The 57462-nt window shown below is 63.2% G+C and carries 52 protein-coding genes (2 of these 52 running past the window's edge); 39 read left to right on the top strand and 13 right to left on the bottom strand.

The window, feature by feature from the left end; all coding sequences use genetic code 11:
• The 4 genes from DOM54_RS13520 to DOM54_RS13510 all read left to right on the top strand — a co-directional run.
• Positions 1 to 544 carry the end of a DUF945 family protein gene (locus DOM54_RS13520; protein WP_110716841.1) on the top strand. It extends 782 nt beyond the left edge of the window, so the window shows 544 of its 1326 coding nt (coding positions 783–1326); its start codon lies beyond the left edge, outside the window; its stop codon occupies positions 542 to 544.
• Positions 545 to 693: 149 nt separating this feature from the next.
• On the top strand, positions 694 to 3120 hold the full coding sequence (lon, locus tag DOM54_RS13515; RefSeq protein ID WP_110716920.1) for an endopeptidase La: 2427 nt from the start codon (positions 694 to 696) through the stop codon (positions 3118 to 3120).
• Positions 3121 to 3209: 89 nt separating this feature from the next.
• Positions 3210 to 3413, top strand: a complete 204-nt coding sequence (locus tag DOM54_RS20085) for a hypothetical protein (RefSeq protein ID WP_110603008.1) — start codon at positions 3210 to 3212, stop codon at positions 3411 to 3413.
• Positions 3414 to 3540: 127 nt separating this feature from the next.
• Positions 3541 to 4158: a LysE family translocator gene (locus DOM54_RS13510; RefSeq protein ID WP_110716840.1), complete on the top strand. Its 618-nt coding sequence runs from the start codon at positions 3541 to 3543 to the stop codon at positions 4156 to 4158.
• Positions 4159 to 4181: 23 nt separating this feature from the next.
• Here the strand turns inward: DOM54_RS13510 and DOM54_RS13505 are convergent, their stop codons facing one another.
• The 3 genes from DOM54_RS13505 to DOM54_RS13495 form a co-directional block, all read right to left on the bottom strand.
• The gene (locus tag DOM54_RS13505) at positions 4182 to 4838 is read right to left on the bottom strand and encodes an epoxyqueuosine reductase QueH (RefSeq protein WP_110716919.1); all 657 of its coding nucleotides are present in this window, start codon (positions 4836 to 4838) and stop codon (positions 4182 to 4184) included.
• Between the two features lie 85 nt (positions 4839 to 4923).
• Entirely contained in the window at positions 4924 to 5838 is a 915-nt protein-coding gene (locus DOM54_RS13500; RefSeq protein ID WP_110716839.1) for a DMT family transporter, read from the bottom strand.
• A gap of 102 nt (positions 5839 to 5940) precedes the next feature.
• A complete protein-coding gene (locus DOM54_RS13495; RefSeq protein WP_110716838.1) occupies positions 5941 to 6708 on the bottom strand; it encodes an SDR family NAD(P)-dependent oxidoreductase in 768 nt (255 codons plus the stop codon).
• Positions 6709 to 7134: 426 nt separating this feature from the next.
• On the opposite strand from DOM54_RS13495, the gene DOM54_RS13490 reads away from it, so the two are divergent.
• Together DOM54_RS13490 and DOM54_RS13485 are read left to right on the top strand one after the other, a co-directional pair.
• On the top strand, positions 7135 to 8391 hold the full coding sequence (locus DOM54_RS13490; RefSeq protein WP_110716837.1) for an acyltransferase family protein: 1257 nt from the start codon (positions 7135 to 7137) through the stop codon (positions 8389 to 8391).
• Positions 8392 to 8650: 259 nt separating this feature from the next.
• Entirely contained in the window at positions 8651 to 9700 is a 1050-nt protein-coding gene (locus DOM54_RS13485) for an oxidoreductase (protein WP_110716836.1), read from the top strand.
• A gap of 95 nt (positions 9701 to 9795) precedes the next feature.
• Here the strand turns inward: DOM54_RS13485 and DOM54_RS13480 are convergent, their stop codons facing one another.
• A complete protein-coding gene (locus DOM54_RS13480; RefSeq protein ID WP_110716835.1) occupies positions 9796 to 10839 on the bottom strand; it encodes a 2-keto-3-deoxygluconate permease in 1044 nt (347 codons plus the stop codon).
• A 104-nt stretch (positions 10840 to 10943) separates the two neighbouring features.
• On the bottom strand, positions 10944 to 12533 hold the full coding sequence (locus DOM54_RS13475) for a UxaA family hydrolase (RefSeq protein WP_110716834.1): 1590 nt from the start codon (positions 12531 to 12533) through the stop codon (positions 10944 to 10946).
• Between the two features lie 331 nt (positions 12534 to 12864).
• Here DOM54_RS13475 and DOM54_RS13470 point away from each other — a divergent pair, with 331 nt between their 5' ends.
• Both DOM54_RS13470 and DOM54_RS13465 read left to right on the top strand, forming a co-directional pair.
• Complete coding sequence (locus DOM54_RS13470; RefSeq protein WP_110716833.1) at positions 12865 to 13803, top strand: LysR family transcriptional regulator; 939 nt, start codon at positions 12865 to 12867, stop codon at positions 13801 to 13803.
• 119 nt (positions 13804 to 13922) lie between these two features.
• Positions 13923 to 14288 carry a hypothetical protein gene (locus DOM54_RS13465; protein WP_110716832.1) on the top strand — a complete coding sequence of 122 codons (366 nt, stop codon included), beginning with the start codon at positions 13923 to 13925 and terminating at the stop codon, positions 14286 to 14288.
• A gap of 118 nt (positions 14289 to 14406) precedes the next feature.
• Here DOM54_RS13465 and nudE read toward each other — a convergent pair whose 3' ends face one another.
• Positions 14407 to 15000, bottom strand: a complete 594-nt coding sequence (gene nudE, locus DOM54_RS13460; protein WP_110716831.1) for an ADP compounds hydrolase NudE — start codon at positions 14998 to 15000, stop codon at positions 14407 to 14409.
• A gap of 138 nt (positions 15001 to 15138) precedes the next feature.
• Here nudE and yrfG point away from each other — a divergent pair, with 138 nt between their 5' ends.
• From yrfG to rsd, 8 genes are all read left to right on the top strand, one after another.
• On the top strand, positions 15139 to 15798 hold the full coding sequence (gene yrfG / locus DOM54_RS13455; RefSeq protein WP_110716830.1) for a GMP/IMP nucleotidase: 660 nt from the start codon (positions 15139 to 15141) through the stop codon (positions 15796 to 15798).
• A 47-nt stretch (positions 15799 to 15845) separates the two neighbouring features.
• Positions 15846 to 16238, top strand: a complete 393-nt coding sequence (locus tag DOM54_RS13450; RefSeq protein ID WP_110716829.1) for an RNA-binding S4 domain-containing protein — start codon at positions 15846 to 15848, stop codon at positions 16236 to 16238.
• Positions 16239 to 16321: 83 nt separating this feature from the next.
• Positions 16322 to 17194 (top strand): Hsp33 family molecular chaperone HslO, encoded by an 873-nt coding sequence (gene hslO, locus DOM54_RS13445; protein ID WP_110716828.1) that lies wholly within the window; start codon positions 16322 to 16324, stop codon positions 17192 to 17194.
• Between the two features lie 243 nt (positions 17195 to 17437).
• Positions 17438 to 19009 (top strand): phosphoenolpyruvate carboxykinase, encoded by a 1572-nt coding sequence (locus DOM54_RS13440; protein ID WP_110716827.1) that lies wholly within the window; start codon positions 17438 to 17440, stop codon positions 19007 to 19009.
• A 177-nt stretch (positions 19010 to 19186) separates the two neighbouring features.
• Positions 19187 to 21541 carry a Tex family protein gene (locus DOM54_RS13435; protein ID WP_110716918.1) on the top strand — a complete coding sequence of 785 codons (2355 nt, stop codon included), beginning with the start codon at positions 19187 to 19189 and terminating at the stop codon, positions 21539 to 21541.
• Between the two features lie 225 nt (positions 21542 to 21766).
• Entirely contained in the window at positions 21767 to 23338 is a 1572-nt protein-coding gene (gene gshA / locus DOM54_RS13430) for a glutamate--cysteine ligase (protein ID WP_240613910.1), read from the top strand.
• Positions 23339 to 23441: 103 nt separating this feature from the next.
• The gene (locus DOM54_RS13425; RefSeq protein ID WP_110716825.1) at positions 23442 to 23996 is read left to right on the top strand and encodes a disulfide bond formation protein B; all 555 of its coding nucleotides are present in this window, start codon (positions 23442 to 23444) and stop codon (positions 23994 to 23996) included.
• Between the two features lie 160 nt (positions 23997 to 24156).
• Positions 24157 to 24675, top strand: coding sequence for a sigma D regulator (rsd, locus tag DOM54_RS13420; protein WP_110716824.1), 519 nt, complete (start codon positions 24157 to 24159; stop codon positions 24673 to 24675).
• Positions 24676 to 24767: 92 nt separating this feature from the next.
• On the opposite strand, the gene DOM54_RS13415 is transcribed toward rsd, so the two are convergent.
• Complete coding sequence (locus DOM54_RS13415) at positions 24768 to 25436, bottom strand: histidinol-phosphatase (RefSeq protein ID WP_110716823.1); 669 nt, start codon at positions 25434 to 25436, stop codon at positions 24768 to 24770.
• Between the two features lie 284 nt (positions 25437 to 25720).
• Here DOM54_RS13415 and DOM54_RS13410 point away from each other — a divergent pair, with 284 nt between their 5' ends.
• Together DOM54_RS13410 and ptsP are read left to right on the top strand one after the other, a co-directional pair.
• Positions 25721 to 26221 carry an RNA pyrophosphohydrolase gene (locus DOM54_RS13410; protein ID WP_110603111.1) on the top strand — a complete coding sequence of 167 codons (501 nt, stop codon included), beginning with the start codon at positions 25721 to 25723 and terminating at the stop codon, positions 26219 to 26221.
• Positions 26222 to 26353: 132 nt separating this feature from the next.
• Positions 26354 to 28615 (top strand): phosphoenolpyruvate--protein phosphotransferase, encoded by a 2262-nt coding sequence (gene ptsP / locus DOM54_RS13405; protein ID WP_110716822.1) that lies wholly within the window; start codon positions 26354 to 26356, stop codon positions 28613 to 28615.
• On the opposite strand, the gene DOM54_RS13400 is transcribed toward ptsP, so the two are convergent.
• Positions 28612 to 29379, bottom strand: coding sequence for an NRDE family protein (locus DOM54_RS13400; protein WP_110716821.1), 768 nt, complete (start codon positions 29377 to 29379; stop codon positions 28612 to 28614). The two genes, ptsP and DOM54_RS13400, sit on opposite strands and share 4 nt — an antisense overlap.
• Positions 29380 to 29617: 238 nt before the next feature.
• On the opposite strand from DOM54_RS13400, the gene DOM54_RS13395 reads away from it, so the two are divergent.
• The 10 genes from DOM54_RS13395 to DOM54_RS13350 all read left to right on the top strand — a co-directional run bounded on the left by DOM54_RS13395 (position 29618) and on the right by DOM54_RS13350 (position 39946).
• On the top strand, positions 29618 to 30409 hold the full coding sequence (locus DOM54_RS13395) for a sulfite exporter TauE/SafE family protein (protein ID WP_110716820.1): 792 nt from the start codon (positions 29618 to 29620) through the stop codon (positions 30407 to 30409).
• A 185-nt stretch (positions 30410 to 30594) separates the two neighbouring features.
• Positions 30595 to 31401 (top strand): prolipoprotein diacylglyceryl transferase, encoded by an 807-nt coding sequence (gene lgt, locus DOM54_RS13390; protein WP_110716819.1) that lies wholly within the window; start codon positions 30595 to 30597, stop codon positions 31399 to 31401.
• A 110-nt stretch (positions 31402 to 31511) separates the two neighbouring features.
• Positions 31512 to 32306, top strand: coding sequence for a thymidylate synthase (locus tag DOM54_RS13385; protein WP_110716818.1), 795 nt, complete (start codon positions 31512 to 31514; stop codon positions 32304 to 32306).
• The gene (locus DOM54_RS13380; RefSeq protein WP_110716817.1) at positions 32303 to 32848 is read left to right on the top strand and encodes a dihydrofolate reductase; all 546 of its coding nucleotides are present in this window, start codon (positions 32303 to 32305) and stop codon (positions 32846 to 32848) included. The genes DOM54_RS13385 and DOM54_RS13380 overlap by 4 nt, the downstream gene beginning before the upstream one ends.
• Positions 32849 to 32951: 103 nt before the next feature.
• On the top strand, positions 32952 to 33863 hold the full coding sequence (locus DOM54_RS13375) for a ProQ/FINO family protein (RefSeq protein WP_240613899.1): 912 nt from the start codon (positions 32952 to 32954) through the stop codon (positions 33861 to 33863).
• Between the two features lie 414 nt (positions 33864 to 34277).
• Complete coding sequence (locus DOM54_RS13370; RefSeq protein WP_110716816.1) at positions 34278 to 35354, top strand: porin; 1077 nt, start codon at positions 34278 to 34280, stop codon at positions 35352 to 35354.
• Positions 35355 to 35680: 326 nt separating this feature from the next.
• Entirely contained in the window at positions 35681 to 36793 is a 1113-nt protein-coding gene (locus DOM54_RS13365) for an extracellular solute-binding protein (RefSeq protein WP_110716815.1), read from the top strand.
• Positions 36794 to 37128: 335 nt separating this feature from the next.
• Positions 37129 to 38265 carry an ABC transporter ATP-binding protein gene (locus DOM54_RS13360; protein WP_110716814.1) on the top strand — a complete coding sequence of 379 codons (1137 nt, stop codon included), beginning with the start codon at positions 37129 to 37131 and terminating at the stop codon, positions 38263 to 38265.
• Positions 38246 to 39133, top strand: coding sequence for an ABC transporter permease (locus DOM54_RS13355; RefSeq protein WP_110716813.1), 888 nt, complete (start codon positions 38246 to 38248; stop codon positions 39131 to 39133). The genes DOM54_RS13360 and DOM54_RS13355 overlap by 20 nt, the downstream gene beginning before the upstream one ends.
• 12 nt (positions 39134 to 39145) lie before the next feature.
• Positions 39146 to 39946 carry an ABC transporter permease gene (locus DOM54_RS13350; protein ID WP_110716812.1) on the top strand — a complete coding sequence of 267 codons (801 nt, stop codon included), beginning with the start codon at positions 39146 to 39148 and terminating at the stop codon, positions 39944 to 39946.
• Positions 39947 to 39970: 24 nt separating this feature from the next.
• Here DOM54_RS13350 and plsB read toward each other — a convergent pair whose 3' ends face one another.
• Positions 39971 to 42400, bottom strand: a complete 2430-nt coding sequence (gene plsB / locus DOM54_RS13345; protein WP_240613898.1) for a glycerol-3-phosphate 1-O-acyltransferase PlsB — start codon at positions 42398 to 42400, stop codon at positions 39971 to 39973.
• Between the two features lie 128 nt (positions 42401 to 42528).
• Between plsB and DOM54_RS13340 the strand changes: the two genes are divergently transcribed.
• A complete protein-coding gene (locus DOM54_RS13340) occupies positions 42529 to 43653 on the top strand; it encodes a phospholipase D-like domain-containing protein (protein ID WP_110716810.1) in 1125 nt (374 codons plus the stop codon).
• A gap of 12 nt (positions 43654 to 43665) precedes the next feature.
• Here DOM54_RS13340 and DOM54_RS13335 read toward each other — a convergent pair whose 3' ends face one another.
• Positions 43666 to 44331, bottom strand: coding sequence for a YecA/YgfB family protein (locus DOM54_RS13335; RefSeq protein WP_110716809.1), 666 nt, complete (start codon positions 44329 to 44331; stop codon positions 43666 to 43668).
• Positions 44332 to 44377: 46 nt separating this feature from the next.
• Between DOM54_RS13335 and DOM54_RS13330 the strand changes: the two genes are divergently transcribed.
• The 3 genes from DOM54_RS13330 (at position 44378) to DOM54_RS13320 (ending at position 48216) form a co-directional block, all read left to right on the top strand.
• On the top strand, positions 44378 to 44977 hold the full coding sequence (locus DOM54_RS13330) for a SprT family zinc-dependent metalloprotease (protein ID WP_240613897.1): 600 nt from the start codon (positions 44378 to 44380) through the stop codon (positions 44975 to 44977).
• A 231-nt stretch (positions 44978 to 45208) separates the two neighbouring features.
• Positions 45209 to 47161, top strand: coding sequence for an acetate--CoA ligase (gene acs / locus DOM54_RS13325; RefSeq protein WP_110716808.1), 1953 nt, complete (start codon positions 45209 to 45211; stop codon positions 47159 to 47161).
• A 389-nt stretch (positions 47162 to 47550) separates the two neighbouring features.
• A complete protein-coding gene (locus DOM54_RS13320; RefSeq protein ID WP_110603058.1) occupies positions 47551 to 48216 on the top strand; it encodes a response regulator in 666 nt (221 codons plus the stop codon).
• Positions 48217 to 48279: 63 nt separating this feature from the next.
• Here DOM54_RS13320 and DOM54_RS13315 read toward each other — a convergent pair whose 3' ends face one another.
• On the bottom strand, positions 48280 to 48954 hold the full coding sequence (locus tag DOM54_RS13315; RefSeq protein WP_206019104.1) for a hypothetical protein: 675 nt from the start codon (positions 48952 to 48954) through the stop codon (positions 48280 to 48282).
• 165 nt (positions 48955 to 49119) lie between these two features.
• Positions 49120 to 49575 carry a GlcG/HbpS family heme-binding protein gene (locus DOM54_RS13310; RefSeq protein ID WP_110716807.1) on the bottom strand — a complete coding sequence of 152 codons (456 nt, stop codon included), beginning with the start codon at positions 49573 to 49575 and terminating at the stop codon, positions 49120 to 49122.
• Positions 49576 to 49679: 104 nt separating this feature from the next.
• Between DOM54_RS13310 and DOM54_RS13305 the strand changes: the two genes are divergently transcribed.
• The 6 genes from DOM54_RS13305 to DOM54_RS13280 all read left to right on the top strand — a co-directional run bounded on the left by DOM54_RS13305 (position 49680) and on the right by DOM54_RS13280 (position 55996).
• Complete coding sequence (locus DOM54_RS13305) at positions 49680 to 50354, top strand: GntR family transcriptional regulator (RefSeq protein ID WP_110716806.1); 675 nt, start codon at positions 49680 to 49682, stop codon at positions 50352 to 50354.
• Between the two features lie 599 nt (positions 50355 to 50953).
• Positions 50954 to 51934 carry a TRAP transporter substrate-binding protein gene (locus tag DOM54_RS13300; RefSeq protein ID WP_110716805.1) on the top strand — a complete coding sequence of 327 codons (981 nt, stop codon included), beginning with the start codon at positions 50954 to 50956 and terminating at the stop codon, positions 51932 to 51934.
• Between the two features lie 63 nt (positions 51935 to 51997).
• Positions 51998 to 52561: a TRAP transporter small permease gene (locus tag DOM54_RS13295; protein ID WP_240613896.1), complete on the top strand. Its 564-nt coding sequence runs from the start codon at positions 51998 to 52000 to the stop codon at positions 52559 to 52561.
• Positions 52558 to 53844 (top strand): TRAP transporter large permease, encoded by a 1287-nt coding sequence (locus tag DOM54_RS13290; RefSeq protein WP_206019103.1) that lies wholly within the window; start codon positions 52558 to 52560, stop codon positions 53842 to 53844. Before DOM54_RS13295 ends, DOM54_RS13290 begins: the two co-directional genes overlap by 4 nt.
• Positions 53845 to 53878: 34 nt before the next feature.
• Positions 53879 to 54667 (top strand): enoyl-CoA hydratase/isomerase family protein, encoded by a 789-nt coding sequence (locus DOM54_RS13285; protein WP_110716804.1) that lies wholly within the window; start codon positions 53879 to 53881, stop codon positions 54665 to 54667.
• A gap of 141 nt (positions 54668 to 54808) precedes the next feature.
• Complete coding sequence (locus DOM54_RS13280) at positions 54809 to 55996, top strand: CaiB/BaiF CoA transferase family protein (RefSeq protein WP_110716803.1); 1188 nt, start codon at positions 54809 to 54811, stop codon at positions 55994 to 55996.
• Between the two features lie 19 nt (positions 55997 to 56015).
• Here the strand turns inward: DOM54_RS13280 and DOM54_RS13275 are convergent, their stop codons facing one another.
• A complete protein-coding gene (locus DOM54_RS13275) occupies positions 56016 to 56963 on the bottom strand; it encodes a LysR substrate-binding domain-containing protein (protein ID WP_110716802.1) in 948 nt (315 codons plus the stop codon).
• A 144-nt stretch (positions 56964 to 57107) separates the two neighbouring features.
• On the opposite strand from DOM54_RS13275, the gene DOM54_RS13270 reads away from it, so the two are divergent.
• Positions 57108 to 57462: the beginning of an L-serine ammonia-lyase gene (locus DOM54_RS13270; RefSeq protein WP_110716801.1), read on the top strand. Its footprint extends 1028 nt past the window's final position; 355 of the gene's 1383 nt are visible here — the first part of the coding sequence; it begins with the start codon at positions 57108 to 57110; its stop codon lies beyond the right edge, outside the window.

Raw genomic sequence — 57462 nt, 5'->3', positions numbered from 1 at the left:
GAAAGCCGATCTGGGCGATACCCGAATCCATGATCAATCGGTTTTCAGCGGCGGCTTTACGCTGGCGCTGGATCGGATCGATGGTGACGCCTATCGGGCATTGACGAAGGCGCTGGAAGAGAATCTGACCGAGATACAGGCCGCAGCCGACGCTGACGACGACCGGGCCCTGGAGTCCGCGTTGGCGCCGCTGCAACCGTCGATTCAGGCGCTGCTCGCGGGATCGCCACGCCTGTCGCTGGAGAATCTGGACGCTGACAGCCCGATGCTGGGCATGAAGATGCGCGGTGAAGGAGAGCTCAGTCTCGACGGCGCCGGCATCGAAGACTGGGATCCCGAGACGATGAGCGACGCGTCGCTGGAGAGCGAGTTCGTGCGCCGTCTGCAGGGCCGTCTGACTCTTGAGGGCGCGCCGGCAGTGCTGCTGATGACGCTCGGCCTGCCGCTGGGCAGCGACCCGCTGCAGGTCGAACTGGCGGATGGCATTCTCGATATCGATGGTCAGCGGATACCGCTGTTGCCGCCGGCGAACGACGCGAACTGACGTCGTTTTCGGGCGCCTGAAGGGGTCGCGCTTGCGGGCGCGGCCCGATGATTTCCACGGCGATCTCCAGTCGCTGACTTGAACTCCCGCCCCGGTGCCCACATCCCTTGGTCATTCGGCCAGCTTTGGCCTCGAACTCAGGGTGAATGATGAGCGAACACGACCGCGACGCCACGGATTACTTCGAAGCCAGCCAAACCGCTCCTGGAGACGACCCCAAGTCGCAGCACGCCGCCGGTGCCGTCGTCCCTTCCGGTGATTATCTGCCGGAACGGATCTACCTCCTCCCCATCCACAACCGGCCTTTCTTCCCCGCTCAGGTGCAGCCGCTGATCATCCAGCGCCAGCGCTGGGAGGAGACCATGAAGCGCGTCGCCAATACCCCTCATCACATGGTGGGCGTGGCGTTCGTCGGCGACGTGGGCATGGACGAACTGAACCCCGGCAGCTTCCCGGAGATCGGCACGGCGGTGAAGGTGCATCGCAACCAGACCGAGGAGCAGCAGATTCAGTTCATCGCTCAGGGGATGCGGCGCTTTCGTATTCACCGCTGGCTGTCGAAGACACCGCCCTACCTGGTGGAGGTCTCCTATCCTCGCGAGCCGGTCGATGCGGAAGCGGAGGAAGCGCGTGCCTACGCGATGTCACTGATCAACGGGATCAAGGAACTGCTCCCCATCAACCCGCTCTACGGCGAGGAGTTGAAGAGTTATCTCAACCGCTTCAGCCCGCACGAGCCGGGGCCGTTGACCGACTTCGCCGCAGCCATCACCTCCGCCAAGGGCAAGGAGCTGCAGAACGTGCTCGAGACCCTGCCGATCATGGACCGGATGCAGAAGGTGCTGCCGCTGCTGCGCAAGGAGATCGAGGTCGCCCAGTTGCAGAACCAGATCAGCGAGCAGGTCAACTCGCAGATGCAGGAGCGCCAGCGCGAGTTCTTCCTTCGCGAGCAGCTCAAGGTGATCCAGAAAGAGCTCGGCATCTCCAAGGACGATCGCGAGAGCGATGTCGATACCTTTCGCGGCCGTCTCGAGACACTGCGGGTGCCAGAGCGGGTTCAGGAACGCATCGACGACGAGCTGAACAAGCTATCGGTGCTGGAGACCGGCTCGCCGGAATATGGCACCACCCGCAACTATCTCGACTGGCTGACGGCACTCCCCTGGGGGATCACTTCGGAGGACCAGCTCGATCTCAAGCGGGCTCGCGGTGTGCTCGATCGCGATCACGACGGGTTGAACGACGTCAAGGAGCGCATCATCGAGTTCCTGGCGGAAGGTTCGTTCAAGGGCGACGTGGGCGGCTCCATCGTGCTGCTGGTCGGCCCTCCCGGGGTGGGCAAGACCTCTGTCGGCCGGTCGATCGCCGATGCCCTGGGGCGCAAGTTCTACCGTTTCTCGGTGGGCGGCATGCGCGACGAGGCGGAGATCAAGGGCCATCGCCGGACCTATATCGGTGCCATGCCGGGCAAGCTGGTGCAGGCGCTCAAGGAGGTGGAGGTCGAGAACCCGGTGATCATGCTCGACGAGATCGACAAGATGGGGCAGTCGTTCCAGGGCGATCCGGCCTCGGCGCTGCTGGAGGTGCTCGACCCCGAGCAGAATGTCGATTTCCTCGATCACTATCTCGACGTGCGCCTGGATCTCTCCAAGGTGCTGTTCGTCTGTACCGCCAACCAGCTCGACACCATTCCGGGGCCGCTGCTCGACCGCATGGAGCAGATTCGGCTGTCGGGATACATCGCCGAAGAGAAGATGGCGATCGCCAAGCACCATCTGTGGCCAAAACTGCTCAAGCGCGATCTTATCCCCAAGAAACGCATCAACCTGACCGACGCCGCGCTCAAGCAGGTGATCGAAGGCTACGCCCGCGAGGCGGGCGTACGCCAGCTCGAGAAGCAGCTCCACCGCATCGTGCGCAAGGCGGCGGTCAAGATGCTCGAGCAGAACCAGGAGACGGTCAAGGTCTCGGTCAACAACCTGGAGGAGTTCCTTGGCGCGCCGCTGTTCCGCAAGGAGAAGGTGCTCAAGGGCGTCGGCGTGGTCACCGGACTGGCCTGGACCGCGATGGGCGGTGCCACGCTGCCGATCGAAGCGACCAAGGTGCATGCGCTGACACGTGGCTTCAAGCTCACCGGCAAGCTGGGTGAGGTGATGCAGGAGTCGGCCAATATCGCCTACAGCTACACCCTGGGCCACCTGGGTGAGTACGGCGCCGACGCCGACTTCTTCAACGACGCCTTCGTCCATCTCCATGTGCCAGAGGGTGCCACGCCCAAGGATGGCCCTTCGGCGGGCGTGACCATGACCACGGCGCTGATGTCGCTGGCCCGGAACCAGAGCATCGACAGGCCGCTGGCGATGACCGGCGAGCTGACCCTGACCGGGCAGGTGCTTCCGGTCGGCGGCATCCGCGAGAAGGTGATCGCTGCCCGGCGCAGCGACATCTTCGAACTGATCCTGCCTGAGGCCAACAAGCGCGATTACGACGAGTTGCCGGACTATCTCAAGGCGGGAATGACCGTGCATTTCGCCAAGGTCTACCAGGATGTCGCCAAGGTCGTGTTCGGGCGTTGAGATTGGCCTCTGGCATGCCGCAAAAGGGCGTCATGGTATGCTGACGGTGACGCCGGCGTGACGATCGGCGAAGGAACGAGGAGCATGACGTGGTAAACGACAAGGCAATACAACGATCGCGCTGGTTGATCATGGCGACTTGGGCGGTGTTGGCGATGGTGATGCTGAGTGCCTGCAGTTACCATCCGGCACGCATCGAGTCCGAGCCCGCGGTAATCATTGGTGACGGTGATCATCGTCACGGCGACGGTGACTTCTGTCCGCCGGGGCAGGCGAAAAAAGGGAACTGCTGAGGCATTCGCTGTCTCGACCGGTCACAAGCGGCGGCGCATCATGCGCCGCCGCTTGCGTTGACGGGTTGCGCTGCAGGGGCGTCAGGCCGACAATCGCGCTTCATCGCCTCGATTGTGGGTCCACGCCATGTCTCTCGAAAGTGCCGTCACCTACCTGCTGGCCATTTTCCTGTTCGCCATCACGCCGGGTCCGGGCGTGTTCGCGCTGATCGCCACGGGCATGAACGCGGGCTTTCGTCGATGCCTGTCGATGGCGGCGGGCATGATACTCAGCGACGTGCTCTATCTGCTGCTCGCGACCTTCGGCTTGGCCACCATCGCCGAGCACTGGGGGGAAGTCTTCGGCGTGATCCGGATCCTGGGGGCGCTATATCTTTTCTATCTCGGTTGGAAGTTGTGGAGAGCGCCGGTGCAAAGCGCCGAGGTGGCGTCGCCCGGTCAGTCGGGGGGCAATCTGGCCGGGGGCGCGCAGGGATTTCTTATCTCTGCCTCGAATCCCAAGGTGATCCTGTTCTATATCGCTTTTTTACCCACGTTCGTCGACCTCGAGCGGCTCGGCGGTTCCGCCCTGGCGCTGTTGATCGTGCTGACGGTCGCTGGCTTGATGGCAGGGCTCTGCCTGATCGCTGCCAGTGCGGCCAGAGCGCGGCGAGCCTTGCGTTCGCCCCGCGCGCAGCGCCGATTGAACCGGAGCGCCGGATCGCTGATGATCGGCGCTGGCGCGCTACTGATAGCGAAAAGTTGACGGAGAGGGCTACCTGGCCCTCGTCACTCGTCGTCGCCGTAGTACTGTACGCCGAGCTTGATCAGGTCGCGGCCCTGGGCCTTGCGGTGGAGGTTGGAGTCGCGTAGCGAGTAGACGCAGCCGCAATACTCCTGCTGGTAGAAACGTTCGCGCTTGCTGATCTCGATCATGCGTTTCGAGCCACCTTTCTTGCGCCAGTTGTAATCCCAGTACTCGATCCCCTCGTAAGGCGCCGCGGCGCGGTGACCGCAGTCGTTGATCTGGTTCATGTCCTTCCAGCGCGAGATGCCGAGCGAGCTGGAAATCAGTGTATAGCCGTGCTCCTTGGCGTAGAGTGCCGTACGTTCGAAACGCATGTCGAAGCACATGGTGCAACGAATGCCGCGCTCCGGCTCATACTCCATTCCCTTGGCGCGGGCGAACCAGTTGTCGGTATCGTAGTCGGCATCGATGAACTCGATGCCGTGCTGCTCGGCGAAGCGGATGTTCTCCTCCTTGCGCAGCAGGTACTCCTTCTCGGGGTGGATATTCGGGTTGTAGAAGAAGATCGCGTAGTCAATGCCGGAGGCGTGCAGCGCTTCCATGACCTCCCCCGAGCAGGGGGCGCAGCAGGAGTGAAGCAGCAGCTTGGCGTGCCCTTGGGGCAGGTGGAGCGTCTGGCGCTCGTCGGCGGTGGACATGGTGGAATTGGCCCGGTCGTGAAGCGATTGCTGAATCACCGTTCATGTTGCGTCGCGAGCTTGGTGTCGTCAACGTCGAGTCCCTTCAGCGGCGTTGACGCCGGCCACTGACCAGGGCCACCCCAGCGGCGGCGATGGCCATGCCCAGCCAGGCAACAGGGGGCATGGCTTCGTCGATCAGCCACCATGAAAACAGTGCCGCGCAGGGCGGCACCAAGTAGAACAGGGCGGATACCCGGGAGGCCTCGCCGCGACGGATCATCGCCAGCAGCAGCGAGATGGCAATCAATGAATTGCCGATGACCAGGTAGGCCAGCGATCCGATCAGTGCGCCGTTCAGCTCGAGCGTGAAGTGGCTGAAGAGCGCGATCAGCGGCAGGGTCGTGATCAAACCGGTCAGATACTGGATGAGATTGGCGCTGATCGGGTGGAGCGGCTCGCCAAAGCGCTTCTCGTAGAGGGTCGCACCGCTCATTCCCAACAGGGCGGCCAAGGCCAGCAGCAAGCCGCCGGCCGTCGTGCCTTCCACGGTGGAGCGACCGACGATGACCACCACGGCGCCCACGAAGCCCAGCACAAAGCCGATCCAGCGCCGCTTGCCGATGGTTTCTCCCACCATGGTCGGAGCCGCCAGGGCGACCAGTATCGGCTGCAGCGACACGATCAGCGCCACCACGCCGGCGGAACTGCCGAGGGCAAAGGCGCTGTAGCAGCAGCCGAAGTAGATGGTCTGGATCAGGAAGCCGACCATCGCCTGATGGCCCCAGGCGCCGAGTCGGGTCGGCATCGGTGGGCGCAGCCATAGCCAGACCGGCAACATGATCAGCAGCACCAGCATGAAACGAAGTCCCAGGAACAGCAGCGGGTCGACATGCTGCGTGCCGATCTTGGCAACCGGGAATCCCAGTGACCACAACAGCAGGAAGAGCCCCGGCGCCGTCGCGAGCCAGAGGGGCTGATGCCCGCGAACGGACGCCTCCGCCGTGGAGCGTTCAGTCATGTCGATCCCATATGGAAGTGGTGGCAACGTGGCACGCAAGCCCGCGCCATCGGCCGTCCCCGGAAGGGGACGGCCGTGTCGGGCTTTTCGCGGCTGGGTGTCTCAGCCTCGATCCACCGATAGACCGGCCCAGGACTGGCACACCGGCATCAGTTCAAGACGGTTGATGTTGAGATGTGGTGGCAGCGTCGCGGCCAGGAACACCTGCTCGGCGACATCTTCCGGCTGGATCGGCTCAACGCCGCCGTAGAGCTTGTCATGAGCGCTCTGGTCGCCCTTCATCCGGACCAGCGTGAACTCGGTTTCCGACATGCCGGGGGCGATATCGGTGACGCGAACGCCGGTGCCCTTGAGATCGCAGCGCAGGTTGTAGGAGAACTGATTGACGAACGCCTTGGAGGCGCCATAGACATGGCTGCCGGAATAGGGCCATAACGCCGCGGTGGAGCTGATATTGATGATGGCCGCGCCGCGGCCGACATCGATCAGCGTCGGCAGCAGCGTGCGCGTCACGTTGACCAGGCCGGTGATGTTGGTGTCGATGACCGTCTGCCAGTCGTCCAGGCTGGCCTCCTGGGCCGGGCCGGCACCCAGCGCCAGTCCGGCATTGTTGACCAGTACCTTCACCGCCTTGAAATCCGATGGCAGCTCCTCGACCACCCGAGCGACCGCATCCCGGTCGCGCACGTCCAAGGTGGCGACGTGAACCGGGACCTGGCTTTCCAACTCGCGTTTGACCGCTTCCAGACGCTCCTGGCGACGACCGCTGAGTACCAGCGCCCAGCCGGCTTTGGCAAAGCGGTGAGCGCAGGCACGCCCGAACCCCGAGGTGGCTCCGGTGATGAACGCGACGGGGGATTGCTGATTCATGGTGACTCCTGATCGAGATGAGTTTGGGGCGTGGCAAGGGAATCCCGGGCAAGACGCCGAAGCATGGGGCAGGGCGTGGGTGTGCCGATGACCCCGTCAGGGCAGTGCCCGAGCGTCGTTGCATGGCGACATCATCAGGACGTTTGTGTAAAAACGAGTGATTCCCAGTGTCGCGGCACGGTTTTCGTTGCGATGTTGTTACACTTTGACGACGATCATGACACGATCCGCGCCTACCTTCGCGGCGTGCCCCCGCCCTTCGATAATAACCCTATAACAACCCCGCGCAATCGCTTCGCTGAGCATTGGCCGTCTTTTACGGCGCCGTCTCGGGCATCGCGCTCACAGGCACTGGATGCGCCTCGAAGCCTCGTTCGTCGATCACGTCGTCAGGTACTGTCCGGCGGTAAGAAAGGAGGTGGCAGGATGTCCACTAGCAAACGACAGCGATATTACGGTCTCGAATGGCTGCGCTTTCTGATGGCGCTGTGGATGGTCGCCTATCACTTCGGCGGTATCTACAGCGACATGCCGGCGATGCTGAGAAGCTTTATCGGCATGGGTTTTTTCGCGACCAGCACGTTTTTCATGCTGTCCGGATTCCTGCTCGCCCACGTGGCGCTGGATCATGCCGGAGAGATGAAGATGCATGGCCCGGCGTTCGTCGCCAAACGCTTGTGCAATCTCTATCCGATTCATGTCATGACGATGCTGCTGTCGATCGGATTGTTGTTGATTCAGTACCCCATCCGCCCCGAAGGGGTCCATGTCTATTTCAATACGCATCCCTATTATCCGCTGAGTGATGCGGTGAGGGCCGACTTCGCCGAGCGGTTGTCGTGGCCCAGTGCCATTGGCCATATCGCGCTGCAGCTGACGCTCCTTCAGGCCTGGGAGCCACGGTTTCTGTGGCTCAATGGGGCGTCGTGGTCGATCTCCGCGCTGCTTTTCTTCTACGCCTGCTTCCCATGGCTGGCGCCGCGACTGATGCGGGTCCAGCGGTGGGGCCTGGTGCTGCTGGGCCTCTGGGGGCTCTACGCGTTGGGGCCGCTCGTCGCCACGCTGGCGGGGTCGTTCGATTACGTAACGGTCGGGGTGCTCCATCGCAACCCGTTGTTTCGCCTGCCAGAGTTCCTCACGGGCGTCGTGCTCTATCGTGCCTGGCAGTCCCCTCGCGTGGGCGACCTGATACAGCGGTTCCGCTATCCACTGCTGGCGCTGGGCCTGTGCGGCGTTCCGGTCGGGGTCCTGCTATTGAAAATGGATGGATTGCACCTCTACTACCTGACCCACAATGGCCTGCTGCTGCCATTCCAGGCGCTGGTGCTGCTGAGCGTGTGTGCCTTCTCGGCTCCGCGAAGTGCAACGGTCAGGGCCTGGGCGCAGCGACTGGGGGAGTCAGCGCTGTGCATTTTCGCCCTGCACACGCCACTGATCGGTCCGACCGCGAGAGCGACCCGCTGGCTCCTGCAGCGATGGCACGAGAGCTGGGTCGTGGACAGCAGCAACGTGGCGCTCAAGTTCGCGATACCGCTGTGGACCATGGCTTTCCATCTCGCGATGATCGTCGTCCTGGCGCTCCTGATGCAGCGCTTCGTGGTCGCACCGACACGTCGATGGCTGGAAGCGCGATTGCCGTCGGCTTGGCAACGGCGATCGGTGTCGCAAGCGGTCCAGGCGTGAGTTCGCTGGCGAAGCACGGCACCGCAGGGAGATGTTCCGGGCTCGCCAGGCTGTGGCGAGATCGTCGACCATCGCGATGAGGTCGGTTTCGAAATGGGCGTCACGGTGAACCGTATCGGTCAGCGTCGTCAGAACCAAGCTTGTCGACTTTCCCTTGCCATGGAACCTTGCCGTTCGAGATGCGATACCCTAATAAGTGAAGGTGCCTCGCCGGGTTGTTCCGCGAAGCGATAGCGAATTCATCTCTAAGGGACGCAGCATGAAGGGATCCATCCGTGTGGGGCTGGTCGGCTACGGCATGGCCAGCAAACGGTTCCACGCGCCGCTGATCAATGCTCAGGACGGCCTGTCTCTGGTTGCCGTGGCAAGCCGGGATGCCGGCAAGGTGAACGCCGACTGGCCAAGCGTGCCGGTGGAGTCGACACCGCAGGCGCTGTTCGAGCGTGCCGATATCGATCTGATCGTCATACCCACGCCCAACGCAACGCACTATTCGCTGGTCAGCGAGGCGCTGGCAGCAGGCAAGCATGTCGTAGTCGACAAGCCCTTCACCGTGACGGCGGACGAAGCCCGCAAGCTGTGCGAGCAGGCTGACAAGGCCGGACGCCTGCTGTCGGTCTTTCACAACCGGCGCTGGGACTCGGATTTCCTGACGGTACGCAACCTCATCGATAGCCGATCGCTGGGCAGGATCGTCCATTTCGAGTCTCACTTCGATCGCTTCCGGCCGGAGGTTGCCCAGCGCTGGCGTGAAGCTCCCGCCCCCGGCGCCGGTGCCTGGTTCGACCTCGGCTCGCACCTGCTCGATCAGAGCCTGGTGCTGTTTGGCGTGCCGGAGTCGATCTCGCTCGATCTGGCCTGCCAGCGGGACGGTGCCAAGGTCGACGACTATTTCCACGCCGTGCTGCACTATCGGGAGTGCCGCGTGATCCTCCACGGCGGTACCTTGGTCGCCGCGCCCGGCGCACGCTTCACCGTTCACGGTACCCGTGCCAGCTATGTCAAGCATGGTCTCGACCCGCAGGAGGACATGCTCAAGCGTGGCGACCGGCAGCCGTCGCCCCACTGGGGAGAGGATTGGCGCCACGGCATGCTGACGATCGGCCAGGTACGCGAAGGTATTCAGCCGGAACTGCACGAGGTGCCGACCCTGCCCGGCGACTATCTCGCCTACTACGCGGGCGTTCGCGACGCCATTCGGGGCGATGCGCCACTGCCCGTGACGGCCGAAGCCGCGCTGGAGGTGATGCGCTTGCTGGAAGCGGGAATCCGAAGCGCCGAGTCGGGGCAGGTCGTTACGCTGTCGTGAGGTGGTGCTGACTTTCGGTCCGGGAACAATGACATCGAGCCAGCGAAATCGCTGACTCGATGCGTCGTGACACCGGGGACGACCCTCTGCATGACTTATTTCGGAATGAGGTCGCCCGCCAGGCGGGCAGAAGCGTTGTCATGGGCGCTGGCCCCGGCCGGTATCTCCTCTGGCGATCGCAGTTCGCCATTGCGCTTGAGCAGCCACGAGGCGATCGCTGGTGCCATCAGCGCCGAGACCAGCACGCAGGCCGCGACCTGGGTCGTGGCGACACCGACATAGGGTTGCAGCGACGGGTCGGCCGCAGCGGCGATTGCCGGTGTGGCGATGGAGTTGCCCGCGGTGGTGCCGGCGGCAAAGCCGATTCCGCTGCGCCTGCCGCGTTTCAACAGATATCGATAGCCGAGATAGACCAGTCCACCGGTGAACGGGGCGACGAGCAGGCCCAGCGCCAGCCCGGTCAGACCGCCATGGAGCACGTCGGCCAGATTGATGCCGGTGCCGAGGCCGAATGAGAAGAAGGGGATCACCATCTCCGGCACCGGGCGCATGACCTCTGTCCATTTGGGGTCGAGATTGCCGACCAGAATCCCCAGCAGCAGCGGGACGATCGCTGCCATGAACACTTCCAGCGGGATATCGGCCAGGCCCGACGCACCGATCAGAATCAGGGTGAAGAAGGGGCCGTCGTTGATGGCGCTGGCGATATAGGCACCGCGATCGCGCTGGTCGCCGTAGCGGCCGGTGAAGGCGAGCCAGATACCGCCGTTGCTGTTGTCCATCGCGGCCAGCATGGCCAGGATCGAGATCCCGAACAGGCCCTGCATGCCGGTGGTCAGACCCAGGATCGCGATCAGCACACCGGGGACCAGGCTCTTGGCCAGGAGTATGACACTGGCGGTGCCGACGATAGGGCCGGCGTTGCGCGGTGTGATCTGCATGCCGGTGGCGAAGATAACCAGTGCCATGAACGCCATGGCGCCGTCCTTGAACAGCGCAGTGGTGAAACTGCCGATCTCCAGTGCGGCGGGCGCGAGCGTGCCGACGATCGATCCGAGAATCAGCGGAATGATCATCAGACCGCCGGGGATGCGGTTGAGCGTGTCGTAGATGGGAACGCGCGATACCGGAATCGACATGTGATCTTCTCCATGCCAGAGCGAAAGGGGGCGCCGTCGACGACGGCGCCGTTGGAGATGGTCTGCGGGGTGAGGCTAGTTGGGAGCTCGAGGGCCCTGCGAACTCAGGTGATGACGCCGATCTGCCAGGGCACGAACTCCTGCTGGCCGTAGCCGTGGCGTTCGCTGCGGCTGCGCTCGCCGGAGGCCAGGGTCAGGAAGCGCTGGAATATCTGCTCGCCTAGCTGCTCCATGTCGATATCGCCATCGATCAGCGCGCCACAGTTGATATCCATGTCGTCCGACTGATGGCGCCATAGCGCGCTGTTGGTGGATAGCTTCATGGACGGCACCGGCGCGCAGCCGAAGGCGCTGCCGCGACCGGTGGTGAAGGCGATCAGGTTGCAGCCACTGGCGACCTGGCCGGTGACCGAGACCGGGTCGAAGCCAGGGGAATCCATGAATGCCAGACCGCGCTCGCGCATCGGTTCGGCATACTCAAGCACCTCGACCAGCGGCGTGGTGCCGGCCTTGGCCACCGCGCCCAGCGATTTCTCGAGGATCGTGGTCAGGCCGCCCGCCTTGTTGCCGGCGGAGGGATTGTTGTCGAGCGATGCGCCGCGAACCCGGCAGAACGCTTCCCACCAGTGGATGCGCTCGATCAATTTGTGGGCGACGGCCGGGCTCACCGCCCGTCGTGTCAGCAAGTGCTCGGCGCCGTAGACTTCCGGCGTCTCGGCAAGCACGGCACTGCCGCCGTGGGCAATGAGGCGGTCGACGGCGGCACCCAGCGCCGGATTGGCGGTGATCCCGGAATAGCCATCGGAACCGCCACACTGTAGGGCGACCCGGAGATGCTCGACGGAACACGGTGTGCGTTCGACCTGGTTGGCTTCCGCCAGCAGCAGCTCGATATGGCGGATCCCCTCGGCGATGGCCTTGGTGGTGCCGCCGATCTGTTGAATCGTGAACGGGTGAAGCTTGGGCCCGGGCTCGAGGCCCTGGGACTCGATCAGGGTGTCGATCTGATTGGTCTCGCAGCCCAGGCCAATGACCAGCACGGCGGCGAAATTGACGTGTCGCGCGTAGCCGGCGAGCGTACGCTGGAGCATCTCCAGGGCCTCGCCATCCGCAGCTACCGCGCATCCCACGCCGTGGGTCAGTGCCACGACGCCATCCACGTTGGGGTAGGGGGCCATTGCTTCGGGATGGACGTCCCGGCGGAAATGATCGGCGATGGCGTGAGCGACCGTGGCGGAGCAGTTGACCGAGGTGAGAATGCCGATGTAGTTGCGTGTCGCGACCCGACCATCCGCACGCTGGATACCCAGGAAAGTGGCGGCGGGAGAGACCCGCGCGACGGGCGTGACCTCGCTGCCGATGGCATAGTCCTTGACGTAGCCCTTGGCGTCGCCGTGTTCGTGGCCGTCACCCTCGAGGTCGCCGATGCCGAGATTGTGGACATGGACATGATCGCCGGACGCGATGCCGCGGGTGGCGCGGCCGATGATCTGACCGTAGCGTCGGACCATGTCGCCCGGTTGGAGCGCTCGGATCGCGATCTTGTGCGCGGCCGGCACGGCGCTGGTCAGGACGATGCCCGGCAGGATTTCGCTACCCTTCGGCAGCGGGAGACGGGCGATGACCACGTCATCGCGTTCGTGCAGCCGGATGATCGAGGCAGGGGCCTCGGTGGTGTGTTCGATCAATGCCATCAATCGGTTCCTCGGGCAAGTCGTGCCACTTTGGTCTATGCAGCTTTATCTTTAAGTCTTTTTGAATCAATCGGTTATTATACTTCCGTTTGGTTACACCCTATCCGGTCACTCTCTGGCGAACTACTGAGAGTTACTGATCGAATGATAACGACCGCGTATTCGTCCAAAGTCTTAAGGTGTGTGCGAAAAGCCGACGAGTGCGGGCAGGACAAGGCAAAATCGGCAAAAAACGGACCAGGCCGGCGCTTGTTAACGCCGTAATGTCGAGCGTGGGCAGTTTTCGTATCAAGCCTAATTGCGGTCACGTCGTAAGCGAGAGGAGTCGTCGATGCCCCCGACGTTGGAGACACTGATGTCGCGGCTGCGCTTGCGCCAGTTGCGGTTGCTGATGGCGCTGGATGAGTGCGGCTCGATCCACAAGGCTGCCGAGCAGGTGGCGATCTCCCAACCGGGGGCGACGCGGGCACTCAACGAGATCGAGTCGACGCTGGGCGCGTCGCTGTTCCTACGCAGTGCGAGAGGGCTCGAGGCCAATGATCTGGGGCGCTGCGTGGTGCGCTACGCGAGGCTGATCCAGACCGACGTGGCGCATCTGCGCGAGGAGATGATCGGCATTCAGCAGGGGTACGGCGGGCATCTGGCCGTCGGCGGTACCATGGGCGCCATCGCCGCGATCGTCGAGGCAATCGTCAAGGTGCGTGCCGAACAGCCCTCGTTGTCGTTGCAGGTGATCGAAGATACCAGCGAAGGGCTGCTTCGCTTGCTCGACCAAGGGCGAATCGACGTCGCATTGTGTCGCTCCAGCTTCGGCAGGCGGCCCTCAGACTACCACTGTCACGGCCATTTCCCCGAGCCGCTCTGGGTCGTTGCCAATCCCGGACATCCGTTGGTCGAGGTCGAGGCGCCCGATTTCACCGCCTTGGCCAGACAGACCTGGATCGTCTACCCCGTCAGCATGCCGCGAATGCTGGAACAGGAGTTCGTTGCCGCGGGGCTCTCGCAGCCGGTGCAGTCGATCGAAATTTCATCGACCTATGCGATCCTGGCCATGCTGGAGCAGGATGCAGGCGTCCTGGCGCTGCTGCCTGAGCGCATCGCCCAGGAGCAGGTGAGGCGGGGGCAGGTGGCGCGGATCCGCTATCGGCTCAGAACGCGAAATCCCGCGTTCGAGTTGCTCTGGCGCCGGGACAGGGAGCTTTCTCCCGCCGCGAGGAGATTCCTCGAGTGTTATGACGCTGGCATCGAGGGCGACGCCGATATTTGCTGATTGGCGGTTTTTTGTCTAGGTTTTGTATAGCTTGTTGAGTCAAGCCTGGTGACGCAAACGGAAAAGACGGATTCCGTTGGACCGGCGTCACACGTAGAGATGAATTAAGGAGGATTCACATGAAGACATTGAATGCAGCCATTTTCGCCGCGCTCATCGCCCTTCCCACCGCTGTCGCGTTCGCGCAGGACGAGGCGCCCAGCGTGAGCCCCGAGACCGGCTCCGCCAATACCCAATCCGGCGGTGCATCGCCGACAATGGCCGAGGGGGCGACCGCATCGGACAGCGCCAGCAAGAAGTTGCCGACCGAGAACAATCTGCCCGATGAAGACAATGGGCAGACCGGGTCGGCCAACACTCAGCCTGGCAGCATGAAGGTCGAGGGCGCTACCGCTCAGGACACGTCGGCAGCGCAGGGGCCGGTGGCCGACGACATGGAAGGCAACCATGGCGTCGACTCCGCCCAGGACGTCAATCCCAACTGATCGGGTCTCTGCTCGCGATAGACGTTTCGCAGTACTGGCCCTGCCGTTCGCTCGCCCCGCTCAGCGGGGCGAGCGTCGTTTGCCATGCGCAATTTGCTGGCGCCCGCCGGTGTGGTCCTCACCACCAGCTTTCGGAGACTTGCTCGCTGCGCAATTTTTCACGTGCGATGAACAGGGCGGCAATGGCGCGCCCTTCGTGAAAATCATCCCGTGCCAGCAGTCCGGAGATGTCGTCGATGGCATGGGTCTCCACGATCAGCGGCTCGGGCTCATCGCCCTCCAAGCGCTTTTCGTAGAGATCGCTAGCCAGCATTACCTGAATACGGTGGTTCATGTAGTTGGGTGCCAGCGACAGCTCCACCAGTGGCTCGATGCGATTGGCGCCGTATCCGCACTCTTCCATGAGCTCTCGATTGGCCGCGGTGATGATGTCTTCGCCGGGATCGACCAGGCCCTTGGGTAGCGTCAACGTATATTCGTCGAAGCCTGCCGCGTATTCCCGAATCAGCAAGACATGATCGGGGTCGGGCATGGCGACCAGCATCACCGCGCCGCGACCCTTGCCCTTCAAGCGTTCGAAAGTCCGTTCCGCGCCGTTGGCGAAGCGCAGGTCGAGCGATTCGATGGCAAACAGTTCGCTCTGGGCAACGGTGCGCCGCGCGAGAAGCGTCGGCCGGGTCAAGACGGGTGGGGGGGAATCAGTCGGCGCCATGCGGCCTCCGTGCATCGGGCGGGTTGCACTGGGTACAATAATCGACGCTTGTCTCCGTGGGAAATGCCCGATCCCTCCTCGCGTTGGAAGGGGCCCGACACGAGACGATTTCCTTCACTGACGGCCGGGGTTCTTTCGATGATCGACTGGAGCGCCATCGACACCGTTTTTCTGGACATGGACGGTACGCTGCTCGATCTCCATTTCGACAGCCACTTCTGGCTCGAGCATCTGCCGCGCCGCTATGTCGAGCTACATCGGCTCGACGACACTCATCGCACGGCGCTGGAGTCGCGTATCCACGATGCCAGAGGGACGCTGGATTGGTACAGCCTGGCCTACTGGAGCCGCGAGTTGTCGCTGGATATCGTCGTGCTCAAGCGCGAGGTCGCACACCTGATCGGATGGCGTGCCGATGCCCTGGCCTTCATGGAGTGGCTGAAGGCGTCGCCGCTGGACGTGGTCCTGGCGACCAATGCCGATCGTGAGAGCCTTGGTCTCAAGTTGCCGTTGACCGGGCTGGATCGCTATGTCGATCGGATCGTGTCATCAGCGGATGTGGGGGTTCCCAAGGAGCAACTGGCGTTCTGGTCGGCCATGCAGACGCTGCACCCCTTCGACCCGGCACGCAGCCTGTTCATCGACGACAACGCCGACGTGCTCGAAAGCGCCCGGCGATATGGCATTCGCCACCTGCTGGGCATCCATCAACCGGATAGCCGCAAGGTCGGGAGCGACCATCCGTCGTTCACCGTCATCGAGCAGTTTGCATCGCTTTTGCCCGCGCGACCGGGTTGAAGCGGGCACTGCCCATCCCCATCTATGCCGGTCGAGGTAATTGACCCATGAGTGAAACGGTACGTATCGACAAGTGGTTGTGGGCGGCGCGCTTTTTCAAGACGCGTCAACTGGCCAAGAAGGCGATCGAGGGCGGCAAGGTCCGCTACAACGGCAGCCGCGTCAAGACCAGCAGGAACGTCGAGGTCGGCGCTCTGATCGAACTGCCGCAAGGCTGGGACAACGTGACCGTCGAGGTCGTGGCGCTCTCGGACCAACGCCGTGGCGCCCCGGAGGCTCGAGAACTCTACGCCGAGACCTCCGAAAGCCTGGATCGGCGAGAGCGGGAAGCGCATCAGCGCAAACTCGCCAATCAGGTGATGCAACCGCCGATCAAGCGGCCCGACAAGCGCCAGCGTCGCGATATCCATCGATTCCAGCGCCAGCACGCCGATGATTGACGTCCCGCGCTCGTGGCGTCGCCCACTACCTGCCCTCACCGGGCGATCCTGCGATTGTCCTGGTGCCCGACGAGATCCGATCCATGAACGATGAAATCCAACGCTTCCTGTTTGACGACACCAACGTGCGCGGCGAGATCGTGCAGCTGGAAACCGCCTACGGGGAGGTGCTCGCCCGCCAGGACTACCCCGCACCGATTCGCCATCAGTTGGGCGAACTGCTGAGCGCCGTCGCCTTGCTGACCGAAACCGTCAAGCTCGATGGCACCGTCAGCCTGGAGGTGCGCGGCAAGCAGGGAGTCGACGTGCTGATGGCGGAATCCAACCCCGGTGGTCAACTGCGAGCCATCGCGCGGTACGACGAGAACCAGATCTTCGCCGACGATGCTTCGTTGCGGCAGCTGGTAGGCGATGGGCAGATCGTGATCACCCTCGACCCCGTCGAGGGCAATCGCTACCAGGGGATCGTGGCGCTGGAGCATGACCAGCTCGCCGGTTGCCTGGAAGCCTATTTCGCCCAGTCGGAACAGCTGGCGACGCGGCTATGGCTGAGCGCCGACGGGCAGCGCAGCGCCGGACTGCTGCTCCAGCAACTGCCGGACGATGCCTCCAACCAGGATGCCGATGCCTGGGATCGGGTGGTTCATCTGGCGGCGACGATCACCGCCGACGAGATGCTGACGCTACCGGCGCAGGACGTGCTTTACCGTCTGTTCCACGAAGAGACCACGCGCGTCTTCGACCCCAAGGCGCTGGCGTTCGGCTGCACCTGCTCGCGGGAGCGCATCGCCAACGCGCTGCATACCTTCGGTGCCGACGAGCTGCGAAGCATTCTGAACGAGCAGAAAGCGGTCGATACGCAGTGCCATTTTTGTCATACGCAGTACCATTTTAGTGCGGCAGACATCGAGGCGATCATCGACTCCCCCGAGGCGCCATCACCGACGCTTCACTAGTAGCGCCGCTATTCGTCGAGCGCAACGGCTGCGCCGCGAGCAGCAGGCCTTTGATCAAAGCCGAATTGACATCGAGCGTCCAGCGTTTGCGCGCTGGGCGCTTTTTGCCATAATGGCGATCCTTTTTCGCCTGCCATGGCGTCGAGGCCGCCGGTCCGATCGAGAACGGTGTCGTCGAGGTGGCGGGTTCTCAACGCTGTGAAACGACACGAAAACAGAGGCCCTCGAGCCCAGGATTGGATAATGACCACCTCTCAAGCCATCTCCCAGGCTGCTGGCGCGAAAGCGCACACTCATTTGACCGCGGCCGAGCTGGTCGAATATGCCCTGGCGAGGGGCGAAGGCGTGCTGGCCGACAATGGCGCGCTGGTGGTGGAAACGGGCGAGCGTACCGGCCGGTCCACGTTGGACCGTTTCATCGTCGAGGAGCCCTCGACCTCGGATCTGATCGACTGGGGTCAGGTCAACCGTCCGATCGGGCCGGACGTGTTCGATGCGCTGTGGGAGCGGGTCGAGGACTATCTCGCGGGGGGAGAGACCTTCGTTTCGGAACTTCACGTCGGTGCCGATCCCGAATACTACCTGCCGATTCGCGTCGTCACCCAGAAGGCGTGGCACAGTCTCTACGGACGCAATCTGTTCGTGCGCCCCGAAAACTGGAATCCCAAGGACAAGAGCGAGTGGACGGTGCTGAGCGCACCTGACTTCGTCTGCGAGCCGCAGCGCGATGGTACTCGCTCCGAAAGCACGGTGATGATCAACTTCGCCCGTCGCCGGGTGCTGCTGGCCGGCATGCGCTATGCGGGCGAAATGAAGAAAGCGATGTTCTCGGTTCAGAATTTTCTGCTGCCTGAGAAGGACGTATTGCCGATGCACTGCAGCGCCAACGTCGGCGAGGATGGCGAAACCACGCTGTTCTTCGGCCTGTCCGGCACCGGCAAGACCACGCTGTCGGCGGATCCCGAGCGCTATCTGATCGGCGATGACGAGCATGGCTGGGGCGAGGGCACCGTCTTCAACTTCGAAGGGGGGTGCTACGCCAAGACCATCGACCTGTCACGCAAGAACGAACCGATCATCTGGGATGCCATACGGTTCGGCACCGTGCTGGAAAACGTGGTGCTGACGGAAGGCCGCGTTCCCGACTATGCCGATGACAGCCTGACCCAGAACGGCCGGGCCGGGTATCCGCTCGAATTCGTCGACAAGCGGGTGGCGGAGAATCGCGCCGGCGAACCCAGCGCGATCATCTTCCTGACCTGCGACATGAGCGGCGTGTTGCCGCCTGTCTCGCTGCTCTCCAAGGAAGCGGCTGCCTATCACTTTCTCTCCGGCTATACGGCGAAGGTCGGGTCGACCGAGATGGGTTCCACCAGTGGTCTGGAGGCGACCTTTTCCACCTGTTTCGGGGCGCCATTCTTCCCGCGCCCGGCCCACGAATACGCCGAGCTACTGATCAAGCGTATCGAAGCGTTCGAATCCCGGGTCTATCTGGTCAACACGGGTTGGTGCGGTGGCGCCTACGGCCAGGGCGGCAGCCGCTTCAGTATTCCGACCACCCGGGCGATCATCCGCGCCATTCAGGAGGGGGAGCTGAAAGATGTCGAGACGCGCCATATCCCAGGGCTGAACCTGAATGTGCCGGTGGCCGTGGAGGGCGTCGATGCCAAGCTGCTCGACCCGCGCGATGCGTGGGAGGATCGGGAAGCCTATCGAGAACAGATGAACGCGTTGATCGCCAAGTTCACGGACAATTTCGACAAGTTCGACGATGTCGATTCGGCGATTCTGGCCGCTGGCCCGCAGCGGCTCTGACCGGCCCGTCGAGAGACGACTGCCAGTCGCCAGTATGGTTTCGGCCCACTCGGCATTGCATCTTGGGGATGGCCATCGGCCATCCCTTTCTGTTTCCGGCGCGGCGATGCGCCGGAGAGTGAGCCCCGTGCGTCGCTGTGCTAACGTGGCGCGATCTTGTCCATCGTGATGATTTTCATGTCCAACACCCAATCCGTAATCACCGCGCTGATCGCCGACGAACTCGGCGTTCGGCCTCCTCAGGTCCATGCCGCCGTCGAACTGCTGGATGGCGGCGCCACCGTCCCGTTCATCGCCCGCTACCGCAAGGAAGTCACCGGCGGGCTCGACGATGGCCAGCTCCGCACGCTGGAAGAGCGTCTGCGCTACCTGCGTGAAATGGAAGAACGGCGCGAAGCGATTCTGCAGGCGGTCGAGGAGCAGGGGCAGATGAGCGAGGCGCTCCGGGCCGAGCTGCTGGCGGCGACCACCAAGCAGCGGCTGGAAGATCTCTATCTGCCTTATCGGAAGAAACGCCGGACCAAGGCCCAGATCGCCCGGGAAGCCGGGCTGGAGCCCTTGGCCGATCGGCTGCTGGCCGAGCCGAATCTGGACCCGGAGCGTGAGGCGGCGGCGTTCGTCGACAGCGCGACCGGCGCCAGCCATGGGATCGAGGACGCCAAGGGCGCGCTGGACGGTGCTAAGCAGATCCTGATGGAGCGCTTCAGCGAAGAGGCCGAGCTGGTTGGACGGTTACGTGAGCGGCTATGGGAGGATGGCCAGCTTCGCGCCCGTCTGGTCAAGGGCAAGGAGGCGGAAGGTAGCAAGTTCTCGGATTATTTCGAGCACGACGAGGCACTGGCCAAGACGCCGTCGCACCGTGCGCTGGCGATGTTCCGGGGGCGCAAGGAAGGGGTGCTGGCGCTCTCGCTGGTCATGGCCGGCGAGGACGATGCGCCCATCCATCCTGCCGAGGTCGCGATCGCCCGCCATGTCGGTATCGAACTGGGGGCCGAGCAGGCCGCTTCCCGATGGCTGAAGGAGGTGGTGCGCTGGACCTGGAAGGTGAAACTCTACACCCATCTGGAAACCGAACTGATGGGGCGTCTGCGCGAGCGGGCCGAGCAGGAGGCGATCGATGTCTTTGCCGCCAACCTCAAGGACCTGCTGCTGGCGGCACCCGCCGGACCGCGCACCACGCTGGGACTCGACCCCGGCCAGCGCACCGGCTGCAAGGTCGCCGTCGTCGATGCCACCGGGCGTTTCCTGGAGCAGGCCGTCATCTATCCGCACGCGCCGCAGAAGCGCTGGGACGAGGCGCTGGCGACGCTGGCCGGGCTGGTCGAACGCCATGACGTCTCGTTGGTGGCGATCGGCAACGGTACCGCCAGCCGTGAAACCGACAAGCTGGCCGCCGAACTGGTCAAGCGCGTGGCGCCACGCCAGCTCACCAAGGTGATGGTGAGTGAAGCCGGCGCCTCGGTCTATTCGGCTTCGGAGCTGGCGGCCAGGGAGTTCCCCGATCTCGATGTCTCGATTCGGGGGGCGGTGTCGATCGCCCGGCGCCTGCAGGACCCGCAGGCCGAACTGGTCAAGATCGATCCCAAGTCGATCGGCGTCGGCCAGTATCAGCACGACGTCTCTCAGGTGAACCTGTCTCGGAGCCTCGAGACGGTGATCGAGGACTGCGTCAACGCGGTGGGGGTGGATCTCAACACCGCCTCCAGCGCGCTGCTCTCCCGGGTATCCGGCCTCAGCGCCATGCTCGCCGACAATATCGTCGCGAGGCGCGACCGCGAGGGGCCGTTTCGCACTCGCCAGGAGCTCCTCGGTGTCGATAGGCTCGGCCCCAAGACGTTCGAGCAGTGCGCGGGCTTCCTGCGCATCATGGGGGGCACCAATCCGCTAGATGCCAGTGCGGTGCACCCGGAGGCCTATCCGCTGGTGGCGCGCATCGCCGAGCGCAACGGGCGGGAACTGGGCGGGCTGATCGGAGACAGCCGCTATCTCAAGACGCTCAAGCCCTCCGACTACGTCGACGAGGCGTTCGGGGTGCCGACGGTCATCGATATCCTGGCTGAACTCGACAAGCCTGGCCGCGATCCGCGTCCCGAGTTCAAGGCAGCGACCTTTCGCGAGGGCGTGGAGAAGATCGGCGACCTCGAGCCGGGCATGCTGCTGGAGGGCGTGGTCACCAACGTGACCCATTTCGGCGCCTTCATCGATATCGGGGTGCATCAGGATGGGCTGGTGCATATCTCCGCGCTGGCCGACAAGTTCGTCGACGACCCGCGGCAAGTGGTCAAGGCCGGCGATATCGTCAAGGTCAAGGTGATGGAGGTCGACGTGACGCGAAAGCGGATCGGCTTGACGATGCGACTGGGCGACGCACCCGGTGAGAAAGCAGCCCCCGGCGAGCGCAGGTCGGGTAGCGGCAAGCCTCATGGTGGTGCGCGAGGGCGTCAGCCGCGACAGAGCGGCAATGATCGCCAGCCCGCACCGCCGGGCGGCGCGATGGCCGAGGCCTTGCTCAAGGCACAGCGACGACGCTAGGGGCTATTGACGTTTCACGCACGAGCCCCGGATCTCGGGCCGCGAAGTCGTTAGCCTTGAAAGCGCTATCGTCGGCTCCATAATGAGGTTTGGCTCGCGGCGGCTCCGGCGACAGCAATGGCGTCCGGAGCCGTCGACGCACGGACAAACGGGGGAGCAGAGCTCTTCCCACGAAATAAGGTGTTGAGCGTGTCTGATCAACTCGCCACGAACGTCGGCCAACTGATGGCGCCGGCCCAGAAGGGATTGCTTGGTCGTCTGCGGCGGGGCATCGAAAAGGAGGGGCTGCGTGTCGACTCGAAGGCCGCCATCGCGCAGACCCTTCATCCGCACTCGCTCGGCTCGAAGCTGACCCATCCCCACATCACCACCGACTACTCGGAAGCCCTGCTCGAGTACATCACTCCAGTCTATTGCCGTCCCGCCGATGCGCTCTCCTTCCTGGGCGATCTGGTTCGCTTTACCTACCGCCAGCTCGACGACGAGTGGCTATGGCCGGCCAGCATGCCCGCGCGGCTTTCCGGCAACGACAGCGTGCCGATCGCCGACTACGGCACGTCCAACGTCGGCACCATGAAGCATGTCTATCGCAAGGGGCTGGATGTGCGTTACGGCCGGATCATGCAGTCGATCGCCGGTATCCACTACAACGTCTCTCTGCCGGACGACATCTGGCCGCTCCTCCAGGCACAGGAAGGCCGGCAGGGCGAATCGCTGCAGGGGTATCGCTCGGCTCGCTACTTCGACCTGATTCGCAACTTCCGTCGCAACAGCTGGCTGCTGCTCTATCTCTTTGGGGCGTCACCGGCGCTTGACCGCAGCTTCCTCGGCGAGGAGGGTGGCGATAATCGCTGCGACAAGCTCGAGTCGATGGGGCGTGAGACGCGCTACGCGCGCTACGCGACCAGCCTGCGAATGTCCGATCTCGGCTACCAGAACAAGGTCCAGGAGCAGTTGAAGATCTGCTTCAATTCGCTCTCCAACTATGTCGGCACGCTCCGCCACGCCATCTCTGCCGAGTGGCCGGATTACCGTCGGATCGGTGTCGAGGTCGACGGCGAGTGGCGGCAGCTCAGCGCCAACATTCTGCAGATCGAGAACGAGTATTACAGCGACATCCGTCCGAAACGGGTGGCGCGACACGACGAGACGCCCACGCAGGCGCTGGAGGCGCGCGGTGTCGAATACATCGAGGTGCGCTGTCTGGACTTGAATCCGTTCCTGCCGCTGGGAATCGACGAGCCGCAGATGCGGTTCATGGACACGTTCCTGCTCTGGTGCCTGCTCTCGGAAAGTCCCTGGATTCCGGACGAGGAGTGTGATCGGCTGGACGACAACCGCCGGCTGGTGGTGGAACGGGGGCGCGATCCGGATCTGAAACTCCGAATCGGCGATCGTCATGTACCGTTGCGGACTCGGGGCCACGAGATCGTTGATGGGCTGCGCGAGGTTGCCGGCCTGCTCGACGCCATCGAGGGTGACAATCTTCACGCTGCCGCCATCGAGACGATCGCCCGGCGGTTGGATGACCCGGAACTCACACCCTCCGCACAGATGCTGCGAGCGCTGGAGGCGCATGGTGGAGAGTGGGCCGACTTCATCGCCGACCTCGCCGAGGAGCAGGGGCGGCATTGGCGTTCGACGCCGATGGACGAGTCACGCGCCGAACTCTTTTCCCAACTGGTCGAGACTTCGCATCAGCAGCAGCACGACATCGAGGCCGAGGACCGGGTATCGTTCGCTCGGTTCATCACCGATTATTTCCAGCGGGCGAGGGAACCTCGTTCGGCGGCGTGAGTCAGTGAATCGGTAACGTTCGGCGAGAGTCACGCGGTCGGCTGTCGTGAAAATGGAAGCAAGGCCAGTGCGGGATCGCATTGGCCCTCAGTGGAAGCGAGACATGCAAATCAAGCGTTGGGTGGCCACAACCAGTATGCGTCAATGGTGTCTGCTGGGACTGTTGATGTCCTGCTTCATGATGGCGGTCGCGCTCTACCTGCAGTATGGCGTTGGCCTCGAACCCTGCCCCTTGTGCATCTTCCAGCGCGTTGCGGTGATCTCGGCGGGCGTCATCTTCCTGATCGGGGCGATTCACAATCCCGCGAAATCCGGGGGCCTGGTCTATGCCCTGCTCGCGCTGGTTGCCGTGTTGGCGGGCATCGGCGTGGCGGGGCGGCATGTCTGGCTGCAGACCCTGCCACCGGATAGCGTGCCCAGCTGTGGGCCGGGTCTCGACTACATGATGGACATGTTGCCGTTGTGGGATGTCATGGCTCGCGTGCTCCACGGTTCCGGCGAGTGCGCGGCCGTCGAGGGGTCGCTGTGGGGTGTCACGCTGCCGCAGTGGACACTGCTGGGTTTCGTCGTCATGGGGGCGATTCCGGTGATGATGTTGATATCCCGATTGCGCTACAGTGGCAGGACGGGTCGCAAACCGGCAGTGCAGGCCTCTTGACGGCGCACCTTCCGGTTCGTGCGGCCGACGGCGCCAGACGGCGTTGCGAGCTTGGCGACGGCACCGCCGTCGTTGGCATCTGGCATCTCTCGTCTGGCAACAGGCGACGCAGCGGCGCGGGGCGCGCTGAAATGTTCGCAGCCCCAGGGGGAGAGTGATCATGCTGGAAGATTGCAAGACGGCTCGGGAGCGGTGGGGCGGCGTGCATACGCTGATCGATCGATGGCTGGAGCAGCGCTACGACATGGTCGTGACGCTGGTCGATCTCCGTGAGTTCTGCGATGCCGATCTCTCGGCGGTACCCAAGGCGAGAATCGATGCTTTCAGCGAAGCACTGATGGACTATATCAGTGCCGGTCACTTCGAGATCTATCCGCAGTTGCGGGAGGAAGCCAAGGCCTTCGATGACCGGGAAGCCCTGGCGGTGGCCGACAAGCTCCTGGCTCGAGTCGATGCGTCGACCCAACTGGTACTCGATTTCGACACCGAGTACGCGACCCCGTCGCGCTGTCAGCGCTATACCGATCGGCTTCCCGGCTGGCTGGAAAAACTGAGCGCCACCATGGCCGAACGCTTCGACCTCGAGGATCAGTTGATCGGCAGGCTGCATGCGGTGCACGCCCCCTCGTCGACGGAAGTGGCAACGCCGGCCGCTGACCACTCGCTGCGGACGGAGTGAGCGCCGCCCTCACGCGCGCCCGCCTGCTCGTCCCGTTCCCATGACGCCCTGGTTCTCGCCAGGGCGTCGCCGTCTACGCTGCCTGCGAAGCGCTAAGCCGATGGCGTTCGCAAGGAGAGCACGCGCCAGCCGCGTTCGCGAGCCAGTTTCTCGAGTTCGTCGTCGGGGTCGACGGCCACCGGCGTGGCGACCTCCTCGAGCAGGTAGCGATCATTGATCGAATCGCTATAGAACCAGGCGTCGTCCAGCGTCAGGGTGGGGTTCTGCTCCAGCCATTGCCTGACCCGCGTGACCTTGCCTTCGCGGTAGCTGGGGACACCCTCCACGCGGCCGGTGTAGCGCCCATTCTCGCGCTCCGCCTCGATCGCGATGAGATCGTCGACACCGAGCCGCCGAGCGATGGGGCCGGTGATGAAACGGTTGGTGGCGGTCACGATCAGCAGGAAATCGCCGCGCTGGCGGTGCCACGCCAGTAGCTCCTCGCCCCGCGGCAGAACGTGAGGCTCGATCTTGCAGGCCATGAACTGCTGGTGCCAGGCATTGAGCTGTTCCTCGCTATGCTCGGCCAGCGGCTTCAGCGCCATCGAGAGATAAGCCATGATGTCCAGCTCGCCCGCTCGGTAGTCGCGAAGATACTGGTCGTTGGCACGCCGGTAGGCTTCGCCATCCACCGCGCCCTGTTCCACCATGAATTCGCCCCAGGCATGGTCGCTGTCACAGCTCAGCAGAGTGTTGTCGAGATCGAAGATGGCCAGACTCAAGGTTGGCTCCTGTCTTGTACGGGTGTCGTTGGGGCAACGGCGTTGCCGTTCGGATCGAGAGTGCGAGCGTTCGGCAGTATCGCAAACTCCCGCCGCTTTGCCCACGGTGGCGCCCGTGGCGGTGTTGGACCGCCACTCCCTGTCGCCAAGGGTATGGCTGCAAGCGCCGGTGTCGCGGCACCGTGGCGTCGAGGTTTTATCGTCGGTTGGCCTAAGGCGTATTGATGCCCTTTCTCGCTTTGTGGAAGAATGATCCCAACGACGATTGAGCTAAGGTGAACGCTGTGATAGACGCCGATGGCTTTCGGCCGAACGTTGGCATCATCATCGCCAACTGTGAGGGCCAACTGCTTTGGGCGCGTCGGGCGGGTCAGGAGGCGTGGCAGTTCCCGCAGGGAGGGATCAAGGCATGCGAGACGCCAGATCAGGCGCTCTTCCGGGAACTCGAGGAGGAAATCGGGCTGACGTCCAACGATGTCGATGTGGTTGCCTGTACGCGAGGCTGGCTGCGCTACCGTCTCCCCCGACGCATGGTCCGAACGCATTCGAAACCGCTCTGCATCGGCCAGAAGCAGAAGTGGTTCTTACTGAAAATTCGCTGTCACGACAGCCAGGTCTGCGTCGACAGCACGCCCAAGCCTGAATTCGATGGCTGGCGCTGGGTGAGTTACTGGTATCCTCTGGGACAGGTCGTGTCCTTCAAGCGCGAAGTCTACCGGCGCGCGCTGCGGGAATTGGCGCCCGAATTCCATCGGTTGTCCCTGGAGGAAATGGCCAGGCTCTAAGGCCGGCAGCACGATTCATGGCGGAATGACCCCATCGCTGACGGCGACGCTCGCCGCACGGCGTTCAGGGATGGCGTCATACCGGCCGACTGATGCCAAGACGAGGATCTCCTCGCCCACAAGAAAAGGCCCATGCTCGATACCCTTCGCCGCATCGTTCAGGAAGTCAATGGCGCTCGTAGCCTGGATGCCGCGCTGGCCACCATGGTGCGCCGAATCCGCAAGGCGATGCGCACCGACGTCTGTTCCATCTATCTGTTCGATCGCGAGCGCGATCGACTGGTGCTGATGGATACGATCGGCCTGCGGACGCAGGCCGTGGGGGTCGTGACCCTGCGTCTGGGGGAGGGGCTGGTCGGGCTCGTTGGACAGCGTGAAGAGGCGCTGAATCTGGAAGACGCGCCGTCCCATCCGCAATTCCGCTATTTTGCAGAGACGGGAGAGGAGCGCTTCTCGAGCTTCCTCGGGGTGCCGATCATTCACCAACGGCGAATGCTCGGGGTTCTGGTCGTCCAGCAACAGGAGAAGCGCCGTTTCGACGAGGGCGACGAGGCGTTTCTGGTCACGATGGCGGCGCAACTGGCGGGTGTGCTGGCTCATGCGCTGGTGTCGGGCACGCTCAGTCGCCCCACGGGCCCGGATGGACAGGCGATGTTCTCCGGCGTGGCGGCTTCGCCTGGCATGGCGATCGGCGAGATCGTGGTGATCGCTCCGCCTGCCGACCTGGATAGCGTGCCGGACCTGATTCCGACCGACCCGGATGCCGAGGTGGTCCGCCTCCATGCCGCGCTGGCCCATGTCCGCGAGGATATCCGCAAGGCGGGCGCCCGCCTCGCCAGCCGCATCTCCACCCAGGAACTCGCGCTCTTCGACGTTTACCAGCAGATGCTGGGAGACGCGGCGCTGGGCAACGAGGTGGAGAAGCGGATTCGGGAGGGACAGTGGGCGCCGGGTGCGCTGGCCGATGTGGTGCGTCGCCACACGCAATATCTGGAACGGGTCGACGACGGCTATCTGCGCGAACGGGCGGCGGATATCCGGGACCTGGGACGCCGGGTGCTGGCCCACCTGCAGGAGGGCAACGAGCGCACGCCCTCGACTTATCCCGACAACGCCATTCTGGTCGGCGACGAGATTAGCGCGGCAACGCTGGGCGAACTGCCCAGGAAGCGCCTGGCGGCGCTGGTCTCGATTCGGGGTTCCAGCAATTCCCACGTCGCCATCCTGGCCAGAGCCATGGGTATTCCCACGGTGCTGGGGATGGTCGACCTGCCGCTGCCCAGGATCAACGGGGCCAAGGCGATCCTCGATGGCCATCGGGGGCGGCTTTTCGTGCGGCCCGAGCCCCAGCTGGCCAAGCGCTACGAACGCCTGATCAAGGAAGAGCGGGCCTTGGCGGAGGTGCTCGAGCACGAGCAGCATTTGCCGAGCGAGACTTCCGACGGACACCCCATGCCGCTGCTGGTCAATACCGGGCTGGCGGTGGATGCCGTTGCCCAGCTCAAGCCACGTGTCAGCGGGGTGGGGCTCTATCGAACGGAAGTCCCGTTCATGATGAACGAGCGATTCCCCAGCGAGCAGGAGCAGACCCGGCTCTATCACGAGCAACTGGCCAGTTTTGCCCCGCTGCCCGTGGTCATGCGCACGCTCGATATCGGCGGCGACAAGGACCTGCCCTATTTCCCGATCAACGAGGCCAATCCGTTTCTCGGCTGGCGCGGCATTCGCGTTACGTTGGATCATCCGGAAGTGCTGATGGTGCAGATGCGAGCCATGTTGATGGCGTCGCGAGATCTGGACAATCTGCGCATCCTGCTGCCGATGATTACCAGCGTGGACGAGGTCGATACGGCGCTACGCCTGCTGGCGCGCGCGCGCGAAGAGCTTGCCGAGGAGGGGATCGAGGTCGCGTCGCCCAAGGTTGGCGTCATGATCGAGGTGCCCGCGACGCTCTACCAACTGCCTGCCCTGGCGGAGCGGGTCGACTTCTTCTCGGTGGGAAGCAACGACCTGACCCAGTATCTGCTTGCGGTCGATCGCAACAACGCGCGCGTGTCCGGGCTCTACGATGCCTGCCATCCGGCGGTGCTCAACGCCCTCTCGCGCCTCGCCCAGGAGAGCCGGCAACTGGCGGTGCCCGCTTCCGTCTGCGGTGAACTTGCCGGGGATCCTGCCGGCGCACTGCTGCTGATGGGCATGGGGTTCGATGCGTTATCGATGAATGCGCCCAGCCTGCCGCGGGTGCGAGCGGCGATCCGGCGGGTCGGCATCGGCGACGCCCGCGCGCTGGTGTCGGAAACGCTGTCGTTGCCGACCACGGCGGTGGTGAGGGCACACCTGCGTCAGCGGCTGACGGACTGGCAGATTGGCCACCTGCTGCCACCCCAGGACTAGCGTGTCGGCGGTGTCGTCAGCCGTGTCACGTCGCCGGCCGGGATGCCATTCGCCGCGAATCGCTGCTCTTCCAGCGTCGTTGCCGTTGCCGAGACCGTGACCAGTGTCGTGGCTCGTGTCCCGTAATCCTGCCCCACGATGAAAGCAGACGAGAGCACGCGCTCCAGGTCTCGGCCAACCCCGGTGTGGGGGAGTTCGGCGGGCGGTGCCTGGCGCGTATCGGCCAAGGCCGAGCGCATGCCGACCCGCCAATCCGGCGTCGTCAGCGCCTGTCGCAGCGCGTTCCGGGCCTGAACGACCTTGGGCCAGGGCGTATCGAGGCTGGCATTGGACAAGCCATGCAGGCCGGGTGATACGAGTTGTCGACGAGTGTCGTGACGACTGTGATGCAGCGTCCACAGCCGCATCTCCGACATCACCAGCAGGTTGAACCCGGCGTAGGCCTTGGCGCCACCCGATGCCAGCGTGTCCAGCCAGGTTGCCAGATCGTCGACCTCGAGAGCCTGGCGCACGAGCTGGCCGCGGCTGGGGGCGGTGGCTGGCGGCGGGCTCCGCCCCTCCCTGACATTGGTCAGTGCGGCCACTCGCGTGGGCGTTGCCGCTAGCCAGGTCCCCCCTCCCACCAGGTCACGACCGCCGGTCAGGTCGCTGTCGGGCCAGCGATGCAGCGCTTCGGACGGGCGGGCGTGAAATTCGTCGCGATTGGCAGCGAGACGCAATTTCGTCGCGGCCTGCGGCTGCCAATCGAACACGATCAAGCACATGCGGCGATCTCCAGCGGTGATTCGAGGGTAGGCGTGAGTTGACGGGGCGCTGCCATGACATGGCCCCGTCGGCAGCGTACCATAAGCGCGCTAGCGACCCGGGCGAGCTTTCCACGCCGTTGTCTCGCGCTCTACAGGACCGTCACATGCTCATTTCTCCATTTTCCTTCACCGCCAGACCGGTGGCAGGGCCTGCGCTCCTGCTGCTTTCTCTGTCCGCCAGCCGGGGAGGCGCCCGATGCTGACGGCTATTGCGATCTATCTGCTGGTTGGCGCCGCGGCGGGTTTGATGGCGGGCGTGTTCGGCATCGGCGGGGGCATCGTCATCGTCCCCGCGCTGGTATTCACCTTTCTCGCCCAGGGGTTCGATCCCGCGGTGGTCGCGCATCTCGCGGTCGGGACCTCGCTGGCGACCATCGTGGTCACCGGCGCCTCTTCGGCCTGGGGGCACTGGCGCCGGGGCAGCGTACGTCAGGACTGGCTGCGGTTGATGATGCCGGGATTGCTGGTGGGCGGGATTCTCGGCGTACTACTGGCCTCGGTACTGCCCGGTCATGCGCTGACGCGACTGTTCGGGATTTTCGCGGTCTTGATGGCGCTGAAAATGTTGTTGACCCGCCCACCCGCGACCCTGGGGCGCGAACCGCGGCGCTGGCCGATGACCGTGGCCGGGGCAACGATCGGCGGCGTCTCGACGCTGTTCGGCGTTGGCGGCGGGGTGATGTCGGTGCCGTGGCTGTCTCGTTTCACCAGCCGCATGACGGAAGCGGTGGGTACCTCCTCGGCCATCGGCCTGCCAATCGCATTGATCGGCACCGCGACCAATGTCGTCGTGGGTTGGGGCGAGATGACCCTGCCGGCGGGGGCGACCGGCTATGTGATGTGGCCAGCGTTCCTTGGCTTGATGGTGACCAGCGTTCCGATGGCTCGAGTCGGCGTCAAGGTGGCCCATGCATTGCCTGCCAGGACGCTGCGACGTATCTTTGCCCTCCTGCTGATCGTGGTGGGAATCAAGCTGATGATCGGCTAAGGAAACACGGCATGACTGTCTGCGCAGGGGAAGTGGTTTGTTGGCGCGGTGCCGGCCCGGCCAGTCGCAATCCTGGCATGTCGGCACTTTGCGCCGTACGCCTTGCGACGGAGTGCCGCCCACTCCATCCTGCTCGTCCATGGATTCGGCGTTTCCCCTAACTCTTTCCTGGCCAAGGAGAATGCATGCTGGCTTATCCCGAGATCGACCCGGTAGCCGTTTCGTTGGGCCCGCTCAAGGTACACTGGTACGGACTGATGTATGTCGTCGGCTTCGTAGGGGCGTGGTGGCTGGGGCGGCTGCGTGCCGATCGCCTGGGGCTCAAGCGCGACGACATCGGCGACATGCTGTTCTACGGAGCACTCGGGGTCGTGCTCGGTGGTCGTATCGGCTATGCGTTGTTCTATGGTCTTGACCGGTTCGTGGATAACCCGCTGTGGATATTCCAGGTCTGGGACGGCGGCATGAGTTTCCACGGCGGCCTGCTGGGGGTGCTGCTGGCGGCGTTGCTGTTCGCGCGCAAGCACGGTCTGGCGTTCTTCCAGCTCACGGATTTCATCGCGCCGCTGGTGCCGATTGGCCTGGGCGCCGGTCGTATCGGGAATTTCATCAACCACGAATTGCCGGGGCGCGTGACGGACGTTCCCTGGGCGCTGGTCTTTCCCGGCATGGGCGGCCAGGGACGCCATCCTTCGTCGCTCTACCAATTCTTCCTCGAGGGAGTCGTCCTGTTCGTCGTGCTGTGGATGGCCTCCTTGACCCCGCGCCGGCGCGGCTTCATCTCGGGGCTGTTCCTGGTCTGCTACGGCGCGTTTCGGTTTCTCTCGGAGTTCTTCCGTCGGCCCGATCCGCAATTGGGGTTCATCGCCTTCGACTGGTTGACCATGGGGCAGTTGCTGTCGCTGCCGATGGTCGTCGCGGGTATCGCGCTGATCGCCTGGTCGCGTCACAATGCGGTAGACGCCGCCCGCCAAGGGCAGCCCGCAGCCTGAGCGGGCGGCGTCGAGTGACTGGCCGCTCGGTCTCCAGCGGCCTCGGAATGGAAAGTGTTTCGACGGGTTCGTCGCACGCGATGCGCCCGTCACTGTAAAGGAGCGTGCCCATGCGGCCTTATCTCGACTTGATGCAGCGCGTGCTGGATAGCGGCGTCGAAAAAGCCGATCGGACCGGCGTCGGTACGCTTAGCGTCTTCGGTCACCAGATGCGCTTCGACCTGGCCAAGGGTTTTCCTCTGGTCACCACCAAGAAGCTGCATCTGCGCTCGATCATTCATGAGCTGCTGTGGTTTCTTCGTGGCGATACCAATGTTGCCTATCTACACGAACACAACGTCTCGATCTGGGACGAGTGGGCGGATGCCAATGGCGATCTCGGTCCCGTCTACGGCTACCAGTGGCGAAGCTGGCCGACGCCTGATGGCGGTCATATCGACCAGATCGCCAGGCTGGTCGAGCAGCTACGCCGTAACCCGGACTCCCGCCGACATATCGTCTCGGCCTGGAACCCCGCCCTGGTTGACGAGATGGCGCTGCCGCCTTGCCACGCGCTGTTCCAGTTCTACGTCGCCAATGGCACGTTGTCCTGCCAGCTCTATCAGCGCAGTGCCGATATCTTTCTGGGCGTGCCATTCAACATCGCCAGCTACGCGCTGCTGACCCATATGGTTGCCCAGGTCTGCGGGCTCGCGCCCGGCGAGTTCGTGCATACCCTGGGCGACGCTCATCTCTATCTCAATCATCTCGATCAGGCCCGGCTGCAGCTTTCGCGTGAACCGCTGGCGTTGCCGACCCTGAAGCTGAACCCGGCGATCGATGACCTGTTCGCTTTCCGTTTCGAGGATATCGCCATCGAGGGCTACGAGTCCCACGCTTCCATCAAGGCGCCCATTGCCGTATGAGTGACGTGACATCGACAGTGAAGCCTGAAACGCCGATCACCCTGATCGCGGCGCTATCCCGCAACCGTGTCATTGGCGTGAACAATCGGTTGCCCTGGTACCTGCCGGAGGATCTCAAACGATTCAAGGCGCTGACGCTGGGCAAACCCCTGGTCATGGGGCGAAAGACGTTCGAGTCGATTGGTCGGCCGCTGCCCGGGCGCTTGAATATCGTGATCACGCGCGACCGGCACTACCGTCGGGAGGGGACAAGAGTGTGTCACTCTCTGGACGAGGCGCTGCAACTTGCCGATCATCAGGCGGTGATCGACGACGCGGCCGAAATCGTGGTGATGGGCGGCGGAGAGATCTACCGGCAGGCGCTGCCTTTCGCCGACAGCCTCCAGCTTACCGAGGTGGATGTCGAGATCGAAGGGGATGCCTTCTTCCCTGACTTCCACGATGGCGAGTGGCAGGAGGTCGAGCGTACGGTGATGTCGCCGCAACCAGGTCAGCCGGATTATGCTTTCGTCCAATACCACCGGATGGCCAGTTCTGGCTGAGTCTCGGCAGGGCGTTGCAGCCAAGAGGGATCGCCTGCCAGTCGTCAGGATGAGCGACGGCGTGTCCCGACGTTGATTGAGAGGACTTGAGAGGAGTTGTGCCGTGTTGACGGATCGAACACAGGCGCTCCTGGCTGCCATCGAGCACCAGGTCGAAGCGGGTCAGGCCGCTTTGGAAGCCGAGAAAGAGCGGTGCAAGGCCTTGGAGGCCGAGAATCGAGCCCTCAAGGAGCGTCTACTCGCATTGGCCGAACTGGACCCGATGGTGGTCAAGGGCCAGGATCATAGCGAGGACCCCGATGGCGGCACTCGCGCACGCGGCCTGGGCAATCTGGCATTTCGGCGGCCTCGGCCAAAACCGGATGGCGATGCCGGCACCGGAATGGGCCGTCACGGCCAGGTCTCTCCGCTGCAGCGCCTGACCTCTTCCCCCTCTCATGACAAGGGGGGCTCCGAGATCGCTCGGCCGCCGACGGTCGAGCGCTCGGCGGCTCCGGAGGGGGAGGCCGACGCTTCCTCCTCTCGAACCAGTCCCGATGTCCCTCCCACCACCCCCGCGCCCGTAGTGCCGTCGACCAATGGCGAGTCGCCGCCTCAGAGTTCGCTGGCATTCGGCGTCGAGCACGAAGTGCCGTCGCCGCAGGCGCTGCTCGCCCAGTGGTACAAGCGCTATCCCAAGACCTTCTTCAAGGGCCATACGCGGCCGCTGAAGACCGGCATTCATCTCGATCTGTGCGAGCTCGAACCCTGGCCCGAAAAATTGGTCCGCCGGGCATTGGCTTGTTACGTGCACCTGCCGCGGTACCTGAAGTCGGTCCGTGAAGGCGCGAATCGCGTGGATCTGGTGGGAGAGGATAGCGAGGTGGTGACCGCCGAGGAGGCCAAGCACGCCAAGCGCCAGTTGGAAGCGTTACAGAAGAAGCAGAAAGCGCGCGAGACACAGGAGCGATCGGCAAAGCTGGATCGCAAGATCGGGGCGTTGCTGGCCAAGCATGGTCAGTCGCCGCAGGATTGACGAGTCGTGGCGAGGCCCGGTCGAGTCGAGTTGAACTTTGGTATCGAAGGTTAGGCGAGAGTCGTCAGGGGACGAAATATTCGTGCCCGACTTCTTGCCTGGAGGCGCGTGTCATGAGAGTGTCATGCCCCGTGGCTAGGCTGCCGGCAGCCGGTTGGTGCCGTCGACGCCACGACTCCCGGTTGCGACGAGAGGCGGAACCGGTGAGAAAAGCAGGGAACGAAAACAGTGTTTTTTTCTTGTTGCGTTCCTCCAACGTCCGGTATAAGGTTTCCGGGCGAGCATTGGACAATAACAAGGCTTCTAAGTTCCACAGCCGTCATTCGTTCGCGTGACGAAGCTGGTTGAAGGTGCCGAAGCCGACTGCATCTGCAGACACGATCGAACAGTAAGCTAGTTAAGGAACCTATCGCGATGAAAAAGACGCTCTTAGCGACTGCTATTGCTGGTGCCCTGGGCGCCTCCGCCGCTGCCCAGGCAGCGACTGTCTACAACCAGGACGGCACGCAGCTCGATATCTACGGCAACATCCAGATTGCTTACAGCAACGTTAACGACGAGAACGGTGATGGCCGCGATCAGGTCGAAGACAATGGCTCGACCATCGGCTTCTCTGGCCAGCACATCATCAACCCGGGCCTGACCGGCTACTTCAAGGCGGAATTCGAGCACAACGCCGACGAAGAGAAAGCCAACGGCGGTATTAACCGCGGCGACCAGGCTTACCTGGGTCTGAAAGGTAACTTCGGTGACGCCCGTCTGGGCTCCTGGGATCCGCTGATCGACGACTGGGTCCAGGATCCGATCTCCAACAACGAATATTTCGACGTCAGCGACTCCAGCGGTGCTGCGCTTTCACCGATCGCCGATAACGTGATCTACGGTACTTCCGATCGCGAAGGCGATAAGTTTCAGTACATGTCTCCGGTCTGGGCCGGCTTTCAGTTCGCCGTGGGTACCCAGTACAAAGGTGACGCTGAAGAGCTCGCCGACAACTACAACCAGGACAGCAATGCCTCCTTCTATGGTGGCGTGAAGTACGCGGTTGGCGCCTTCTCCATCGCGGCTGTCTACGATGATCTCGACAACTACGATGGTCGTTACGACGGTCAAGACGGTGCGTATTACGAGTCTGGCGACCAGTACGGTGTCACTGCGCAGTACACCATCGATACTCTGCGTCTGGCTGCTAAAGTCGAGCGTTTTGACAGCGAGCAGGGCGACGCCGACGCCAACTTCTACGCATTGGGCGCGCGTTACGGCTATGCACTATCTGACAGCTTCGCTGGTGACATCTACGGCGCCTACCAGTACATCGATGTTGACGACGGTTCTACCTTCCTCAACGGTGACGACTCTGCCAACGAAATCGTGGGCGGCGTGACCTACAACATCTCTCCGGCGATGTATACCTTCATCGAAGGTGCGCTGCGTGATCGTAGCCAGGACGAAGGCGATGGCATCGCAGTCGGTGCTGTCTACAGCTTCTAAGCTGATCCCGATGTGCGCAGCGACTGTCTAACATCGCTGCGATATCGAACGAAGTCGGCCCCTTTTGGGGTCGGCTTTTTTTATGCTTGATCGCGGCTGGAAGAGAGCCGCGTCTTTAGTCGGCGAGCGGCGTCTCCCTTTTTCGGCTCCCGGTTCTCCTTCGTCTAGATGTCATTAGGATGACAGGCTGGTAATCTCTTGTTGAGCGGACGTTCAATAATCATCGAGCGTCACGCTGTCGTAACAGGTCTGTCGTATAACAACGTTTTCCACGCCTCTTCATGACGAAGCCGGGAAGTGGATCGATAAACACCAGGAGACCTTCGATGACCCTTTCCCGTCGTCGTTTCTTGCAGGGCGCCGCGGCTGTCGGCGCCGCCGCTTCGGTACCGTTCTACATCAATCGTGCCCTGGCCCAGGATCAGGTCCTGCGCATCTACGCCTGGGCCGGTTACTTCACCGATGAGATGCTGTCGGATTTCACTGCCAAGACCGGTATCAAGGCGACCTTCACGCCTTATGGCACCAACGATGAATTGATGAACTCGCTGCGGGCCACCGACGGCTCCGGCTTCGACGTCATCATGCCGACGGTGGATCGGGTGCCCGGTTATCTGGATTATCAGTTGATCCAGCCGCTGGATACGTCGCGTATCCACTGGGACGGCTGCCTGGACACCGCCATGAAAGGGTCGGAAGTGGGTGGCGTGATCGATGACAAGCGCTACTTTGCTCCTTCCGACTGGGGCACCGAGGCGATCGCCTACAACACCCGCTATACCGACATCGACCGCTCCACGCTCAGCTACGGAGAACTCTGGAATCCCGATATCGGCGAGGGGGTCACGGTCCGCGCGCACTCGGCGCTGATCGGCATCGGCCTGTGGCTCGAGTCCCAGGGCAAGCTGCCGCGACCGTTGCTGGACTCGTTCAAGACCGAAGAGGCGATGCGCGCCAACTTCGACGTCATCCTGGCCGAAGCCGTCAAGCACAAGGACATGGTGATCCAGTTCTGGTCCACCGAGAACGAGGCCCAGGGCGCGTTCCGCACCAATGGCGCCCTGATTGGCCAGACCTGGGACAGCACCGCATTTCGACTCCAGAGCGAAGGCGAGCCCATTGCCTACGGGGCGCCCAAGGAAGGGGCGCTAGCCTGGATGGAAGGTTTCGTCATTCCTCAGAACGCGCAAAATGTCGACGCGGTCTACGAACTGATCAACTGGTATTACACCCCGGAAGCAGGGGCAATGTTCGTCAAGTCCACGGGCTACAACTCGACCGCCGTCGGTGCCGAGGAGCTGTTGCCGGAAGCGACGCGTCAATTCTTCAAGGACTCCTACACGCAACAGGATCTGGACAACCTGTGGTGGTGGCCGGTGCAGGATCCCTGGTACGTCGCGTTGCGTAATGAGTATCAGGATCGATACCTGTCGGCATGAGCATCGTTTTTGGCAAGCGAAGATCCCGTGCCGGCTGGCACGGGGCTTGCCGCAATTCGGCAACTGCCCGGCTCGGATACCACGCAAGGCTCTGTCTGAAAAATCGACGAGCGATAGCCATGGCTAGGCCGTTCCCGACGAGCCAAGGCACTTCCCACATCCTTGTGGGTCGCAAGGCCAAATCGGCCAAAGACGGACCGCGCTGATGTCCCAGTTCACGCGGGATAAATGAGCATTTTGACGGGGGCGCCGAACTCGGACTGGTGGACCCATCCGATTTTTAACGCCGTGTGGTCGAGCGCAGGCATTTTTCAGACAGAGCGTAAGAGGACGTCATGGACGGTCGCGTAACCTTGAACCAAGTCGCGATGCGATTCGGCGATTTCACGGCGATTCAGCCGACCTCCCTGGAGATCGCCTCGGGCGAATTCTTCAGTTTTCTTGGCCCTTCCGGCTGTGGCAAGACCACTCTCCTGAACATGATCAGCGGCTTCCTCACTCCCAGTGAAGGTTCGGTCGCCATCGGCGGGGTCGACATGACTCGAGTGCCGGTCAATCGTCGGCCCACCGCAATGATCTTTCAGAATCTGGCGCTTTTTCCGTTGATGAGCGTCTACCGGAACATCGAATTCGGGCTGGAAGTCCGTGGCATCGACCGTAGGAAACGCCGGGAAAGAGCTGACGAGTTGCTGGACCTGGTGGCACTGGGCGGTAGTGGCGACAAGCCGGTCGCCGAACTGTCCGGGGGCCAGAAGCAGCGTATCGCGATCGCCCGTGCGCTGGCCGTGGAACCCCGCGTCCTGCTGCTGGACGAGCCGTTGTCTGCCCTGGATCTCAAGTTGCGCCAGCACATGCGCACCGAACTCAAGGCGATTCAGCGCAAGACGGGAATCACCTTTATCTATATTACCCACGATCAGGGCGAGGCACTGACCATGTCCGATCGCGTCGCGGTGATGTGCGATGGCTGCATCCAGCAGGTCGCCGATCCGATGACACTGTATCGACAACCCCGGACCGATTTCGTGGCCGGATTCGTGGGCGAGAACAATCGTTTTCCAGGGCGTGTCACGGCCGTGGACGGCGGGATGGTGACATTGGATGCGGGATTGCCTGCGCCGTTGCGCGGGTCCGCCGCCTCGCCGCTCGTGCCCGGCGACGAAGCCACGCTCTATGTGCGGCCGGAGCAGTGGCGGGTCGGTAGCGCCAGCGATTCGTCGCTACCGTTCAGCGGAGTGATTCAGGCGGAGCACTTCGAAGGTGCATGGTTGACGCTCGAGATCGCGCTGGAGCAGGGGGCGACGATACGGGCGCACCTGCCGCAGGCGCTGGAGAGTGCCGGCGTCGAGTCCCCGTTCAAAGTAGGCAGCGCCTGCCGTCTGGATTACTCGCCGCGTGGGGCCCTGGTCCTGCCGGGCGTCGAGCGCGGGCACTCGAATGAGGAGAGCGTCGATGTGGCGGCAACTGCATAATCGCTTCGGGCTGCCCTTGACCATGGCGATCGTCTCGCTGATGGGGATCTGGCTGATCGTGATGGTACTGCTGCCACAGTGGCAGATGATCGATTACTCGTTTCATCCGGCGCTGCTGCCGGCCGAACGTGGCGGGGCGAAGGATGTCTGGTCGCTGACCAACTACGCGACCTTCTTTCGCAACGAGATCCATCTCGCGATCTTCTTCAAAACGATATGGTCCAGCGTCCTGGTGACCACACTGACCCTGATCGTCAGCTACCCGCTGGCCTACTATCTGGCCAAGGTGGCGACCCCGGGTCAGGCGGCCCTCTGCCTGCTGCTGTTGATCATTCCGTTCTGGATCAATGAGATTCTGCGCACCTTTGCCTGGTACATCATCTTCGCGTTTCGGGGGCCGCTCAACGAGGTGTTGCTGGCGGTGGGGTTGATCGATCGTCCGATCCGTTTTCTCAATGGCGACACTGGCGTGCTGGTCGGCATGGTCTATGCCTATATTTTGTTCATGGTCTTCCCGCTCTATAACGCCATCGAGAGCCTCGATACCAACCAGATTCGAGCCGCGAGGGATCTCGGCGCCGGCTGGGGGCGCACTCACCGGCGTATCGTGATCCCTCATGCCAAGCCGGGAATCGCCACCGGATGCATCATGACGTTCATGCTGGCCGCAGGCAGTTACGCGGTACCGGCGCTGCTGGGGTCTCCGGGGAGCCGCTGGTTCACGCAGATCATCTACAACTGGTTCTTCGAAGGTGGCGACTGGAACCAGGGGGCAGCCTATGCGTTCCTGCTGCTGGTGCTGTGCATCGTCTTCGTCACCATCATCATGCGGATCTTCAAGGTCGGTCTCGGCGATATCGCCAAATAGGAACGGTGCTGAATGAGCTCTTCGCGATTCTTCTCCTGGGCGCTCAAGGCCTATCTGGCGGTCTTCTTCGCCTACCTCTTCCTGCCGTTGTTGATCATGGCGGCTGCGACGTTCAACGAGAGCCGCTTCCCCACCGTCACGCCCTGGACCGGAACGACCCTGCGCTGGTTCTCGGCGCTGTGGGCCGACGGAGGGATGTGGGATTCGCTGGCCAACAGCCTGCTGGTCGCCGTGGGGGTGCTGTGTCTGGCCCTGCCCATCGGCGTGGCCAGCGCACTTTTCCTGACCACGGTGGAGGGTCGTGGCAAGTCCTTCATCTACGCGCTGATCCTGTCGCCACTGCTGACGCCGGGCGTGATCATCGGTATATCGACGCTGATTTTCTGGCGTGACTGGGGGGTGAACGGGGGCATCGTTTTGACCATCATTGCTCAGAGCGCATTCATCGCGGCCTATGTCATGCTGATGGTGGCGGCCAGACTGCAGCGCTTCGATCGCACGCTCGAGCGCGCGGCGATGGATCTCGGGGCCAGCCAGTGGCAGGTGTTCCGCCGCATCCTGCTGCCATACCTCAGGCCGGCCATCCTGTCGGCGGCGGTCTTGGCATTTCTCCAGTCGCTGGAGAACTACAACACCACGCTCTTCGTTGCCGGCTATGACACCACGCTGACCGTCTACATCGCCTCCAAGGTCCGCACCGGCCTGACCCCGGCGGTCAATGCACTGGCGCTGGTGATGATCCTGTTCACGGTGGGCCTGGCGGTGATCTACGAGCTCAAGCGCCGTCGCGAGGCCGCCAGGCGAATGGCCTGAAGCGGCTCGCACGGTGGAAGTCGCTCACTGACGGGTCAATCTGACCAGTCGATGGCGCAGCTCCGGGTCGAACAGGGCTCGACTGCGCATCTGCGTTAGTCGCAACGACTCGTCGTAGAACAGTCTTTCGTTCTCGACGCGTAGCCAATCCTGCTGTTCGAGCGTCTCCAGCATGCCGCTGAAAAGTCGCTTGTCGAAGAACTCCGGTGCGTTGAGCCCCGACAGCAGTGTCAGGCGCTCGGCCAACTGACGGCTGTGCTCCTCGAGCGCCTGCCGGGTCAATTCGCCGCTGGGGTAGCGCAACAGCGAGGCCAGCAACAGGTAAGCGCGCTCCAGGGTGGGTTGCACCGGTTGCCCCAGCAGCCTCAGGTGCTCGCTGGATTCGAGGTGGCCGGGCTGCCGGCGCCAGCCGTTGTCGGTGACTTGCAGCAGGTCTTCCTCGGTCAGCGCCGAGAGCGTGGCCTTCAGACGCTCGCGTGGATCGACCGGAGGGGCGAAATAGAGCTCGTTGGCCAGCAGCGGCCAGGCCGGCGACAGCAGCGCATCGAGATCGTCCAGCGTGAAGGCCGCGTTGTTGCGAAAGGCGAACGCCACCAGCCCCAGGTGCATGAACAGGTGCAAGACGTTGTTGCGATACCAGGTCAGCAGCGTCGCTTGTTCCGGGCGTGCGGTAACCAGTTCGCCCAGGGCCTGTGGCTGTCGTGTCACGAAGCCCAGACTCGCCACATGCTCGATCCAGTCGGCCGGTTCGCCTGCCGGCAGTTGGCAGTGCCGGCTGCCGGGCAGGCTGCGCTGCAGCTTGACCAGCAGGCCGATGTGATGGGCCAGAAGATCGGACTCGATGGTGTGATGGGGCGTCGCCAGCAAGGTCATGGCGACCAGCGAGACGGCATTCAGGCTGGCAGCGTCGTTGATCCGCCGGGCTAGCGTTTTCCCCAGCAATGGCACCGCGCGATTCAACCACGCCGGACGCGCCGAAACCGGATCGTCCTGCCAGCCCGGAACGGTCTCGTTCAGGAACTCTGCCAGCGACAGTGGTTCGCCAACGCTGACGGTGACCCGTCCGTGGGGCTCGCGCAGATGCTTCAGCACGCGGAGCAGGTCGAGGGGCGACTCCTTCTTCTTCTGGCCGCCACGCAGCTCGCGTAGATAGCTATTGCTCTCCAGGACGCGCTCGTAACCGACGTGAACCGGCACGAAGGCGACATCCCGGATGGCGTCGCGAGCGAACGAGCGCAGCGTCATGGCCAGCATGCCGGGGCGGGGCGACAGCATTCTTCCGGTGCGCGAGCGGCCGCCCTCGATGAAGTACTCCACCGGATGACCACGCGCGATCAGGCGGTGAAGGTATTCGTTGAAGACCGCGGCGTAGAGCCGGTTGTCCTTGAAGCTCCGGCGCAGAAAGAAGGCGCCGCCACGACGCAGCAGCGCGCCGATCACCGGCATGTCCAGATTGCGACCGGCGGCGATGTGTGGCGGCATCAGCCCCTCCCGATAGAGCACGTAGGAGAGCAGCAGGTAATCGATGTGACTGCGGTGGCAGGGGACGTAGATCAGTGTCCGCTCGCCGGCTATCGCCTTGACCGCGTCCAGACCGTACACGTCGACGCCTTCGTAGAGCCGGTTCCACAGTCGCTTGAGCAACTCGTAGAGGAAGCGCATGACCGGATAGGACATGTTGGAGGCGATCTCGCGCGCGTAGCGCTCGGCTCGCCGCCGCTCGCGGGCCGGGGTGCTGCGGTCGGCCGTGACGGCCTCCTGAATGGCTTCCCGTACCGGACGGCTGTCGACCACCCCGCGCATCAGCGTCCGGTGGTGGGAGATATCCGGACCCAGCACGCGTGCGCGAATGCGCCTGAAGTGGACCCGTAGCACGCGGGCTACCTTGCGTTGGGTCAAGGTGACCTCGGGGTCGTCGATCAACGGTCTCAGCCGGATCGGCTCGCCGAAGTGCGCTTCCAGGTGGCGGCCGTTGACGATCACCGACAGCAGGCGGCGTAGTCGCCCGCTCCAGGCCCAGTCGTCGGCGGCCAGCATCTTCCAGAAACCGAAATCCTTGCCCGGCGCCCGACTCCAGAAGACGCTCACCGGCACCAGCTGCGCGTCCAGTGTGGTGTCGGCCTCGAGCGCATCCAGCAGGTGCTGCAGGTGAGTCGAGTGCTGGCCCTGGATCGCGCCGAGTCTGCCTCGCAGACGGGGCAGGGCAAAGCAGCCGGGGAGCGAGACATGGCCGAATTGATGCCACTGGCCGGCGTCGGGAAGATCGAGATCGCGGCTCAACCGGTCGATGGCGATCTCATCGGTCAAGGCGGTGCGGGCAATCACGTAGAGCGTGGGGCACGTGGCGTCGAGCCGGAATGATTCCGGCTCGACCAGGCGAAAGGCGAGCCAGCGATCGAGCAGACGGCTGGCCAGACGGTGCCACAGCCGTTGAAGTCCCATGGATGCCTGCATCGGCGCCATTTCTCCCGCAAATCCCCGAGTATAGCGATATCGTCGCGGCGCAGCGACGACAGGATCGGCAGGCTTTCCCTGAAACGCCAAACGTGCGTCAATCGGCAGCAACCAGGGAGGCGCGGTTCATGCAAGCGACATGGAAGGATGGCAATCGATTCGAACTGCTGCCGGAAGGTAAGCGTTTCTGGCCGGCCATGCGGGAAGCTATCGAGGGCGCCCGCCACCATTTGTGGGTCGAGCTCTACTTGATGGAGTCGGGAACGCTCGCGGATCGTTTCATCGAGCTGCTAGTCGCGGCGGTGTCTCGCGGGGTCGAGGTCAGGCTGATGCTCGACGGCGTGGGAAGCATGGGGCTGTCGCGCAGCGACCGGCAGCGGTTGCGGGAAGGTGGCGTCGAGCTGAGGTTCTTCAACCCGCTGTCGGTGACGCGGCTGGGCGGCAATCTGATGCGCGACCATCGCAAGCTCGTGATCGTTGACGGCGACACCGCCTTTACTGGAGGTTTCGGGATCGTCGACGAGTTCATCGACGCCTGGTACGAGGTCGCGGTGCGCATCCAGGGGCCGGTCGTCGGGGACTGGATGCGGCTGTTCGTCCACGTCTGGGACTCGCCGTTGACCCGGGGGGAGGGGGCTAGAACGCGCCTGGCACCGTCTCTGCAGGCCCTGCCGCCGCCCGAGCCGTCGGCCGACGGCATGCGCGGCCGAGCGATCTGGGGCCGAGGGCATCGCTACCAGGCCATTCGTGTCTCGCTGCAGAGCCGGATCGGCACCTCCCGCCGCCGGCTATGGCTGTGCACACCCTACTTCGTGCCGACGCTCAGTCTTCGCCGCGCGCTGGCACGTGCGGCGCGGCGCGGTATCGATGTGCGCCTGCTGCTGGCCGGCGGTCATCACGACCATCCCGGAGTTCGTTATGCCGGTCAGCGATTCTACGGCCGGTTGCTCAAGGCGGGGGTCAGGATTTATGAGTTTCAGCCCAATTTCATTCATGCCAAGTTCAGCGTGATCGACGACTGGGTTTCACTGGGCTCGTGCAATTTCGACCACTGGAGCCTCCAGTGGAATCTCGAAGCCAATCAAGAGATCGACAACGCGGCGTTTGCCACTGAAGTGGCCAAGCTTTTCGAACGCAACTTCGCCACCAGCCGGCGCATCGATGCCGCGAGCTGGGCGCAGCGCCCATGGTGGCAGCGGGTGAAAGAGTGGCTGTTCGGAACGCTCAACGCCTGGGTCACGCGTCTCAAATAGGCCTCGACGAACTCAGCGCTTGCCGCCGCGCTTGCGGTTTCCGACACGCTTCGTCCTGGCCATGCCCTTGCCTTTCGGCGGCTCCGCCGGGATCCGGAAATGCAGGTAGAGATCGAGCGCCAGCTCGGCCAGTTGCCCGGCAAGGGCGGAAAACTGCGCTTCGTCGGCCACCATCTCCGCCATTTCGGGCTCGTCGTCGAACAGCCCCGACAGCGCCATGAACGGTAGCAGCAGGGCGGCCACATGGGCTTCATCCTGAGAGAACCATGCCGCCTCGTCCACGAACACGCCTTGCATGAAGCCCGCGGACCAGTCCTCGATGGCGGCGACCATCTCCCCCTCCTCGTCCAGTTCCGTATCGAAAGGCAATTCGATCCGGTGGCCACGCTCCATGATGCTGCCGGCGTTGGTCTTGAGCGCTTCGAGCAGGCCCCGAATCTCGTCGCGTTCGGCGTCATGCGCGAACGGCGGTTCGCCCTCGAACAGCTCGGCAAGCCAGATGTCCGGGGGAATCTCGCCGGGAGAGACCGCCAGCGCGATCAGATAGCCGTGCACACCGATCAGGTCGGGCGCTTCCTCGCCGAGGCGTTCGGAGGCCAGGTAATCGTCGAGCCTGGCCAGGGCGTCATCGTCCAAGGGGGACTGGCTGTCGATGGCGTCATCCTGGGCTTCGGGCATGTCACTCTCCGGGGCGTGATGGCGTTGGCGGGCTGGACGCCCGTGAATGTCGTCGGCATTCTATCACCCCATGACGAATCTGCGTTCTTCCTCTCCCGCGCCCGCACTCGGGGAAAGCGATGCCCAGGCGCTGGCTGCGCTCGACACGGCGGCGCTTGAAAGGCGGCTCTTGCGCCAAGCGGATGCGGCCTGGCAGCTGGCGCGGGAAGTGCACCCGGCGCTGCCCCGGCCTCGGATCTGGTTCGATCTACGTGGACGCAGCGCGGGGCAGGCCCATTACCAGCGTGGTGGGCTACGCTTCAACCGGACGCTGCTACAGGAGAATCGGCAGGCTTTCATCGATGAGATTGTGCCTCACGAGATGGCCCACTGGCTGGTGTTCCATCTCGAGGAGGGGAGGCAGGCCCGCCCCCACGGGCACGAGTGGAAGACGGTGATGCGGAATCTCTACGGTCTGGCGCCAGTCGTTACCCATCGCTTCGACGTGGCGCGTGCCAGCCCCGCGCCCTATCTTTACCGCTGCCGTTGCGAGACAGTGCACCGCTTTACCGGTCGTCGCCATTCGCAGGTACTGAAAGGCACCCGCTATCGCTGCCGTCACTGCCGAGCGCCGCTGAGCTTCGTCCACCGGGAACCGCCCGAGTAGCGCGTCCGTTGTCCGGTCTGGCGACAACTACCCCACCCATCTCCTCCCATCGCCATGCCGGCGGGATTGGCGCGATGTCGCAAGTTGGTCGAAACTCGGTGATACGAAGGTCTAATAGGGGGTGGCCGGTGCCGCCGTTATATGCTGACTGACCGCGCAGGCGAGGGTCTATCACATTGAGTCGACTAGGCTTTCATCGTCGAATGGGTTCGAACGAAGGGGGGTTGGAGCATGAGCGAACAGCAGCGCATATATCCTGTCGATGAGCGCTTGGCAGCCGATGCCTGGATCGATCGCGATCGTTACCAGAAGCTCTATCGCCAATCGGTGGAAGATCCCGAAGGGTTCTGGCGGGAACAGGCCGACAGCCTGAGCTGGAGCAAGAAGCCTGCCACCATCAAGAATACGTCGTTCGCCTCCAATAACGTCGATATCCGCTGGTTCGAGGATGGCGAGCTCAATGTCGCCTACAACTGCCTCGATCGTCATCTGGATTCCCGTGGCGATCAGCCGGCGATCATCTGGGAAGGCGACGACCCCGAAGATCACAAGACCCTCTCCTATCGCGAGCTGCATCAGCGCGTGTCGCAGCTCGCCAATGGTCTCAAGTCCCTGGGCATCAACAGGGGAGACACGGTCACGCTGTACATGCCGATGGTACCGGAAGCGGCGATGGCGATGCTGGCGTGTGCCCGGATCGGTGCGGTGCATTCGGTGGTGTTCGGCGGGTTCTCCCCGGACGCACTGGCGGGACGCATCGTCGACTCCCAGTCTCGCGTCGTGATCACCGCCGACGAGTCGGTACGCGGTGGCAAGCAGGTGCCGCTCAAGGACAATGTCGACGCGGCGTTGACTCGGGAGGGTACCGATGTGGTCGAGTCGGTGCTGGTCGTCCGGCGCACTGGCGGTGACATCGAATGGCACGAAGGTCGTGATCGTTGGTTCGACGATGTCGTCGATCAGCAGTCCACCGATTGTCCCGCCGAGACGATGAACGCCGAGGACCCGTTGTTCATCCTCTACACCTCGGGCTCGACGGGAACGCCAAAAGGGTTGAAGCACACTTCAGGCGGTTATCTCCTCTATGCCGCACTGACCCATCGCACGGTTTTCGATTACCACGAGGGCGAGGTCTACTGGTGCGCCGCCGATGTCGGCTGGATCACCGGGCACAGCTATATCGTCTATGGACCGCTGGCCAACGGTGCCACCACGCTGATGTTCGAGGGCGTGCCGACGTATCCGTCCCATGGGCGCATCGGCCAGATCGTGGACAAGCACAATGTCTCGATCCTTTACACGTCGCCGACCGCGATTCGATCGCTGATGGCGCATGGCGAACATATCATGGACGACAGCCGGCGCGACTCGCTGCGGATTCTCGGCTCGGTCGGGGAGCCGATCAATCCGGAGGCCTGGGACTGGTTCTATCGTGTCGTCGGCAACGCTCGTTGCCCGATCATGGACACCTGGTGGCAGACCGAGACCGGCGGCCACATGATCACGCCGATGCCGGGCGCGACCGATCTCAAGCCGGGGTGCGCGACCAAGCCGTTCTTCGGCGTTCAGCCGGCCTTGGTCGACAACGATGGCAAGCGCCTGGAGGGCGCCACCGACGGCAATCTGGTGATTCTCGACTCCTGGCCCGGACAGGCTCGCTCGATCTGGAACAACCACGACCGCTTCGTGCAGACCTACTTCTCGACCTACGAAGGCGTCTACTTCACCGGTGATGGCTGCCGTCGCGACGAGGATGGCGACTACTGGATCACCGGGCGCATCGACGACGTTCTGAATGTGTCCGGCCACCGCATGGGCACGGCGGAGATCGAATCCTCGCTGGTCGCGCACCCACATGTGGCCGAGGCGGCCGTGGTCGGTTACCCGCACGACATCAAGGGGCAGGGCATCTATGTCTACGTCACGCTCAACGACGACGTCGAGCCCAGCGATGAATTGAAACAGGAACTCAAGCAGTGGGTGCGCAAGGATATCGGTCCCATCGCCACCCCCGACGTGATCCAGTGGGCACCGGGGCTACCGAAGACCCGTTCCGGCAAGATCATGCGCCGTATCCTGCGCAAGATCGCCGCGGACGAGTGCGACGGCCTGGGCGACACTTCGACGCTGGCCGATCCAGGGGTGGTGGAGGATCTGATCGAAAATCGCCATGTTCGCTCCTGAGACGACCTGCCAGGGACCAGAAGGGCATGGGTTTTCCGGTCAGCCAGGTAACAACTATATGACTAGTTAATATGGGGCATGACAGCTTATTTTGACTGATGATTGTCGTTCGGTCGTCTTGAAAGAGGCTTTCCTCACGGTGCTTTTGCTGCCACTCCGAAGGGAGGGAAGCGCGCCAGCTTTCCGGGACGACCGAACTTTTTTTTAGCCGCTCGACACGTTCCTACCTACCGACTATCGCGGGATTTTTCCCGCGTTGATTTGAGGCTTGGGATTCCACGATCGCATGGGGTAACATGCCGTTAATCGATAGTTGGATTATTTTGTCCAGATGGCGATAGTGAACCGGCTATCTCGCCACATATCTCGACAGCGCCGGAGGAGAATCAATGGCTTTTGCCCAGAAATTCATCGTTGCCGATGACCACCCACTCTTCCGGGCAGCGCTCAATCAGGCATTGCGTCAGGTGTCGCCGCAAGCGGAAATCGTCGAGGCGGACACCATGGAAGCGACGACGGAGGTCGTCACTCGCCATCCCGATGCCGATTTGATCCTGCTTGACCTGCACATGCCCGGCGCTCACGGATTTTCAGGGCTCATCCAACTTCGCGGTCAGATGCCGGATATCCCGGTAACCGTGGTATCGGGCAGTGAAGAGGTGGATGTCGTTCGTCGCGCCATCGACTACGGTGCCTCGGGTTTCATTCCCAAGTCCGCTTCGCTGGATACCATTGCCGAAGCCATTGGCGAAGTGCTCAAGGGCGAGGTCTGGTTGCCCCCGGAACTGGCCGATGCCATGGGAGAGGGCAGCGAGGAAGATGCCCGCTTCGCCGAGGCGATCGCATCGCTGACGCCGCAGCAGTTTCGGGTGCTCAACATGTTGACGGAAGGTCTGCTCAACAAGCAGATCGCGTACGAGCTCAACGTGTCGGAGGCGACCATCAAGGCACACGTGACCGCGATATTGCGCAAGCTGGGGGTCCACTCTCGGACTCAGGCCGTCATCGCCGCCCAGAAGTTGGAGATCGAACCGCCCAAGGTGACCGACAACTGAGACCCTTGTCTTCCGGGGCTTTCCGAGGCCGTCGCGTCCCCAGGGATCGGCGGCTTTCTCGTTTCATAGCGAACTCCCCGTGCCTGGGCTAGCGGACGTGGGCTGCATTGGATGGGAAGTTGCTGCCATCGCAGGTGCTGTCTCGCCGCCCTCCATCGTGACTCGTGATCGTTCGGCGGGGATCACCCGGGCTCGATAGAGTGCCCTTCCCATCAGCAGCAGTTCGATGCTCGCGAACAGCAGCAGACTATAGCCGGTCAGCTCCGTTATCTCTTCCGCCGCATCCTTGACGATCCGCAGATAGTGCTCGCCCATCAAGGTGTGCCACAGTTCGCTGCGCCCGTAGAGACGCGAGAAAACGTAGGTGGTCAGGAAACCGCCCGCGAACAGTCCGAAGCCCAGGCTATTGCTGACTTGCGCGAACTCCTCGAGAAAGTCGTGCCGAGCACGGATCGTTGCGAAGATCGCCGGCAGCCCGACCAGTGCAACCAGGCACTCCCAAGCTCCGTCGAAAACGTAGGTATCCAGCCACAGGTCATTTTCGCGAATCAGAGATATCGTGAAGAACGCTCCCATCAGCAGGCTGATCGAGCGCAGCACCCGGTAGCGATAGCGTAGGTACCCCATCGCGATGAGGCAGATCAGCAGCAGCACCGCTTGGGTCAGTTCGGTCAGTGATGTCTCGCTAAAGTTGGGGGCTCCAACATGCCTGGCATCGATCATCAGGACCGCTTGCATGAGCCCCACGAGAAAGAGGATGTAAGCGCCCGCTCTCGCGGAAACGGCGCCAAAAGAGAACCCGGTCATATTCCACGCCTGCGAAAATTGATAGCCGACTAAGAATATCAGGCTTAAGTTTCTTAAGAAACGGCGTTTGACCGGTTTTTTAAGATTCTCTTAATCTTATGGGGCGAGTCCCACGCCCAGTTCGGCGGCTTCGATGCCCGCGATGGCAGCCTTCTCGTCATTCTCGGAGCTATCCCCGCTGACGCCGACCGCGCCGATGACCCGCTCCTGCGAGTCCAGAATCAGTACACCCCCGGCAACGGGAATGAATTCCCCTTGGGAGGCCGCCGCTACGGCCGACAGGAACGCCGGACGCGACTCGTTGCGCTGACCGATGGTTCCGCTGGAAATACCGTAGCCCAGCGCCGCCCTTGCCTTGCCGTGCGCTACCGCCAGGCGCAGCGTGGCGCAGCCGTCGGCTCTGTCGCAGCTCAGCGGGTGTCCGCTGGTATCCATGACCGTTACGGTAATGGGGTTCATTGCCTCTGCCTCGGCATGGGCCAGAGCGGCGTCGATGATGCGGCGAGCCTGGGCCAGCGACAGGGTCTGGTGAGTCGGGTAGACGTTACGCATTCCATCGTTCTCCTTTTTCTGTTTTGTATTCATAATTCATTTCGGGTGGCGCTATCCATGCGCCATTGGGAGAATAGGGAAAACGAACCCGTCATGAGCGCCCCATGATCAAGATTCAGCAGAGTACGTTATACGGCGAGGCGGCAGCCCGTATCCGGGACATGATCAATGAAGGTCAACTGCTTCCCGGCACCCGCATTCCCGAGAAAAAATTATGCGAGCAGTTCGGCATTTCCCGAACGCCACTCCGGGAAGCGCTGAAGGTCCTGGCGTCCGAGGGCATGGTCGAACTCCTGCCCAACCGCGGCGCCCGAGTGGTGCGGTTGACCCGACAGATGCTGGAAGAGACCTACAGCGTGATGGGGGCCCTGGAGGGGTTGTCCGGAGAGCTGGCCTGCCGCTACATATCCGAAGCGGAGGTCGCCGATATTCAGGCGCTGCATTACCAGATGATGGCGCACTACAAGCGCAGGGAAATTCGTCCCTATTTCGAGTTCAACCAGAGGATTCACGACGCGATCATGCTGGCGTCTCGAAACGAGGTGCTCCGGGAGACTCATGCCAGCTTGAACTATCGAATTCAGCGTGTGCGATACGCCACCAACATGACCGATGAGTACTGGAAGCAGGCCGTGGCCGACCACGAGGCCATGATCGACTGCTTGCTGGACCGTGACGGCGAGCGCCTGGGCACCATTCTCAGGGAGCACCTGCGTCACAAGCTGGTGGTGGCGGCGGCGAGCGGCGTGATCGACGACGATCGCACCGATCCCTGCTGAGTTCCACCTCAATCGGGGCGCAACAGTTGCCGGCGCCCCGGTAGGCCGGCACTGAAAGCCGGCGGCAACCGCTCGCTCCCGCGGTTCGCCGAGACCGCGTGAACCGTCACCGACGCCGGCCCATTCCCACCTTCGGTCGGCTTTCACCTCGCGCTAGTGCTGGCGCCCGTCGAGGTCTCTCCCGAGCCTTGGGTGGGGCGCATCCGATTCTTGTCGGTCCGCTTTTCTGCTTCTGTTGGTCATCTCCCGACTCCGGCTCCCACTCCGACCCCAGCCCCGACCGCGGGTCGATGAGTCGAACGGGGTCGTCGCGAGTGTCGGCGTCGTTCATGACGATCACTCGAGCGGAGTTCATGGCATTGGTGACTACACGGCATGTCCGTGACTCCCGACGGCTGGGCCCACCCCGATGGTGAGACTTTACGCCAATAGACAAATGTTGGATTGGTTGCAAATGAATTATGAATTCATAATTCGATGGCGGGATCCCGAGGTGCTCGCGTTGCGGGGTATCGGCCGAGCGTTGCCACGAGTCGGACGGCGCTTTCTCGGTCCATCGTTCAGGCGAGCCAATATAAAAAGACAGAAGGACGCCAGTGATGAAAAGTCTCAAGGTTGGACTGGTAGCGCTCGCGCTGTTGGCCGGGGTCGGCCACGCCAGCGCTCAGGAAATCCAGATCAAGTTCGCTCATGTCGGCGAGCCGGATTCGCTCTTCGCCGATGTCGCCCAGGAATATGCCAAACGCGCCAATGAGAAGCTGGCGGGCGAGGCCAAGGTGGTTGTCTACGGCTCGAGTCAGCTCGGTGGCGACTCCGAACTATTGAAGAAACTCAAGTTGGGCACCGTCGATCTGGCGCTTCCCTCGACCGTGATGAGCAGCGTGGCGCCGCAGTTCGCGCTGTTCGAGATGCCGTATCTCATCGCCGATCGCGACCATATGGCCAAGGTCCGCGACGAGGTGGTGAGGCCTCAGCTCTACCCGGTCGCCGAGAGTCGCGGTTACCACATCATCGGCGTCTGGGAGAACGGCTTCCGCCAGATCACCAACAACGTCCGTCCGATCAAAACGCCGGCTGATCTTTCCGGCATCAAACTGCGCGTGCCGCAGGGCGTGTGGCGGGTCGAGATGTTCAAGAGCTACGGTGCGAACCCGTCACCCATGGCGCTTTCCGAGGTGTTCGTCGCCTTGCAGACGGGCGCAATGGATGGCCAGGAAAACCCGCTGGTCCAGACCTACGCCTCGCGTCTGCAGGAAGTGCAGAAGTATCTTTCGCTGTCCGATCACATCTATACCCCTGCCTTCGTGACCGCCGGCATGAGCTGGAACCGGTTGCCCCAGCATGTCCGTGACGTGCTCCAGGAGACGGCCGTGGAGATGGAACCCTATGCGCTGGAGCAGGGGGCGAAACTCGACGAGGAGACGCTCGCCAAGATGCGTGATGCTGGCCTGCAGATCAACGAGGTCGATCGCCAGGCCTTCATCGACGCCTCCAAGCCGGTCTACGACAAGTTCATCAAGGACGTCGACGGCGGTCAGGAAATGCTCGACAAGGTGCGTGAACTGCAACCCGCCAGTTAACTCGCGCGTCCGGCCGCGCCCGGTAGATCGGGCGTGGTCGGGCGGCGGACGAAGGAGCCGCCTGTGAAAACCCTGAATACGCTGCGCGATGGTTTCAGCCGCCTGCTCGAGGTCATCGTCGTCATCAACATGCTGATGCTGGCGGGCATCGTCATCGTCGGCTTCCTCTCGCGGTTGGTGGGATCGCCCTTCACCTGGTACGACGAGGCCGCCTCGATCAGCCTGGCCTGGTTGACCTACTACGGAGCGGCACTGGCTGCGGCCAAAGGCGCGCACATTGCCTGCCCCAGCATCGTCAATGCCTTTCCGCCGAAGGTGCGGCTACCGGTCGCGCTGATGGGGGAGACGGTGACCATCGCCTTCTTCGTGCTGCTGGCGGTGACCGGTTGGCAGGTCGTCCACATTCTGGCGGGCTCCACCATGATCAGCCTGACCAGCGTCTCGTTGCAGTTCACCCAGTCGGCGCTGCCGATCGCCTCGATCCTGTTCATCATCGCCGAGCTGCTGCGCCTGCCGGAAGTCATCCGTCAGGCGCGTGGCGAAGGCTTCGTCGATCATGAGCTGGAGGAGGTGGGGCTGAGCCCGAACATGGCAAGTCAGTCCGACGCAGGGAGTGCGACACGATGATTCTGGCTTTGATGTTTGCAGGACTGCTGCTGTTGATCGTGCTCAACGTGCCGATCGCCATCGCGCTCGGGCTGGTGGGGGCCGTGGCGGTGTACTCCAGCTACGGCGTCTACGCGCTGCCCAACATCGGGCTGACCATGTTCGAGGGCGCGACCAACTTCCCGTTGATTGCCATACCCCTGTTCATCCTGGCCGGGGCGATCATGAATGCGTCGAGTATCTCGCGTCGCCTGATCGATTTCGCCGCCTCGCTGGTCGGTTTCGTCAAGGGCGGCCTGGCCATGGTCACCATCGGCTCCTCGATCTTCTTCGCCGAGATTTCCGGCTCCGCGGTCGCCGGCGTTTCCGCCCTGGGCAGCCTGCTGATCCCGGCAATGAAGAACCGGGGGTACTCCAAGGAGTTCGCCGCGGCAATTTCCTCTTCCGCCGCGAGTCTGGCGATCATCCTGCCGCCCTCGATCCCGATGATCCTCTACGCGGTGATGTCGGGAGAGTCGGTGGTCAAGATGTTCGTTGCCGGCATCTTCCCGGGATTGCTGGGGGCGCTGGGCCTGGCTGTCGTCTGCTACTTCCTGGCACGCAAGCACAACTTCCCTTCCGAAGGGCGCTTCCAGGCCAGCCGGGTGTGGAAGTCGTTCAAGGAAGCGATCTGGGCGTTGCTGATCCCGGTGATCATCCTCGGTGGGATCTTCGGTGGCATCGTCACTGCCACCGAGGGGGCGGCGCTGGCGGTGGTGGTCGCCATCTTCATCAGTGCGGTGGTCTATCGCGAGTTCTCGTTGAAGACGCTGTGGAAGTCCTGCCTGGATGCGGGCATCCAGACCGCCGTGGTGATGCTGCTGGTCGCCAGCTCCGCGCTGGTGGGCCTCTACCTCACCGAGTCCCAACTGCCGCAACAGCTGGCCCACTCGATTGCCGGCCTGACCGACAACAAGTACGTGATCCTGGCGCTGCTCAACATCATCTTCCTGATCCTGGGGATCTTCCTGCACTCGGCGGCGGCGATCATCCTGGTGGTGCCGATCGTGCTGCCACTGATCATCCAGGTGGGCATCGATCCGCTCCACTTCGGCCTGATCGTCACCCTCAACCTGGCCATCGGCCAGCAGACCCCACCGGTGGCGAGCGTACTGATCGCGTCTTGCTCCATCGCCAAGGCCGATATCTGGCGCACGACGCGAACCAATCTCTGGTTCCTGGGTGTGCTGTTCGTCGTCCTGCTGTTCAACACCTACGTCCCGGATTTCGCACTGCTGCTGGTGCACCTGATCTACGGCAGCTGAGACCGGAAACCGACCAAGCTGGAGACTCGTCACCATGACCCGAGAGGATTCGATTCGCTGTCACAAGCGCGGTGCGATCGGCTGGATCCGCTTCAACCGGCCCGAGGCCCGCAATGCCATGACCTGGCACATGTACGAGACCATGCATCAGGCCTGCCGGCGGTTCGACGAGGATGAAGAGGTCAGGCTGATCGCCTTCCGCGGCGAGGGGGGTGAAGCTTTCGTCGCGGGTACCGATATCAAGCAGTTCGCCGAGTTCAAGGGGCCCGAGGATGGCATCGACTACGAGCGCCGGATCGACCGCATGATCGGCGGCCTCGAACAGCTCGCCACGCCGACGGTGGCGCTGCTAGATGGCTACTGCATCGGCGGCGGCGCGGCCATCGCCCTGGCCTGCGATTTCCGTTATGCCAACGAGAACCTCAAGTTCGGGATTCCCATCGCCAGGACCCTGGGCAACTGCATGTCGATCACCAACGTGTCGAGGCTGGTCGACCTGATCGGCATACCGCGCACCAAGCGGGTGCTGATGCTGGCGCAGACGATCGAGACCGAGGAGGCATCGTCCATCGGTCTGATCGACGCCGTCGTCGGGAGTGAAGCCCTGGACGAGGCGGCCGAGAAGCTCGCCGAGAAGCTCTCCGGCCATGCGCCGTTGACGATGCGAGCCGCCAAGAGCTGCATCAACCGAATCCTGGAGGAGCGTCGACCCGCGCATGACGCCGCCGATGACCTGATCGCGCTCTGCTATACCAGCGACGACTTTCGCGGTGCCGTCAGGCGCTTCGTCGACAAGACGCCATACACCTGGCAGGGCCGCTAGGCGCCAGCGCCGGCACCCCGTTCCCACACGCCGACAAGCGCGGATGCCGAACCCGTCCGCGGTGGGAACGTGCGCGCCCGACCTGTCACGCCAGTCGCAGCCGTGCTGCTCGCCATTCGAAGGCCGTTAGGGGGAATCGCCATGTTACCGTTGGAAGGCATGAAAGTACTCGACATCTCGCAGATCATGGCCGGCCCGTACTGCACCATGGTGCTGGGGGACATGGGCGCGGACGTGATCAAGGTGGAGAAGACCAATGGCGGCGACGACAGCCGTCAGATGGGCCCTTACGTCAATGACGAGTCCACCTGTTTCGCGCAGATCAATCGCAACAAGCGCAGCATTTCGCTCAATCTCAAGGAGCCCGACGGGCTGGCGCTGTTCTACCAGCTGGCGAAGGAAGTGGACGTCGTGGTCGAGAATTATCGCCCCGGAGTGACCCAGTCGCTGAAGATCGACTACGACACGCTCAAGGAGATCAATCCCGGCCTGGTCTACTGCTCGATATCCGGCTACGGCCAGACCGGGCCTTATCGGCGCAAGGGCGGCTTCGACCTGGTCGCCCAGGGGATGACGGGACTGATGTCGATGACCGGCGAGCCGGGGCGACGGCCGCTGAAGACCGGGGTCGCGGTCTACGACATCGGGGCCGGGATCACCGCGATCTACTCGATACTGGCGGCCTACATTCACAAGCAGAAGACCGGCGAAGGGCAACTGGTCGATGTCGCGATCGCCGAGTGCGGCCTGCCGTGGTTCACCTGGGAAGCGGCTGCTTACTTCGCGGAGGGGCGGGTCCCGCAGCCGACCGGGTGGCGGCACCGTGTTTCCGCGCCTTATCAGGCGGTCAAGGTCCGGGACGGCTACATGATGCTGGGGTGCGCCAACCAGCGTACCTGGGAGCGGTTCTGTCACGACGTGCTGGCACGTCCCGACTTGACCGAGGATCCTCGCTTCCTCACCAACAGCGATCGCGGTCGCAACGTCGACGTCCTGGAGTCATTGCTGGAGGAGCTGATGTGCACGGCCGACACCCAGCACTGGTTGAGCCGATGCGACGAAGCCGGGGTGCCGGCGGGGCCGATCAACGACTTTGCCCAGGCGATGGATGATCCGCACTACCGGGAGCGGGGAATGGTCCAGGAGCTAGACCATCCCGTGATCGGGCGCATGCAGACCATTGGCTTCGCCAGCAAGCTGTCGGCGACGCCCCCCCAAATCCGACGCCCGGCGCCGGTCTTCGCGCAGCATACCGAAGAGGTCTTGGCCACGCTGGGGGTGGAAGGGGAGCGTCTCGCCGCCCTGCGCGAGCGCGGTGTCGTCCGCTGACGCCGCGCTCGCGCCACCGTCAGTCGTCAGCGCCTGTGAGTGGGGCGGTCTCCTGGGATCGTCTCGCTTCCTCCTCCAGCCAATCGTGAACCGCCTGGACCCGGCGGTCGTCCAGGGCGCCTTGCTGGTAGACCAGCCCGTAGCGCTTGCCGGTGGCGACCGAGCCGGCGAATGGCGCGATCAGGCGGCCGCTGGCCAGTTCATCGCCGATCAGCGTGCGCCGGGCGATCGCCACGCCCATGCCGGCGATCGCCGCTTCGACGGTCAGCTGGTTGCGGTTGAACGTGTACCCCCGCCGGACATTGACCCGGTCGCCACCGATCGCCCCCAGATAGTGTTCCCACTCGGCATAATCGTGGCTGCCACGCCAGGCCGTCACGTCGTGCAGCAGGGGGTAGTAACCCAGCGCCTCGGGATGCGTGAGTGGCGGCCTTCTCCTGAGCAACTGCGGTGAGCAGACGGCAAAGATTTTTTCGTCGATCAAGGCGGTTGTCTGAAGGCCGGGGTAGTGGCCGTCGTTGAGATCGATGGCCAGATCGTAGCCACCGTCGAGCAGCGAGAGGTTGCTGTCCTCGGCGGTGATGTGCAGATCGATATCGGGGAAGCGGGCCTGCAGCCGCGGCAGCCTCGGCATCAGCCACTTGGCCAGGAACGAGGGCAGGCAGCGTAGCCGCAGCACGCCGCTCATGACACCGCCACGCAGGCGGTCGACCTCCAGGCCGACGGCTTCGTAGGCCTGCGACACGGCGCCCGCCAGGCGTTCACCCTCCTCGGTGAGCGCCAACTGCCGCGGCAGGCGTCGAAACAGCCGGAATCCCAGGCGCTCCTCCAGCTGCTTGATCTGCTGGCTCACCGCGCCGGTGGTCACGTGCAGTTCCTCAGCCGCACGGGTGAAGGAGAGATGCCTGGCGCTGACGGCAAAGACCTTCAGCCAGGCGTGGGTCTGAGCGTTGAGAGACTGGGTCATGATTTAGCCTGACTAAAACCCCGGGCAGATATATTCGATTGAGACCGGTTTAACTGGCGATCACACTGAAGTCAAACTACATCGAGTATCGATTCTCGTAACGACGCTTTCTGATTCCAGTGCGACGCCTCCAGGGGGACGACCATGACCTTCAGCGTGTTTGACCTGTTCAAGATCGGCATCGGGCCCTCCAGCTCGCACACCGTGGGGCCGATGCAGGCCGCCCATACCTTCGTCACCACGCTGCGCGAGCAGGCGCTGCTGCAGCCCGTCAAGCGGGTGACTGTCACCCTCTATGGCTCGCTCAGCGCCACCGGCAAGGGCCATAACACCGACAGCGCGGTGCTCGGCGGGTTGATGGGCGAGCAGCCGGTGAGCGTCGATCCCGACGAGCTGGCGCTCAAGCTCGCCGCCGTCGACCGCGATCATCAGTTGTCGCTGGCCGGCTTGCACAGTATCGACTTCGATCCCGCCCGCGACGTCGAGTGGTGCGACGAGA

The sequence above is a fragment of the Salinicola acroporae genome, assembly GCF_003206615.1.
GTDB lineage: Bacteria > Pseudomonadota > Gammaproteobacteria > Pseudomonadales > Halomonadaceae > Salinicola > Salinicola acroporae.
Note: the sequence above shows the minus strand (reverse complement) of the source record. Positions and strands in the feature narration are given on the sequence as shown.

Bases quoted from the DNA above. Each gene is read 5' to 3' on its own strand.
- lon (WP_110716920.1), top strand. From the start codon at position 694: ATGAGCGAACACGACCGCGACGCCACGGATTACTTCGAAGCCAGCCAA.
- DOM54_RS13510 (WP_110716840.1), top strand. From the start codon at position 3,541: ATGTCTCTCGAAAGTGCCGTCACCTACCTGCTGGCCATTTTCCTGTTC.
- DOM54_RS13505 (WP_110716919.1), bottom strand. From the start codon at position 4,838: ATGTCCACCGCCGACGAGCGCCAGACGCTCCACCTGCCCCAAGGGCAC.
- DOM54_RS13500 (WP_110716839.1), bottom strand. From the start codon at position 5,838: ATGACTGAACGCTCCACGGCGGAGGCGTCCGTTCGCGGGCATCAGCCC.
- DOM54_RS13495 (WP_110716838.1), bottom strand. From the start codon at position 6,708: ATGAATCAGCAATCCCCCGTCGCGTTCATCACCGGAGCCACCTCGGGG.
- DOM54_RS13490 (WP_110716837.1), top strand. From the start codon at position 7,135: ATGTCCACTAGCAAACGACAGCGATATTACGGTCTCGAATGGCTGCGC.
- DOM54_RS13485 (WP_110716836.1), top strand. From the start codon at position 8,651: ATGAAGGGATCCATCCGTGTGGGGCTGGTCGGCTACGGCATGGCCAGC.
- DOM54_RS13480 (WP_110716835.1), bottom strand. From the start codon at position 10,839: ATGTCGATTCCGGTATCGCGCGTTCCCATCTACGACACGCTCAACCGC.
- DOM54_RS13475 (WP_110716834.1), bottom strand. From the start codon at position 12,533: ATGGCATTGATCGAACACACCACCGAGGCCCCTGCCTCGATCATCCGG.
- DOM54_RS13470 (WP_110716833.1), top strand. From the start codon at position 12,865: ATGCCCCCGACGTTGGAGACACTGATGTCGCGGCTGCGCTTGCGCCAG.
- DOM54_RS13465 (WP_110716832.1), top strand. From the start codon at position 13,923: ATGAAGACATTGAATGCAGCCATTTTCGCCGCGCTCATCGCCCTTCCC.
- nudE (WP_110716831.1), bottom strand. From the start codon at position 15,000: ATGGCGCCGACTGATTCCCCCCCACCCGTCTTGACCCGGCCGACGCTT.
- yrfG (WP_110716830.1), top strand. From the start codon at position 15,139: ATGATCGACTGGAGCGCCATCGACACCGTTTTTCTGGACATGGACGGT.
- DOM54_RS13450 (WP_110716829.1), top strand. From the start codon at position 15,846: ATGAGTGAAACGGTACGTATCGACAAGTGGTTGTGGGCGGCGCGCTTT.
- hslO (WP_110716828.1), top strand. From the start codon at position 16,322: ATGAACGATGAAATCCAACGCTTCCTGTTTGACGACACCAACGTGCGC.
- DOM54_RS13440 (WP_110716827.1), top strand. From the start codon at position 17,438: ATGACCACCTCTCAAGCCATCTCCCAGGCTGCTGGCGCGAAAGCGCAC.
- DOM54_RS13435 (WP_110716918.1), top strand. From the start codon at position 19,187: ATGTCCAACACCCAATCCGTAATCACCGCGCTGATCGCCGACGAACTC.
- gshA (WP_240613910.1), top strand. From the start codon at position 21,767: ATGGCGCCGGCCCAGAAGGGATTGCTTGGTCGTCTGCGGCGGGGCATC.
- DOM54_RS13425 (WP_110716825.1), top strand. From the start codon at position 23,442: ATGCAAATCAAGCGTTGGGTGGCCACAACCAGTATGCGTCAATGGTGT.
- rsd (WP_110716824.1), top strand. From the start codon at position 24,157: ATGCTGGAAGATTGCAAGACGGCTCGGGAGCGGTGGGGCGGCGTGCAT.
- ptsP (WP_110716822.1), top strand. From the start codon at position 26,354: ATGCTCGATACCCTTCGCCGCATCGTTCAGGAAGTCAATGGCGCTCGT.
- DOM54_RS13400 (WP_110716821.1), bottom strand. From the start codon at position 29,379: ATGTGCTTGATCGTGTTCGATTGGCAGCCGCAGGCCGCGACGAAATTG.
- DOM54_RS13395 (WP_110716820.1), top strand. From the start codon at position 29,618: ATGCTGACGGCTATTGCGATCTATCTGCTGGTTGGCGCCGCGGCGGGT.
- lgt (WP_110716819.1), top strand. From the start codon at position 30,595: ATGCTGGCTTATCCCGAGATCGACCCGGTAGCCGTTTCGTTGGGCCCG.
- DOM54_RS13385 (WP_110716818.1), top strand. From the start codon at position 31,512: ATGCGGCCTTATCTCGACTTGATGCAGCGCGTGCTGGATAGCGGCGTC.
- DOM54_RS13380 (WP_110716817.1), top strand. From the start codon at position 32,303: ATGAGTGACGTGACATCGACAGTGAAGCCTGAAACGCCGATCACCCTG.
- DOM54_RS13370 (WP_110716816.1), top strand. From the start codon at position 34,278: ATGAAAAAGACGCTCTTAGCGACTGCTATTGCTGGTGCCCTGGGCGCC.
- DOM54_RS13365 (WP_110716815.1), top strand. From the start codon at position 35,681: ATGACCCTTTCCCGTCGTCGTTTCTTGCAGGGCGCCGCGGCTGTCGGC.
- DOM54_RS13360 (WP_110716814.1), top strand. From the start codon at position 37,129: ATGGACGGTCGCGTAACCTTGAACCAAGTCGCGATGCGATTCGGCGAT.
- DOM54_RS13355 (WP_110716813.1), top strand. From the start codon at position 38,246: ATGTGGCGGCAACTGCATAATCGCTTCGGGCTGCCCTTGACCATGGCG.
- DOM54_RS13350 (WP_110716812.1), top strand. From the start codon at position 39,146: ATGAGCTCTTCGCGATTCTTCTCCTGGGCGCTCAAGGCCTATCTGGCG.
- plsB (WP_240613898.1), bottom strand. From the start codon at position 42,400: ATGCAGGCATCCATGGGACTTCAACGGCTGTGGCACCGTCTGGCCAGC.
- DOM54_RS13340 (WP_110716810.1), top strand. From the start codon at position 42,529: ATGCAAGCGACATGGAAGGATGGCAATCGATTCGAACTGCTGCCGGAA.
- DOM54_RS13335 (WP_110716809.1), bottom strand. From the start codon at position 44,331: ATGCCCGAAGCCCAGGATGACGCCATCGACAGCCAGTCCCCCTTGGAC.
- DOM54_RS13330 (WP_240613897.1), top strand. From the start codon at position 44,378: ATGTCGTCGGCATTCTATCACCCCATGACGAATCTGCGTTCTTCCTCT.
- acs (WP_110716808.1), top strand. From the start codon at position 45,209: ATGAGCGAACAGCAGCGCATATATCCTGTCGATGAGCGCTTGGCAGCC.
- DOM54_RS13320 (WP_110603058.1), top strand. From the start codon at position 47,551: ATGGCTTTTGCCCAGAAATTCATCGTTGCCGATGACCACCCACTCTTC.
- DOM54_RS13315 (WP_206019104.1), bottom strand. From the start codon at position 48,954: ATGCAAGCGGTCCTGATGATCGATGCCAGGCATGTTGGAGCCCCCAAC.
- DOM54_RS13310 (WP_110716807.1), bottom strand. From the start codon at position 49,575: ATGCGTAACGTCTACCCGACTCACCAGACCCTGTCGCTGGCCCAGGCT.
- DOM54_RS13305 (WP_110716806.1), top strand. From the start codon at position 49,680: ATGATCAAGATTCAGCAGAGTACGTTATACGGCGAGGCGGCAGCCCGT.
- DOM54_RS13300 (WP_110716805.1), top strand. From the start codon at position 50,954: ATGAAAAGTCTCAAGGTTGGACTGGTAGCGCTCGCGCTGTTGGCCGGG.
- DOM54_RS13290 (WP_206019103.1), top strand. From the start codon at position 52,558: ATGATTCTGGCTTTGATGTTTGCAGGACTGCTGCTGTTGATCGTGCTC.
- DOM54_RS13285 (WP_110716804.1), top strand. From the start codon at position 53,879: ATGACCCGAGAGGATTCGATTCGCTGTCACAAGCGCGGTGCGATCGGC.
- DOM54_RS13280 (WP_110716803.1), top strand. From the start codon at position 54,809: ATGTTACCGTTGGAAGGCATGAAAGTACTCGACATCTCGCAGATCATG.
- DOM54_RS13275 (WP_110716802.1), bottom strand. From the start codon at position 56,963: ATGACCCAGTCTCTCAACGCTCAGACCCACGCCTGGCTGAAGGTCTTT.